Annotated in this window: 56 protein-coding genes, 2 pseudogenes and 1 riboswitch; of the genes and pseudogenes, 24 read left to right on the top strand and 34 right to left on the bottom strand. The window is 42.1% G+C overall.

The window, feature by feature from the left end:
- Positions 1–153: 153 nt before the first annotated feature.
- The gene (locus tag ACLFKQ_RS24075) at positions 154–1,098 is read left to right on the top strand and encodes a phosphotransferase enzyme family protein (RefSeq protein ID WP_449002224.1); all 945 of its coding nucleotides are present in this window, start codon (positions 154–156) and stop codon (positions 1,096–1,098) included.
- Between the two features lie 130 nt (positions 1,099–1,228).
- On the opposite strand, the gene ACLFKQ_RS24070 is transcribed toward ACLFKQ_RS24075, so the two are convergent.
- Positions 1,229–1,983 (bottom strand): IS5 family transposase gene (locus tag ACLFKQ_RS24070; RefSeq protein ID WP_448998612.1). Its coding sequence is split into 2 segments (ribosomal slippage): positions 1,229–1,660 and positions 1,663–1,983, totalling 753 coding nucleotides; the frame shifts between segments, so codons are not numbered across the junction.
- A 41-nt stretch (positions 1,984–2,024) separates the two neighbouring features.
- Positions 2,025–2,201: a DUF1810 family protein gene (locus ACLFKQ_RS24065; protein ID WP_449002223.1), complete on the bottom strand. Its 177-nt coding sequence runs from the start codon at positions 2,199–2,201 to the stop codon at positions 2,025–2,027.
- A gap of 431 nt (positions 2,202–2,632) precedes the next feature.
- Between ACLFKQ_RS24065 and ACLFKQ_RS24060 the strand changes: the two genes are divergently transcribed.
- The 3 genes and pseudogenes from ACLFKQ_RS24060 to ACLFKQ_RS24050 all read left to right on the top strand — a co-directional run.
- The gene (locus tag ACLFKQ_RS24060; protein ID WP_449002222.1) at positions 2,633–2,806 is read left to right on the top strand and encodes a hypothetical protein; all 174 of its coding nucleotides are present in this window, start codon (positions 2,633–2,635) and stop codon (positions 2,804–2,806) included.
- 84 nt (positions 2,807–2,890) lie between these two features.
- A complete protein-coding gene (locus tag ACLFKQ_RS24055) occupies positions 2,891–4,642 on the top strand; it encodes a mechanosensitive ion channel family protein (protein WP_449002221.1) in 1,752 nt (583 codons plus the stop codon).
- A 104-nt stretch (positions 4,643–4,746) separates the two neighbouring features.
- A pseudogene (locus tag ACLFKQ_RS24050) lies at positions 4,747–5,119 on the top strand (IS6 family transposase); the annotation flags it as partial.
- Positions 5,120–5,206: 87 nt separating this feature from the next.
- Here ACLFKQ_RS24050 and ACLFKQ_RS24045 read toward each other — a convergent pair.
- From ACLFKQ_RS24045 to ACLFKQ_RS24035, 3 genes are all read right to left on the bottom strand, one after another.
- Positions 5,207–6,604 carry an amidohydrolase family protein gene (locus ACLFKQ_RS24045; RefSeq protein ID WP_449002220.1) on the bottom strand — a complete coding sequence of 466 codons (1,398 nt, stop codon included), beginning with the start codon at positions 6,602–6,604 and terminating at the stop codon, positions 5,207–5,209.
- A 63-nt stretch (positions 6,605–6,667) separates the two neighbouring features.
- A complete protein-coding gene (locus tag ACLFKQ_RS24040) occupies positions 6,668–7,987 on the bottom strand; it encodes an amidohydrolase (protein ID WP_449002219.1) in 1,320 nt (439 codons plus the stop codon).
- Positions 7,988–8,041: 54 nt separating this feature from the next.
- Positions 8,042–8,653: a Coq4 family protein gene (locus ACLFKQ_RS24035; protein WP_449002218.1), complete on the bottom strand. Its 612-nt coding sequence runs from the start codon at positions 8,651–8,653 to the stop codon at positions 8,042–8,044.
- Positions 8,654–8,741: 88 nt separating this feature from the next.
- Here ACLFKQ_RS24035 and ACLFKQ_RS24030 point away from each other — a divergent pair.
- Positions 8,742–9,496, top strand: a protein-coding gene (locus ACLFKQ_RS24030) for an IS5 family transposase (protein WP_448998612.1) whose coding sequence is annotated in 2 segments (ribosomal slippage) — positions 8,742–9,062 and positions 9,065–9,496 — 753 coding nt in all. Because the reading frame shifts where the segments join, the coding sequence is not laid out codon by codon here.
- 488 nt (positions 9,497–9,984) lie between these two features.
- On the opposite strand, the gene ACLFKQ_RS24025 is transcribed toward ACLFKQ_RS24030, so the two are convergent.
- From ACLFKQ_RS24025 to ACLFKQ_RS24015, 3 genes are all read right to left on the bottom strand, one after another.
- Positions 9,985–10,392, bottom strand: coding sequence for a Fur family transcriptional regulator (locus tag ACLFKQ_RS24025; protein WP_449002217.1), 408 nt, complete (start codon positions 10,390–10,392; stop codon positions 9,985–9,987).
- Positions 10,393–10,557: 165 nt separating this feature from the next.
- A complete protein-coding gene (folE, locus tag ACLFKQ_RS24020; RefSeq protein WP_449002216.1) occupies positions 10,558–11,214 on the bottom strand; it encodes a GTP cyclohydrolase I FolE in 657 nt (218 codons plus the stop codon).
- A gap of 19 nt (positions 11,215–11,233) precedes the next feature.
- Positions 11,234–12,274, bottom strand: a complete 1,041-nt coding sequence (locus tag ACLFKQ_RS24015) for a CobW family GTP-binding protein (RefSeq protein WP_449002215.1) — start codon at positions 12,272–12,274, stop codon at positions 11,234–11,236.
- Positions 12,275–12,464: 190 nt separating this feature from the next.
- On the opposite strand from ACLFKQ_RS24015, the gene ACLFKQ_RS24010 reads away from it, so the two are divergent.
- Positions 12,465–13,676 carry an IS256 family transposase gene (locus tag ACLFKQ_RS24010; protein ID WP_448998010.1) on the top strand — a complete coding sequence of 404 codons (1,212 nt, stop codon included), beginning with the start codon at positions 12,465–12,467 and terminating at the stop codon, positions 13,674–13,676.
- A 130-nt stretch (positions 13,677–13,806) separates the two neighbouring features.
- Positions 13,807–14,058: a hypothetical protein gene (locus tag ACLFKQ_RS24005; RefSeq protein ID WP_449002214.1), complete on the top strand. Its 252-nt coding sequence runs from the start codon at positions 13,807–13,809 to the stop codon at positions 14,056–14,058.
- 178 nt (positions 14,059–14,236) lie between these two features.
- Here ACLFKQ_RS24005 and ACLFKQ_RS24000 read toward each other — a convergent pair whose 3' ends face one another.
- The 3 genes from ACLFKQ_RS24000 to ACLFKQ_RS23990 form a co-directional block, all read right to left on the bottom strand.
- Entirely contained in the window at positions 14,237–15,076 is an 840-nt protein-coding gene (locus ACLFKQ_RS24000) for a metal ABC transporter permease (protein ID WP_449002213.1), read from the bottom strand.
- A gap of 3 nt (positions 15,077–15,079) precedes the next feature.
- Positions 15,080–15,859 (bottom strand): metal ABC transporter ATP-binding protein, encoded by a 780-nt coding sequence (locus ACLFKQ_RS23995; RefSeq protein WP_449002212.1) that lies wholly within the window; start codon positions 15,857–15,859, stop codon positions 15,080–15,082.
- Positions 15,860–16,100: 241 nt separating this feature from the next.
- Entirely contained in the window at positions 16,101–17,171 is a 1,071-nt protein-coding gene (locus ACLFKQ_RS23990) for a metal ABC transporter solute-binding protein, Zn/Mn family (RefSeq protein ID WP_449002211.1), read from the bottom strand.
- On the opposite strand from ACLFKQ_RS23990, the gene ACLFKQ_RS23985 reads away from it, so the two are divergent.
- Complete coding sequence (locus tag ACLFKQ_RS23985; protein ID WP_449002210.1) at positions 17,161–17,289, top strand: hypothetical protein; 129 nt, start codon at positions 17,161–17,163, stop codon at positions 17,287–17,289. The two genes, ACLFKQ_RS23990 and ACLFKQ_RS23985, sit on opposite strands and share 11 nt — an antisense overlap.
- Positions 17,290–17,292: 3 nt before the next feature.
- Positions 17,293–18,330 (top strand): CobW family GTP-binding protein, encoded by a 1,038-nt coding sequence (locus ACLFKQ_RS23980; RefSeq protein WP_449002209.1) that lies wholly within the window; start codon positions 17,293–17,295, stop codon positions 18,328–18,330.
- An 18-nt stretch (positions 18,331–18,348) separates the two neighbouring features.
- Here the strand turns inward: ACLFKQ_RS23980 and cysS are convergent, their stop codons facing one another.
- From cysS to ACLFKQ_RS23965, 3 genes are all read right to left on the bottom strand, one after another.
- Positions 18,349–19,845: a cysteine--tRNA ligase gene (cysS, locus tag ACLFKQ_RS23975; protein WP_449002208.1), complete on the bottom strand. Its 1,497-nt coding sequence runs from the start codon at positions 19,843–19,845 to the stop codon at positions 18,349–18,351.
- Between the two features lie 4 nt (positions 19,846–19,849).
- On the bottom strand, positions 19,850–20,242 hold the full coding sequence (locus ACLFKQ_RS23970; RefSeq protein ID WP_449002251.1) for a DUF1636 family protein: 393 nt from the start codon (positions 20,240–20,242) through the stop codon (positions 19,850–19,852).
- 275 nt (positions 20,243–20,517) lie between these two features.
- Positions 20,518–21,558 (bottom strand): CobW family GTP-binding protein, encoded by a 1,041-nt coding sequence (locus ACLFKQ_RS23965; RefSeq protein WP_449002207.1) that lies wholly within the window; start codon positions 21,556–21,558, stop codon positions 20,518–20,520.
- Positions 21,559–21,915: 357 nt separating this feature from the next.
- Between ACLFKQ_RS23965 and ACLFKQ_RS23960 the strand changes: the two genes are divergently transcribed.
- On the top strand, positions 21,916–22,305 hold the full coding sequence (locus ACLFKQ_RS23960) for a hypothetical protein (protein ID WP_449002206.1): 390 nt from the start codon (positions 21,916–21,918) through the stop codon (positions 22,303–22,305).
- Positions 22,306–22,436: 131 nt separating this feature from the next.
- On the opposite strand, the pseudogene ACLFKQ_RS23955 reads toward ACLFKQ_RS23960, so the two are convergent.
- Positions 22,437–23,020 (bottom strand): annotated as a pseudogene (locus ACLFKQ_RS23955) (class I SAM-dependent methyltransferase).
- A 10-nt stretch (positions 23,021–23,030) separates the two neighbouring features.
- Positions 23,031–23,516: a phosphoribosyl-AMP cyclohydrolase gene (gene hisI / locus ACLFKQ_RS23950; protein ID WP_449002205.1), complete on the bottom strand. Its 486-nt coding sequence runs from the start codon at positions 23,514–23,516 to the stop codon at positions 23,031–23,033.
- Between the two features lie 93 nt (positions 23,517–23,609).
- Here hisI and pyrC point away from each other — a divergent pair, with 93 nt between their 5' ends.
- Complete coding sequence (pyrC, locus tag ACLFKQ_RS23945; protein ID WP_449002204.1) at positions 23,610–24,638, top strand: dihydroorotase; 1,029 nt, start codon at positions 23,610–23,612, stop codon at positions 24,636–24,638.
- A 17-nt stretch (positions 24,639–24,655) separates the two neighbouring features.
- Here pyrC and ACLFKQ_RS23940 read toward each other — a convergent pair whose 3' ends face one another.
- The 4 genes from ACLFKQ_RS23940 to ACLFKQ_RS23925 all read right to left on the bottom strand — a co-directional run bounded on the left by ACLFKQ_RS23940 (position 24,656) and on the right by ACLFKQ_RS23925 (position 28,243).
- Positions 24,656–24,976: a hypothetical protein gene (locus tag ACLFKQ_RS23940; protein ID WP_449002203.1), complete on the bottom strand. Its 321-nt coding sequence runs from the start codon at positions 24,974–24,976 to the stop codon at positions 24,656–24,658.
- Positions 24,977–24,989: 13 nt separating this feature from the next.
- Positions 24,990–25,265, bottom strand: a complete 276-nt coding sequence (locus ACLFKQ_RS23935; protein ID WP_449002202.1) for a DUF1830 domain-containing protein — start codon at positions 25,263–25,265, stop codon at positions 24,990–24,992.
- Between the two features lie 91 nt (positions 25,266–25,356).
- The gene (locus tag ACLFKQ_RS23930) at positions 25,357–27,051 is read right to left on the bottom strand and encodes a nucleoside recognition domain-containing protein (protein WP_449002201.1); all 1,695 of its coding nucleotides are present in this window, start codon (positions 27,049–27,051) and stop codon (positions 25,357–25,359) included.
- 76 nt (positions 27,052–27,127) lie between these two features.
- Positions 27,128–28,243 (bottom strand): NAD(P)/FAD-dependent oxidoreductase, encoded by a 1,116-nt coding sequence (locus ACLFKQ_RS23925; RefSeq protein WP_449002200.1) that lies wholly within the window; start codon positions 28,241–28,243, stop codon positions 27,128–27,130.
- 395 nt (positions 28,244–28,638) lie between these two features.
- Here ACLFKQ_RS23925 and ACLFKQ_RS23920 point away from each other — a divergent pair, with 395 nt between their 5' ends.
- From ACLFKQ_RS23920 to ACLFKQ_RS23895, 6 genes are all read left to right on the top strand, one after another.
- Positions 28,639–30,342, top strand: coding sequence for a calcium-binding protein (locus tag ACLFKQ_RS23920; protein ID WP_449002199.1), 1,704 nt, complete (start codon positions 28,639–28,641; stop codon positions 30,340–30,342).
- Positions 30,343–30,385: 43 nt separating this feature from the next.
- Positions 30,386–30,531, top strand: a riboswitch (cobalamin riboswitch).
- A gap of 180 nt (positions 30,532–30,711) precedes the next feature.
- The gene (locus tag ACLFKQ_RS23915; RefSeq protein ID WP_449002198.1) at positions 30,712–31,338 is read left to right on the top strand and encodes a hypothetical protein; all 627 of its coding nucleotides are present in this window, start codon (positions 30,712–30,714) and stop codon (positions 31,336–31,338) included.
- Between the two features lie 174 nt (positions 31,339–31,512).
- Positions 31,513–33,843 carry a 5-methyltetrahydropteroyltriglutamate--homocysteine S-methyltransferase gene (metE, locus tag ACLFKQ_RS23910; protein ID WP_449002197.1) on the top strand — a complete coding sequence of 777 codons (2,331 nt, stop codon included), beginning with the start codon at positions 31,513–31,515 and terminating at the stop codon, positions 33,841–33,843.
- Positions 33,844–33,961: 118 nt separating this feature from the next.
- Positions 33,962–34,432 (top strand): sterol desaturase family protein, encoded by a 471-nt coding sequence (locus ACLFKQ_RS23905; protein WP_449002196.1) that lies wholly within the window; start codon positions 33,962–33,964, stop codon positions 34,430–34,432.
- Positions 34,433–34,437: 5 nt separating this feature from the next.
- Complete coding sequence (locus ACLFKQ_RS23900) at positions 34,438–34,887, top strand: hypothetical protein (RefSeq protein WP_449002195.1); 450 nt, start codon at positions 34,438–34,440, stop codon at positions 34,885–34,887.
- 71 nt (positions 34,888–34,958) lie between these two features.
- Positions 34,959–35,342 (top strand): DUF1636 domain-containing protein, encoded by a 384-nt coding sequence (locus tag ACLFKQ_RS23895; RefSeq protein WP_449002194.1) that lies wholly within the window; start codon positions 34,959–34,961, stop codon positions 35,340–35,342.
- A gap of 85 nt (positions 35,343–35,427) precedes the next feature.
- On the opposite strand, the gene ACLFKQ_RS23890 is transcribed toward ACLFKQ_RS23895, so the two are convergent.
- Complete coding sequence (locus ACLFKQ_RS23890) at positions 35,428–36,198, bottom strand: nickel/cobalt transporter (RefSeq protein ID WP_449002193.1); 771 nt, start codon at positions 36,196–36,198, stop codon at positions 35,428–35,430.
- A gap of 91 nt (positions 36,199–36,289) precedes the next feature.
- On the opposite strand from ACLFKQ_RS23890, the gene thrS reads away from it, so the two are divergent.
- Together thrS and moaB are read left to right on the top strand one after the other, a co-directional pair.
- Positions 36,290–38,176, top strand: coding sequence for a threonine--tRNA ligase (gene thrS, locus ACLFKQ_RS23885; protein ID WP_449002192.1), 1,887 nt, complete (start codon positions 36,290–36,292; stop codon positions 38,174–38,176).
- Positions 38,177–38,192: 16 nt separating this feature from the next.
- Entirely contained in the window at positions 38,193–38,711 is a 519-nt protein-coding gene (gene moaB / locus ACLFKQ_RS23880; protein WP_449002191.1) for a molybdenum cofactor biosynthesis protein B, read from the top strand.
- Between the two features lie 123 nt (positions 38,712–38,834).
- Here moaB and ACLFKQ_RS23875 read toward each other — a convergent pair whose 3' ends face one another.
- From ACLFKQ_RS23875 to ACLFKQ_RS23850, 6 genes are all read right to left on the bottom strand, one after another.
- Entirely contained in the window at positions 38,835–39,878 is a 1,044-nt protein-coding gene (locus ACLFKQ_RS23875; RefSeq protein WP_449002190.1) for a formamidase, read from the bottom strand.
- A gap of 307 nt (positions 39,879–40,185) precedes the next feature.
- Complete coding sequence (locus ACLFKQ_RS23870; RefSeq protein WP_449002189.1) at positions 40,186–40,956, bottom strand: metallophosphatase; 771 nt, start codon at positions 40,954–40,956, stop codon at positions 40,186–40,188.
- Positions 40,957–40,990: 34 nt separating this feature from the next.
- Positions 40,991–41,806, bottom strand: coding sequence for a metallophosphoesterase family protein (locus ACLFKQ_RS23865; RefSeq protein ID WP_449002188.1), 816 nt, complete (start codon positions 41,804–41,806; stop codon positions 40,991–40,993).
- Complete coding sequence (locus ACLFKQ_RS23860) at positions 41,803–42,555, bottom strand: GTP-binding protein (RefSeq protein WP_449002187.1); 753 nt, start codon at positions 42,553–42,555, stop codon at positions 41,803–41,805. The genes ACLFKQ_RS23865 and ACLFKQ_RS23860 overlap by 4 nt, the downstream gene beginning before the upstream one ends.
- 52 nt (positions 42,556–42,607) lie before the next feature.
- A complete protein-coding gene (gene hemB, locus ACLFKQ_RS23855) occupies positions 42,608–43,603 on the bottom strand; it encodes a porphobilinogen synthase (RefSeq protein ID WP_449002186.1) in 996 nt (331 codons plus the stop codon).
- A gap of 212 nt (positions 43,604–43,815) precedes the next feature.
- On the bottom strand, positions 43,816–45,537 hold the full coding sequence (locus ACLFKQ_RS23850) for an iron uptake porin (protein ID WP_449002185.1): 1,722 nt from the start codon (positions 45,535–45,537) through the stop codon (positions 43,816–43,818).
- 87 nt (positions 45,538–45,624) lie between these two features.
- On the opposite strand from ACLFKQ_RS23850, the gene ACLFKQ_RS23845 reads away from it, so the two are divergent.
- From ACLFKQ_RS23845 to ACLFKQ_RS23825, 5 genes are all read left to right on the top strand, one after another.
- Positions 45,625–46,836, top strand: a complete 1,212-nt coding sequence (locus ACLFKQ_RS23845) for an FAD/NAD(P)-binding protein (RefSeq protein ID WP_449002184.1) — start codon at positions 45,625–45,627, stop codon at positions 46,834–46,836.
- Positions 46,837–46,930: 94 nt separating this feature from the next.
- The gene (locus ACLFKQ_RS23840; RefSeq protein WP_449002250.1) at positions 46,931–47,299 is read left to right on the top strand and encodes an ArsR/SmtB family transcription factor; all 369 of its coding nucleotides are present in this window, start codon (positions 46,931–46,933) and stop codon (positions 47,297–47,299) included.
- A 135-nt stretch (positions 47,300–47,434) separates the two neighbouring features.
- Positions 47,435–48,049: a cation transporter gene (locus ACLFKQ_RS23835; protein ID WP_449002183.1), complete on the top strand. Its 615-nt coding sequence runs from the start codon at positions 47,435–47,437 to the stop codon at positions 48,047–48,049.
- A 191-nt stretch (positions 48,050–48,240) separates the two neighbouring features.
- Positions 48,241–49,209, top strand: coding sequence for a CobW family GTP-binding protein (locus tag ACLFKQ_RS23830; RefSeq protein WP_449002182.1), 969 nt, complete (start codon positions 48,241–48,243; stop codon positions 49,207–49,209).
- Entirely contained in the window at positions 49,197–50,285 is a 1,089-nt protein-coding gene (locus ACLFKQ_RS23825; protein WP_449002181.1) for a WD40 repeat domain-containing protein, read from the top strand. The genes ACLFKQ_RS23830 and ACLFKQ_RS23825 overlap by 13 nt, the downstream gene beginning before the upstream one ends.
- 84 nt (positions 50,286–50,369) lie before the next feature.
- On the opposite strand, the gene ACLFKQ_RS23820 is transcribed toward ACLFKQ_RS23825, so the two are convergent.
- The 7 genes from ACLFKQ_RS23820 to ACLFKQ_RS23790 all read right to left on the bottom strand — a co-directional run bounded on the left by ACLFKQ_RS23820 (position 50,370) and on the right by ACLFKQ_RS23790 (position 56,739).
- Complete coding sequence (locus ACLFKQ_RS23820) at positions 50,370–51,911, bottom strand: Ig-like domain-containing protein (protein ID WP_449002180.1); 1,542 nt, start codon at positions 51,909–51,911, stop codon at positions 50,370–50,372.
- Positions 51,908–52,699 (bottom strand): TIGR03943 family putative permease subunit, encoded by a 792-nt coding sequence (locus tag ACLFKQ_RS23815; RefSeq protein ID WP_449002179.1) that lies wholly within the window; start codon positions 52,697–52,699, stop codon positions 51,908–51,910. Before ACLFKQ_RS23815 ends, ACLFKQ_RS23820 begins: the two co-directional genes overlap by 4 nt.
- A 19-nt stretch (positions 52,700–52,718) precedes the next feature.
- Positions 52,719–53,714, bottom strand: a complete 996-nt coding sequence (locus tag ACLFKQ_RS23810) for a permease (RefSeq protein WP_449002178.1) — start codon at positions 53,712–53,714, stop codon at positions 52,719–52,721.
- A 156-nt stretch (positions 53,715–53,870) separates the two neighbouring features.
- Positions 53,871–54,686 (bottom strand): metal ABC transporter permease, encoded by an 816-nt coding sequence (locus ACLFKQ_RS23805; protein WP_449002177.1) that lies wholly within the window; start codon positions 54,684–54,686, stop codon positions 53,871–53,873.
- Positions 54,655–55,443 (bottom strand): metal ABC transporter ATP-binding protein, encoded by a 789-nt coding sequence (locus ACLFKQ_RS23800; RefSeq protein ID WP_449002176.1) that lies wholly within the window; start codon positions 55,441–55,443, stop codon positions 54,655–54,657. The genes ACLFKQ_RS23805 and ACLFKQ_RS23800 overlap by 32 nt, the downstream gene beginning before the upstream one ends.
- A 48-nt stretch (positions 55,444–55,491) precedes the next feature.
- Positions 55,492–56,466: a metal ABC transporter solute-binding protein, Zn/Mn family gene (locus ACLFKQ_RS23795; protein ID WP_449002175.1), complete on the bottom strand. Its 975-nt coding sequence runs from the start codon at positions 56,464–56,466 to the stop codon at positions 55,492–55,494.
- Between the two features lie 147 nt (positions 56,467–56,613).
- Entirely contained in the window at positions 56,614–56,739 is a 126-nt protein-coding gene (locus ACLFKQ_RS23790) for a hypothetical protein (protein WP_449002174.1), read from the bottom strand.
- Positions 56,740–56,855 lie beyond the last annotated feature (116 nt).

The raw sequence follows: 56,855 nt of genomic DNA, 5'->3' as shown, positions 1-56,855 counted from the left end.
CCGCAGTCCTTGAAGATTGGGTTACTCAATACGGTAGCTATTTGAGTTCGGTGGTGTCTCAAAGTACTTAGAAAAATGATGGGAGGTGGCGCTAGCTAGGAGCGATCGATATTATTATCGCGCAACAAAAACGTATGTTTAGGCTAATAAGCGATGATAAAATATGCGACACTTGTTGAAGCCGAAGCAGTCGTAAATGAATGGGGCGGAATACCGGAAACAGTTGAGCATATTAGCAATTCCGGAAGTGCTGTGTTTCGATTTAAAGATTCGGAGAACTTTTGGCAAATATTACGACTTACAGACGCAACTTTTCGTAGCTATAAAGAGGTGCAAGCAGAACTTAAATTTCTTTCCTACTTAAAAGAACACTCTGTAAATGTAGCCTACGGAATCTCCAATGCTAAAGGCTTACTGTTAACTGAATGGGCTGCCCAATCAGGATTATTTATCTGTTCCGTTCTTTCATATGTTGACGGTATTTGCGTTGAAGATGGTTCGCAGTATTGGAATAAGCAATTTTTTCGTGAATGGGGCAGAAGTCTTGCTTATATTCACAAAGCTTCTCAATCATATAATCCGCCTGGGACAACCTCAAAGCCCTGGATTTGGAGTGATGAAATACTTTTTAGACAAGCAGAACAGTTACTACCTCAAGACGATTTTTTTTCAAGACATGAATATCGAGAAGTTTTAAGTATGTGCCACGACCTTGAGAGGTCGTCAGAAACATTTGGCATTATTCACGCTGATTATGCTCCTCAAAACTTTCGTTACAATCCAGTTACAAACCAAATCTTTGCGTTTGACTTCGGCAATTGCTGTTACCATTGGTTTGTTTCAGATCTTGCTATTTCTCTTTCATCAATTCGCAACAAACCTAACAGAGAAGAGATTAAATCAGAGATCTTAGCGGGATACTGCGAAATTAAAAATTTACCTGATAACTATGAAGAACTTATTAACCTTTTTCTTAGACTCAGAGCTATTTATATTTATTTAGACAGGCTATATTTGTTTGGTTCAAACCCTAACATTGAGCAGAGAAATACGTTGGAACAATTTAAATTGCGGGTTCACGCAAAAGCCAATTGGTAACATTGCCTAAATTGTAAGAAAACTGAACTGGTAAGGCATCAAATATAGAGCGAGCGCTGTATAAAGGAAACTGTTGTCTTCAATAGATGTAACAGACATTTCGCAGGTAGGCTAGGTTCTGTTGACACAATTAACGCAACCAAATTAAAGCCGAAGCAAATTCGGCAAATCCCAAATAACATTCGTCAGTTTTGTCAAAACGGCTGAAAACGCGACGATAGTATTTAAGTTTGTTAAAAAAGCACTCAACTAGATGTCGCTCCTTGTACAGATGTGAATCGTAATCTCTAGGGTTGAGGCGACCAGAACGAGGCGGAATCACGCCTTGAGCACCAGTTTCCTCAATCAAGACCACAAAAGCATCACAATCATAGCCTTTATCGGCAATTACCTGTTGAGCTCGATAACCAGCCACCAATGCCTCTCCTTGACTGATATCGGCGGTTTGCCCTGGAGTCAGAAGCAACCGCAGCGGATTGCCCAACGCATCTACCACAGCATGTAACTTGGTACTAAATCCGCCACAAGAACCTCCTAAAGAGTGTTTTTCTGACCCCCTTTTGCTCCTGCTGCACAGGGATGAGCACGAATCATGGTGCTATCGGGAATTAAACTTTCTAAGTCAGCAGAGTGGGACATTTCTTGCAAGAGACGATGCCAAACTCCCTTCTGACACCAACGCCGATATCGTTTGTAGAGGCTGTTCCAGTTGCCAAAACGTTTGGGTAATTCACGCCATTGAGCACCTGTGCGAGTAATCCAGAGAACCGCATTCAGAAAACGACGACAAGCTTTGGGGTCTTTGATACGGATGTCTTGTTGGTGGCTCAGAACAACGAAAATTTGCTGCCAAGCAGAATCGTCCAACTTAACACGAGATTTCATGAAGAATTTTTTGACTAAAATCAGCAACTTCAGGTACTTTCTCATCTTTGCCTCTTTACGTCAACAGAACCTAATCGCGCACCGAGAACGGGATGATTCAGATAGGCGATCGCTTCTTCTCGACTCTTGATGGCGTAATATTTTGAAGTTGTACTATGACCTAAATAGAAGGTTTGTGCGATATAGTGCAGCCTGTCGCTAAAACCCTTGCTATACAATCAATACAGCAATTGGATTTGTTGATTTTAGCGATCGCAAAAACATAAGTTACACAAATGTTTTTGCACACCGCATATATTGAAAAAACTTTGCCTAAAATGGAGGTTGGGGTATATCAAAATACCTATAGCAAAGCATTGTAACTCCGTCTTGAATTTTTAAAACATTGCCTAGAAGGAGTCCTTTTAGGCAATGTTTTTTATTTGTATTTATTATATTTCAGAGCCAAAAATGAGGTGAAAAACATAAATTTTAATCTAATTTTAACCTAGTTGCACCATATGGCACGAACCTTCTATTTAGGCCTTTTAGCGAAGTTGGGCTACACATTGAGTGGTGTGATTCATCATCTCGACGAAGCCGATCCAGAGTTGGTGTATGTCAAATATCTCAGGCGGGGCACTGGCTAACGTGGGGAGAGTTTTGTTCTTTGAGTGCAGAGGGATTTAAGATTAATCGTCGGATGTTGGCAACTATGAGTCCTTATATTAACCGCAATCTGAAGCGGTACGGAGATTACGTGGTGGATTTGAACAACATTCCTCAACCATTTGAAGGAGCAATTAACTTGCCAGTGGAGATTCTTGAAACCCAGACTAACTAAGGCTTTAATAGCTATCTTGCACTATTTTACACGTATCTCGGCTCTCCCTCGCTTACAATGAAAGGTAGAATCAATTCAAAGTCTATGTCTATTCTTAGAGCTCGACTCTTAAGCTTTATCCTGGCATTTTTACTAGCTCTAGGAATAAGCTTTGCAGCAGGTCAACCTGGCTCAGCCCAGTTTTTACTATTAGAAGATTTGACCCTAGAAGACACCGCCGACCCATCGTCTGGAGTCACTCGCTACGGCAATATTGAAGCGATCGTGGTCAAATCTCCCCTGAGCAGTCGAAAATTATTCACAATCGCCTCACCCACCGTTTACGATCGTAGCCCCGATAGCATTGGTGAGCAAATGCCTGTAGAGCAGCGGGCCGCAGCAATCCAGGATAAGCTCTTGCTTTTAATCAAGCGCCCTATGGACCCAGAGTCCTTGGTGTTCGAGGTATCTATGCTCCACAATTTACCGGTTATCGACGTTAGAGACGCCGAATTTCCTGAACCTCTAATTCTAGCAACGGTTACAGAATATGATGATAACTACGCTGGCGTACCGGTAGATGAGCTAGCGATGAAATGGCGCGACGCCTTGGAAGAGGATCTGCGCAGCGGGCTCGAAAATCTGCCCGAAAGCAGACAGCGGGTCAACACTATTGTTTCTTCCCTAATAATTTTGTCGGTGGTTGTATTTGGCTTAAAATTTGCGATTTCGCGACGCCAAAAACAGCTTCGACAGCGCAAAAAAGTCATTAACGCCGAAGTAGAGCACGCTTCTTCAGCTGAAGAATTCCAAACCAAAGCCAGTCCAGAGACTATCCGCAGACAGGTTGAGCAAAAGCGAGCTAATCTTCTGCGGGAGCTACAGCAGACCTCTACCCTAGACCGCCGACTCTCAATCCTAGACTTTATCCAGTGGCTGCTGTTTTGGCTCGTTATTTTAGCTTGGTATGGCGGGGTAGCTTGGGTAGCTTGGGTATCTCCCTATATACTGCTTAATTCTCCCATTGGTGAGCCGCTTAAAGTCATTGTCGGCCTGCTCTCTGTTTGGTTTTTTATAGGTCTTGCCATTCGAATTAGCCGTCATCTGATTGACCACTTCGCCACCGAACGAGAAGGGCTATATTTGGGAAATCTGATGGCGTTTGGGGATATCAAGCGTCGTAATTTGCGGGTTTTAACAGTTGCTGTTGCTGTAAAGGGTTTGGTTACCATTGTGCTGTTGCTGATTGGGATCCTGTTGGCTCTGCACTTTCTAAAGGTCTCTACCGTGTCGTTGATCGCCATCACCAGTGTGGCGGGTCTAACAATTACATTTGGCTCGCAAAACTTGGTGAAAGACCTGGTAAATGGCTTGTTTATTTTGGCGGAAGATCAGTATGCGGTTGGCGATGTGATCGATATTGGTAGCGCCGCCGGTTTGGTCGAAAACTTCAACCTGCGGATTACCCAACTGCGCAGCGACAACGGTGAGCTGGTGAGCATCCCCAACAGCAGCATCACCCAGGTAAAAAATTCAACCCGTAACTGGTCGCGGGTATCTTTCAGTATTAATGTGGCTTATGAAGCTGACCCTGACAGATGCCTGGATGTGCTTAAAGAAATGGCCCAAACATTTTACAACGACCCCGAATGGCACAGCACAATGTTGACCGAACCGACAGTGCTGGGTATCGACAGAATTTCTAACAAAGGTATGATCCTCAAGACCTCTATTCAGACCGAACCAGCGCAACAATGGGCAGTCGGTCGCGAATGGCGTCTCCGCATTCGCCGGGCCCTGCCCGAGCATGACATCGCCATCGGGGGCACTGTTAGGTTAATAGTTGAAACAAAATAAAACTCTGGTTATCACTACTTTTATCGAATCTGTTAGACGTGAATAGCCAAAACTGATTTTGGATAAGCTGAAGCTGTGACAACTTCAATCCTGTAAAGTTCTGTATGAAATGCCCACACTGTAATTCAGTTAAATTTTCTCTACTTCGGAGGACAACCAATTTAGGTTATGAGAGGTTCCGATGCAAAAGCTGTCGTCTAACCTATAATGAGCACAGTGATAGTCAGTTCAACTTTATTAAAGTCTCCACAGATATTATCTTTCAAGTTTTGCTGAGTCGAGTCAGATACAAATTGAGTTACCGAGATGTGACGGAATTCTTCTTACGTAGCCACTGATGGATTAAGATCCTATCCTTGTGCCATCAAGGAAGAGCTAGGAGAAGATGTGGAACATGAAGTTCTCCCCTGTACCGCTAATCCAATAGAGCAAAGTCATAGTAAAATTAAACATCGATACCACCCAACCCTGGGTTTTAAAGTTTATAAACCAGTATTTTATTAAGGGGTACTTTTCTAAAGTTACTCCGATCGAGACGGGTCGACCGACTATATGAATCTTCAATCAACTGAGAAGATTTTTGTAAATCTTACCGTCTTTCACGATCGTAACGAAGTTATTCTCTGGGTCCTCAATTAACTGAATATCATCCAGTGGATTACCGTTCACCAACAGCAAGTCAGCCAGCGCCCCTTCTTCAACAATCCCCAACTTTCCAGGATAAGGATTGCGTGGACCAGACAACGCTAGCAATTCAGCATTAGTAATGGTTGCCATCCTCAGCGTTTTAGCAGGAGTGTACCAGCGTACCATTTTCGATAACTGCGCCCCTTGGCGAGCGGCTTTTCTGGGACTGTATAACGTGTCAGTACCCCAAGCGGTTTTAAGTTTGTATTTCTTAGCCAGGTTATAGGCTCTGTCGGTACCCTGAGACACTTTTAGTTGTCTGGCGCGATTGGGCGAGCCTTCAGGATAGGGATTTGCATCCTCATCGTCAAGGAACGGCTGCGTACTAAGCCAGATTCCTTTTTTAGCCATTATCCTGGCAGTTTCTTCATCCATCAGTTGACCGTGCTCGATGCACTTCACTCCAGCCCGAATTGCCGTCTGAATAGCCTTGGGCGTATAGGCATGGACGGCAACGTAGGTGTTCCAGTTTTCAGCAGCTTCAACAGCGGCGTGAAATTCTGCCTCCGTGTATTCGCTAACATCTATCGGGTCATAATGTGAGGCTACACCACCACCTGCCGCTAGCTTAACCTGACTGGCTCCCCGCATGAGCTGCTCGCGGGTTCTGCGTAAGACCTCAGGCACCCCATCGGCGATCGCACTTATTCCATATTGTTCCGCCAGACTCAGCTCAGAAGTTGGCGTCCTGGGTAGCTCTTTAAGTTCGCGAAAGTCTCCATGACCACCAGTTTGCGAAATCATCGCTCCCGAAGGCCAAATGCGCGGACCTACTACATCACCCCGGTCAATGTTTTGCTTTAACTCAAACACCGGTCCCGCCATATCCCGCGCACTGGTAAACCCTCGCATGAGCATGGCAGTAGCATTTTTTTCCACTTTCTGAAACAGTTCCTCTGGCGAACCACTGGCTGCCACTGCCATTAGCTTCTCGACTGAAGACGTCTCCATAACCAAGTGAACATGAGCATCAATCAGTCCAGGCATCAGTACCCGTCTTTTACCGCTGATCCGAGTTACGTTAGTCCCTGCTGGTAGAGAAATCGACCCAGTAGAAATTGTCTGGATCTTGTTTCCAACCACTAACACATTAGAAGGAGCAGACAGTTGCTCGGAAGTGCCGTCCAATATCCGCACATTCTCAAACAAGATGCTAGTGATTTCCTGACTCGCAATATTAGGGGATGACTGACTTTGAGCAAATCCTATTGGTGCCATAAATCCGAGCAACAGCAGTAGCATAGTTCCTAAGGCCATCTGGTAACGAAATCGCATATGCACTCCTGTTTACTAACAACTAATGTATCAACAAGTGGCTTAAAGTTATTAACACGTTGCCTAATTTTGCAAAAACCCCATTGTCATCACTGCAGCCACCTTAGTGCCAAACGGAATGGCATTGAGATCTACCTGAAAATTAGGGTTATGGTTTGTGAAGGGAACGGTTTTACCTTCTGCCCTGGCTTTGGCAAAAAGATTGGGTTCGGCTATACCCACATAGATATAACCAAACTGAATTGTGTCATAGTCACCCTTAAGCAAATGAGCATCCTCAGACGCTGTAGAGCCTGGAAAAGTGGTTAGCAGTTTGTCTGAACCTACCAGATTCAGTATGTGGGCATTGATGCGCTCGATCGCCGCTTCGTCATTCACCAAAGGAGTAGTGCTACTTCCTTCCGTTATGGTCGGTAGTTTATCTTCTGGCAGACCATAGGCCTTGGCCAAGGACACATTCACCGAGTGAATCCCTTTTAGCAGCGTTTCTCGGACTGCCGGATTAAACCAGCGCAAATTGATTTTGAGCAACGATTCTTCTGGGATTACATTCGCGGTATTCCCCGAATTAATAGCACCCACCGTAATCACGGCCGCTTCTTTGGGGTCAATCGCCCGAGCCACGATCGATTGATACTGAACGATCGCGTGAGCGCTCATGAGAATCGGATCTTTCGCTAGATGAGGAGAAGAACTATGCCCCCCTACACCCTTAAACGACACATCGATGTTGTCACTGCCAGCCATTTGCGTTCCGGCTCTACTGGCAACTACCCCAGTTGGGGCAGGAGCCGTATGCATTGCTAACAGATAATCCGGAACCGGCACGTCGTGGCGAGTGTAAAGCCCATCCGCGACCATGGCCTTGGCACCTCTCACTCTCTCTTCGGCTGGTTGTGCTACCAAAATCAGGGTTCCATTCCACTCCGCTCGCAATGCCATCATTACCTTCGCCAGCCCCAACAACCAAACGGTATGGGCATCATGACCACAGGTATGTGCCACAGGCACTTCCGTCCCATCTTCGTTCACAACCTGCTTGGTGCTAGAATAGGATAATTCGGTCGTTTCTTCTACGGGCAGTGCATCCATATCGGCCCGATACATCACCGTCGAGCCGTCACCATTACGCAGAATCCCCACGACGCCAGTCTGACCAACGCCAGTTTTGACTTCATAGCCCAATGTCTTGAGTTCCTCCGCCACAATTCCAGCCGTTCGGGTTTCCATGAACGCCAACTCCGGGTTCTGGTGGATATCTTTAAACAGATTGATCAGGCGATCGCCATCTCCATCGATCTCAGACAACAGACGCTCGAAACAAGCCGGTCTTTTAGCTGGAGTACCAGTAATAGTATTTTCAAAGCTCACGGGCACACACATGATTGAATCTCCTAAAACTTCTTTAATTAGATGTACCTAACATTCAAAGGAATTTTAAGTTATTCCCCCACTGGAGAGCGCCTGCTGTAGAAATGGTCGATTATACCAACTCCATTGTCCTGATGTTACAGGAACAATCCCCAGTTCGCTTCGCCACTCATCTAAAGAACGCTCTAATCCTTCTTCCCACTTAACCGCAAATAAAGGCTTTGCCTGTCGCGCTATCTTAATCCCTTGGGAAACAAGGTCAAAGCTATATCTCATGTAATTCTCAATCCCCTCTCTCTCTCGACCCGTACTGTAGATTAACAGCCCCGAAAGCAAGTCGATGAAAATAAAAGCTGGATAGTTAATTTGTCCGACCGTAACCGAAATAACACCGAGTTCACCATAATCATCAAAGCTAAATCCCGTCAGAACATGGTGCAAGTCATGGGTTTTGCGAACCCGATGAGTAATGTAATCGACATCTGAGCGAATCTCGCGAATACGATAAAATTGAGGATCGTAGTTCATCGTCTTGAGAATTGTGGCATAAGTCCACCCCAGAGAGTTTCGAGGCAGTTTGAGCAGCTCTTCCAAATCAAACTCTTTTCCCATATAGCGCTCTTCCAGGAGCTGGGCAGAAGCAGGGTCTTGGCGAACTTGTGCGAGACATTTTTGCATTTGGGGACTATCTCTTAGGTTCTGTTGACGTAAAGAGGCAAAGATGAGAAAGTACCTGAAGTTGCTGATTTTAGTCAAAAAATTCTTCATGAAATCTCGTGTTAAGTTGGACGATTCTGCTTGGCAGCAAATTTTCGTTGTTCTGAGCCACCAACAAGACATCCGTATCAAAGACCCCAAAGCTTGTCGTCGTTTTCTGAATGCGGTTCTCTGGATTACTCGCACAGGTGCTCAATGGCGTGAATTACCCAAACGTTTTGGCAACTGGAACAGCCTCTACAAACGATATCGGCGTTGGTGTCAGAAGGGAGTTTGGCATCGTCTCTTGCAAGAAATGTCCCACTCTGCTGACTTAGAAAGTTTAATTCCCGATAGCACCATGATTCGTGCTCATCCCTGTGCAGCAGGAGCAAAAGGGGGTCAGAAAAACACTCTTTAGGAGGTTCTTGTGGCGGATTTAGTACCAAGTTACATGCTGTGGTAGATGCGTTGGGCAATCCGCTGCGGTTGCTTCTGACTCCAGGGCAAACCGCCGATATCAGTCAAGGAGAGGCATTGGTGGCTGGTTATCGAGCTCAACAGGTAATTGCCGATAAAGGCTATGATTGTGATGCTTTTGTGGTCTTGATTGAGGAAACTGGTGCTCAAGGCGTGATTCCGCCTCGTTCTGGTCGCCTCAACCCTAGAGATTACGATTCACATCTGTACAAGGAGCGACATCTAGTTGAGTGCTTTTTTAACAAACTTAAATACTATCGTCGCGTTTTCAGCCGTTTTGACAAAACTGACGAATGTTATTTGGGATTTGCCGAATTTGCTTCGGCTTTAATTTGGTTGCGTTAATTGTGTCAACAGAACCTAAGGCATCTTCAATATCAAACACGTTGTTCGTTTCGACCCTAACTCCTGCAACCTTATCTACCAATGTCAAAAGCTTGTCGACATTTTCGGGTGTTGCTATAGAATCAATATACTTAAATCCCATGGTTTTGTTCTCCCAATTTAAGTTCGGTAAAACTTATACAATTTCAAATTACTAAAAAAACAAGTAAGCCTCCCTTAACCTATATTTCGCACGTTACTAATGAAGCACGATAGATTATGGTAAATATCGCTAATTTTGTCAGATTTTCATTGTCACATCTTGAACTATTGTTGATTTTTCGCGATGACATGATTTAGACTTAAATCGCTAAAACTACCCCAAGGTAATGGATTTGAATGAAATTTATTATAAGTATAATGCAACTCGCGAAATGTGGGCCTTAATGGCAATAAGTTAATACGCTGATTGTGGATTTTCTAATTCCTGTAACGCTTTAGCGATCGCTTTATAATTGGCGAAATGCTTCTTGTTCTTGACAGTCGGTGCATAAACCAAAAAATTCTAGAGTATGATAGTAAACCTTAAATTCTTGAGATTGTTGAAACCAACGGTCTAAATTACCGTTTATCGGACAACTATCGATAACAATCGAACGTTGACAGTGAAGACAGTTAAGGTGATGTTGCTGGTGGAATGAAGTAGCACTATACAAAGATTTACCTTTAATACTTAATCGTTCTTGGATCGAGCCTTGTTTGTGAAGAGTTTTTAAGGCACGATACACTGTTGCCAATCCGATCTTTTTGCCCTGACGCTTTAACTCTGAATACAAATCTTGAGCATCAATTTCTCGTCGGAGTTGTTTGAGAAAATTAATAATAGTTTTGTGACTGCTGGGTTGTCGAATTGGCATAAAAATTAACAATCGCGAATTAAAATTGGTGAACATCGAGACAAGCGATCACCCGTGTCAACCTTGGAGGGGGCGATTCCTTAGAGACTGACTAAGCTACGCTTCCTCGGTTAAGAATAAAGAGATGGGCTTAATACCCATCTCTAACAGGGACACGCAAATCGATCAACGCCACACAGGGTTGTGGCGAATTAAACTCATAAACTCCTGACGGGTTTTAGCATCATCGGCAAACACACCTCTAACCGCACTGGTAGAAGTCCAAGAACCAGGTTTTTGTACTCCCCGCATCACCATACACATATGGCTGGCTTCTACTACTACCGCCACCCCTTTTGGTTGTAATAATCCTTGGAGTGCGTCGGCGATTTGGGCGGTTAATCTTTCCTGTACCTGCAAACGCCGTCCGTACATTTCGCAGATACGAGCAATTTTGGACAGTCCGATTACCTTACCATCGGGAATATAAGCTACGTGAGCGCGACCGATAATGGGTAAGATATGGTGTTCGCAGGAGCTAAACAGATCGATATCCCGAACTAAGACCATTTCATTAGCGTCTTCGTGAAACACTGCCCCATTGAGCAATTCGTCTAAAGATTGATGATAGCCAGAAGTCAAAAACTTTAAGGCTTTGACCACTCTCTTGGGGGTATCTCTCAAGCCTTCGCGGTCTGGATCTTCTCCCAATCCCAAGAGTAAAGTCCTTACTGCTTGGCGCATCTCCTCTTCTGACACGGGAGACTGTTGCGTAGTAGTTAATTGAGGTAATTTATTATCGATTTTGTCCAATCGATCTGGTTGGGACTTAGCTAGGGTCATAAATTTGAATTAGATTAAACTAAATAGTAACAGAAGTAGCCAAGCAGTCATTTAGCTGTTGGCGGAGTTTATCGGTATCTAAATGACGACCGATAAAAACTAGCTGGTTGACAGGAGGACTAGACCAAGGTTCGGACTTAATATCGTTGCGCTGTCCGCAAAGTTGGAAAATGTGCCTTAATTGGCTTCCTGCAAACCAAACAATTCCTTTAGCACGAAAAACTTCTAGGGGAAGTCCTTCGTTTAAAAACTTTTGAAATTTATAGACATCAAAGGGGCGATCGCTTTGAAAGGACATAGACACAAAACCATCGGCTTCTAAGTGATGGGAATGATGGTGATGATGTTCGTGGTGTTCTTGTTCGAGGTAGCTATCTGTCGCAGTCAAACCCAAATCCAAGATTAAAGGTAGGGGAACTTGAGCATATTGTGTCTGAATAATTCTGGGATTATTTTTAATTGAAGCAATGTAGGTTTCTAATGCAGTTAATTGTTCTCTACTCGCTAAATCGGTTTTATTTAGCAAGAGAATATCCCCATAGGCAATCTGCTTATACGCCACCTCGCTATTGAAATGTTCTGGGGTAAAGCTTTCCGCATCAATCAAGGTAATAACCGAGTCTAGGCGCGTAAAATCTCGAAAATCCGAACCCACAAAAGTCAGAATAATCGGCAAAGGGTCAGCTACACCAGTAGTTTCAATAATCAAACGCTCTACTTTTTCTCCCTTAGCCAAGATTCGCGTTACTGCTTCTACCAAGCCTTCATTAATCGTGCAGCAAATACAACCGTTGCTCAATTCCACCATGTCATCGTCGTAGGAAACCAAAAGTTGAGCATCGATATTAATATCGCCAAACTCGTTTACTAATACTGCTACTTTTTGGTTGTAGTCAACACGGTGGTTGGATATGCTCCTTGACCACAAAGGCGATTCGGTTTGCCGCATGTAGCATCCCCCACCGTCATTTTGCAGGATTTGATTGAGTAAGGTAGTTTTCCCGCTACCGAGAAAGCCTGTGATGATAGTGACTGGTAGTTGCTGGGAAGTCTCTAACATGGTGAAAGAAAACAGTATGGTGTATCTAAGATTTATTATAATGATAATCGTTATCAAAATCAAAACAATAAACGACTAAAGCGATAAGCCTAGCGGCATGGCTGAGTCCTTCGGACTGGGTATGTAAAATAAATTGTGTCAAAGGTCAAAACACACTCTAATAAATAGAATTAATGTGAGGAATGAGACTATGACCTTTCGACCAGAGTTAATTGATGAACTGCTCAAAGACTATGAAAAACCAGAAGACCTTATTGGAGAAGGAGGAATCCTCAAACAACTGACCAAAAAACTCGTAGAGCGTTGTTTAGAAGCTGAAATAGACGTACATCTAGAGACTCAGAAGGCAGAGCGGGGCAAAAAAGAGCGACAAAATCGACGCAACGGACACAGCCGTAAAACCATTAAGGGGGAGTTTGGCGAAGCGGAACTTGCCGTGCCTCGCGATCGCGATCGCCAATTCGAGCCTCAGATGGTCAAAAAAGGACAAACTCGTTTTACAGGCTTCGATGACAAGATTCTCGCCCTGTATGCGAGAGGAATGACCACTCGTGATATCCAAGCCCAACTACAAGACCTTTATGGAGTAGAAGTATCGCCAGCCCTGGTATCTCAAGTAACCAATGCGGTTCATGAAGAGCGACTCCAGTGGCAAAATCGCAGCCTAGAGGCAGTGTATCCAATTATCTTTTTTGATGCTTTGGTCGTCAAAGTCAGACAGGAGGGAAGAGTCATCAACAAAGCCGTCCATCTAGCTCTGGGAATCAACATCGAAGGCGATAAGGAGTTATTGGGGCTGTGGATGACCCAGACAGAAACGGCAAAATTCTGGCTGTCGGTGTTAACTGAGTTAAAGAATCGTGGAGTCAAGGATATCTTTATTGCTTGTATCGATGGTCTGACGGGCTTCGCCGAAGCGATTGAAACGGTATTTACGCAAACCCGCGTACAGTTATGTATGGTACACATGGTCAGGAACTCCCTACGCTATGTCTCCTACAAACACCGTAAAGCTGTTGCCGCTGACCTCAAACGAGTGTACACTGCCGCTACTGAAGCTGAAGCCGAACAGGCACTAATAACTTTTGCTGACAAGTGGGACTCCACTTATGCCCCAATTAGTAGGTCTTGGCTGGCTCACTGGCAGCACGTGATTCCGTTTTTCCAGTTTCCTCCAGAAATCCGTCGCATTATTTACACCACTAATGCGATCGAGTCGATGAATATGACTCTTAGAAAAGTGTTGAAGAATCATCGGATTTTTCCAACAGATGAAGCTGCGCTCAAAGTTATTTATCTTGCGATTAATAACTTATCTCAGAGATGGACTAGACCTTTACGGGATTGGAAAGCTGCTTTAAATCGATTTGCCATCGAGTTTGAAGGACGGCTTCCACTTTAACTTTCTTTGACACAAACTTATTGACAGATCCGCTTCTGGAGATGACATCTTAATCTTAGGTGAAAGTGATCGCGCTTTTGGTGCTAAAGGTGCAGATCGATTCTTTATAACTAATGGCGGTAACAATACTATGACTGGCGGTGAGGGTGCAGACCAATTTTGGGTGGCGACTGCCGAAATTCCTGAAACTGCTAATACTATTACTGATTTTACTATTGATGAAGATGTAATTGGTATTGCTGGTTTGGGTATTGGTTACAGCGATCTCACTATAACCCCTCAAGGCAATGATGCTTTAATCTCTGCCAACAACTCGGATTTAGGAATTATTCAAAATGTTGATGTCAATAGCTTGAGTGAAAGTGATTTTGCTTTTGCCTAACTTCTGAGCAGAGGAGCCGAAGAGCGGGGGAGAGTTGTCTACTTACAAGTAAAAATTCTCCCCTGCACCCAAGCACCCAAGCACCCCTGCATAGAAAGGCGATCGCTTCTTGATGCAGTCGCTCTAAGAAGGAAACCTTCAAGACCGCGCTGCATCGCTTTTCTAATATAAGCGTCGTCTAAGCTTTTTCAAAAGCTCTGTCGCCCTTCTGAAGAGATTGTCGCCAAGCGTTAATACCCAGACTGATAAGATAAGTAACCGCAGCACAAAGTACGATCGTCGCTCCAGAAGTAAAATTGAGAAGATAAGAAAGTGCTAAACCTACGGTAGTAAACACCATGCACAGACCAATAGCTAGCAAGATCGTTTTCTTCATATCTTGGACATAGAGATTGGCGATCGCAGCAGGCATAGACAGCAAGGCAATCAGCAGAATTACTCCAGCAACTCGCATCAGCATCGCGGTTGTCAAGGCAATAATACCCATCAACATTAGATAGAGAGCATCTACGGGTACATTACGAACTGTGGCAAAAGTATCGTCAAAGGAAATGGCTAATAGCTCCTTATAAAATGCCACTACTAATAGAACGATAATGATATCTAGGAGCAGCATAATCCACAAATCTTGTCGCGGAACAGCCAGAATGCTACCAAATAAATAGCTTCTCAAATTTGCCACGTAGCCTTCAGTCAGGTCGATAAAAATCACGCCAATAGCCATACCAATCGACCACAACATACCAATAACAGTATCCTCTCGCAGTCGAGTTTTACGCTGCACTAGACCCATGCTCATTGCTGCAACTAAACTAAAACCAATAGCTCCTAGTACGGGATTAAAGCGAAAGAAAAAACTCATGCCAACGCCTCCGTAGGCTGCATGGGCTATTCCTCCTGCAATAAACACGATGCGATTGACTACTACAAAAGTGCCAATAATTCCACTGGCAATACTTACCAGCAGTCCAGCTAGCAGCGCATTTTGCATAAATTCTTGTTGTAACGCTTCCAACATCTTCTATCCTTCTGTATTATGTGGGTCTAAAATGCGCTGAGGAATGCCCTGATGAACTACTCGTTCTATGGCGTTGCCATAGGTTTGCTCTAGCATCCGATCGGTCACTTGGCGATCGCCGTGATAATAGAGTTTTTGATTCAAACAGCCTACGGTTTTAACCTGAGACGAAATAGCTCCAATATCGTGGGAAATAGTTAAAATTGTAACATAGCTGTTAATCTCCCCAAGCAGGTCGTAAATTATTGCTGATACTCGACTATCCAAGCTAGCAGTCGGTTCATCTAGAAGTAAGATACGTGGTTCTGTGGCTAAGGCTCTGGCAAGATATACTCGCTGTAGTTGTCCTCCAGAAAGCTCGCTTACGGAACGATGGCGAAGATCGAGTAGGTCTACCTGTCGTAGTGCCTGTTCCACCTTTTCATCATCTCGACGATTGTAACGACTCAGAAGACGGCGTTTTCCCAAGCGTCCCATCCGCACTACATCCCAAACATCGATAGGAAAACTGCGATCGAAGGTAATTATTTGGGGAACATAGCCAATATATCGCCGACCTCGCTTGGCTTCCAGACCTAAAATTCTGACCTGTCCTCGTTGAGGTGGTAGTAGTCCCAGCAACACCTTAAATAGGGTTGTTTTACCTCCGCCATTAGGACCGATGATGCCGATATAGTCTAGTTCGCGAACGGAAAAATCGATCGCCTGCAAAACATCATTTTGCTTGTAGCCCGCCCAAAGATTTTTAACTTCGATTACCAGATCGGATGAATTTGATGTCATTTCATTTATCACTTAACATTTATCATTCGTGATTGAAGTAGGCTTGAAACCTCTCCCAAACTTCTTTCTTCATAAAGGAAGAGGCTTGAAACCAAAATGTTTAATGTTCGCCCTCGACAGTCGCACGGCGCATACGCGCCATCGTCATGCGAAGCATGACTTTGCCCTAATAGGGGCTGTATGGGGGCAACCCCTACAACGCGCTGTCTCGCAATGTTCAATGTTTGGTTAGTCCGACTCATCAACTGAGAACTTGCTTATAAGTATCAGCAACCTTACGCATATTACTCAACCAGTCTTCTGCCAGGGGGTCGATTAAAATTACTTCGCCACCAATTTCATTAGCAATAGTTTTAGCATCCTTAGTGCTGAATTGAGGCTGTGCAAAGATGACCTCAATATTTTCTGCTTCAGCTTCTTTAATCAGTTGAGACATTTCCGCAGCACTCGGCTCGTTTCCGCCAACTTCAATCGGAATCATTTCTAAGTTATAGGCATCCGCAAAGTATCCCCAAGCAGGATGAAAGACCATAAAGGTTCGATCTTCAACATTAGCGAGGGTGGCTTCTATGTCTCGATCGAGCTGTTCGATCTCGGCGATAAATGCTGTCAAATTCTCTTGATACCTAGGCTCATTTTGCGGATCTAGCTCTACTAAAGCGTCGTAGATTGTCTGGGCTTGTTCTTTAACTAGGGGAGGAGATAGCCAAATATGAGGATCGGGATTAGTACCTGTTTCAGCTTCTGCTTCATTGTGTCCGTGTGCTTCATTGTGCCCATGTGCATCATCATGTCCGTGTCCGTCTTCTTCCCCGTGGTGATGATGGTCGAAAGCCATCGGTATTCGGTCGATATCTTTAGTTAAATCTATTACCTGTAAATCGGAATTAGCAGAACTAATGCGTTCCCACCAAGCTTTCTCGAAGGGTACGTGGATGCGGACATAGGCATCGGCATCGCTTAAGCTCTGAAGTTGCTGGGGTTTGGGTTCGTAAGTAGCAGGACTCGCTCCTGACGGTAAGAGAATATCAACATTAACGCGGTCGCCACCAATTCGCTCTACAAAGTATTTTTGTGGGGGAATACTTACCATTACTTCTAGTTGGGTTTCTGTAGCGTCAAGATCTGAGGCTTGAGAGGCTTCAGGCGCAGTTGATTCTGTTGGAGTTTCACTTACCTCGGAGGAGTTACACCCGACTAAAGGTGTAATCCCCAATGCTAGAGCGATGACAAATAGGAAACGATAATTGGACATTGATTGTAAAGGCTGCATCAAAAATACACCGACAAATAAAACAAGAATGATTATCATTTTTATGATATCCGAGATGCGGTATTTTCTCGATTATCGTCTTACTCTTGCTGTTGTCAGAGTCCGAGGCTATGATGAGAATCGTTATCACGATCGTCAACAGCTATCTAACAATTAGTTAATGGACACATCAATACAAGGCATACCCGTTAGCATTATTACAGGATTTTTAGGTAGTGGAAAAACTACTCTGCTCAACCATATTCTGACTCAACAGCAAGGATTGAAAACGGCGGTTCTAGTCAATGAGTTTGGCGAAATTGGTATTGACAACGAATTGATTATTTCCAGTGATGATGATGTTGTAGAGCTAAATAATGGCTGTATTTGCTGCACCATCAATGAGGACTTAGTTAAAACAGTCCATAAGATTTTAGAACGCAGAGAAAAAATAGATTATTTGATTGTAGAGACTACAGGGATAGCCGATCCTTTACCAATAGCGGTAACTTTTTTAAGTACGGAATTAAGAGGTAAAACTCGCCTTGATTCTATTATTACTTTAGTTGATTGTGATAATTTTTATACTCAAACTAGAGAAGAAAGTTTTGCAGCTAAACAACAAATTACTTATGCAGATGTTATTTTACTCAATAAAACAGATTTAGTGGAATCACAAGTAGTAGCAAAAATTGAAGATAAAATTCGCCAACAACGTCCTAATGTAAGAATTTTACAAATGGTCAAAGGCAATGTTGCTTTACCTTTAATTTTAAGTGTAGGTTTGTTTGAATCAGACCGTTATTTTCAAGAAGAAACAAATCATTCTCATCACGAGAGCGAACACCACCACCACGAACATCATTCTCACGAGCATCATCACCACCAAAGACATAATCATGACCATCATCACCATTCAGATCATTTAGATGAGGATGGTTTTACTTCTCTATCTTTTGAAACAAAACAGCCTTTAGATATTCGCAAGTTTCAATATTTTCTCTATAATCAACTACCCGAATCGGTTTTTCGCGCTAAAGGTATTTTATGGATAAAAGGAAGTACCGCCCGTCATATCTTTCATCTCAGTGGAAAGCGTTTTGGCATTGAAGATGATGAATGGAAAGGTATGCCCAAAAATCAATTAGTTTTTATCGGACGAAATTTAGAACCAGAGAAATTAAGAGCATTACTGGAAAATTGTGTTGCTAAAAAATAGTTTGGCGAGGAACTGCTATCAGCTATAAACAATGCTGGTTTCTCCATTAGGGCGATCGATTAGAGTAATTTCCTTTTGTTGTAATTTTTCTCTAATGCGATCGCTTTGGGCATAATCTTTTACTTTTCTGGCTTCATTACGTTGTTGAATCAATCTACTAATTTCTGCTTCATCGAAGTTATAGGTATCTTCTAAGTTGGCTTCAGGTTTAGCTTCTAATCCTAAAATCTCTGCTAGATGAACTAAAGTTTGCCATTGTCGTTGTAACTCTTCCAGATCGGTAGCGGTTTTACCTTCGTGGGTTAACAAATTTCCTTCCCGACGGAGATTTTTAGCTAGTTCAAACAAAACCGCTAATCCCCCAGGAGAGTTAAAATCATCGTCCATTGCTGTTTTAAATTGTTCTATGACAGCAGAGTCGAGTTCTTGGTTTTTCTTCCAACCTAATCTATTGCCATATTTTTCCCCAAAGAGTAAACCTTGCTGTAAAGTCTGCCAACCATTGGTTGCTGAAATAATCGCCTCTTCAGTAAAATCTAATGGCTTGCGGTAATGTGCCTGTAAAACAAACAATCTAATTACCATCGGATCGAGGGGACGATTTAATAACTCGCGAATTGTCGTAAAGTTCCCCAAAGACTTAGACATTTTTTCCCCATTCACCGTTACCATGCCATTATGCAACCAGTATTTAGCCAGGGGTTTACCATTGGCAGCTTCCGACTGGGCAATTTCATTTTCATGATGGGGGAACACCAGATCGCCCCCACCGCCATGAATATCAATGGTTTCTCCCAACAATGCCCTCACCATAGCAGAACATTCAATATGCCAACCAGGACGACCCTCACCCCAAGGAGAATCCCAAGCAGGTTCTTCTGGTTTCGCACTTTTCCAGAGGGCAAAATCGGAAGGATGTTTTTTATTGCTGTTTACAGGATCGCTAACTGCTACCCTGCCACTAGCCCCCGCTTGCATCATTGACCGAGAGGGATGCCGAGGTTTCCTCGGCTTATCCAATCGAGGTGTTGACTGGCTACGTCCAGAGAGTTTGCCATATTCCCCAAAAGCTTCCACATGAAAGTAAACGTCTCCATCGACCGTAGCGTAAGCATATTTTTTATTGAGCAATACCTGAATTAATTGTTGAATCCCAGCGATGTTATCGGTGACGCGGGGATATTCATCTGCATCCATGACATTTAAGGGACGAATATCTGCAAAGTAAGCTTTGATAAAACGTTCTGAGATATCTGCCATCGAAACTCCTTCCTGTTGGGCGCGCTTGAGAATCTTATCATCGATATCGGTAAAATTCTGCACGTAGGTAACTTCATATCCGCGCCATTGCAAATAGCGACGTATCATATCCCAGACAATATAAGAACGGGCATGACCTAAATGGCAATAATCGTATACGGTCACGCCACAGCAATACATGGTCACTATGCGTGGTAGAAGGCTTATAAAGGTTTCGAGGGGACGGGTTTGGGTATTGTAAATTTTTAAAGTCATCAAGCTATGTAACTATCTTTAAAGGGGGTAAGGGGGGAATACGAGCTAAAATTCCTTTTTGTAAAACTTCTGGACGGTCTTGGCGTTTGATTAGTCCATCGTTGCTAGCAAAGTATTGTTCGGCAAAGCGCAATATAGAAGAGGGACTGGTCATCGGTGGCAAATCGCCAAACATCAGAGTAGTTTTATTAGGTGCAGCAAAAGCAACTACACAGGGACGATTACAAGCACTCAGACAATTAACTTCTTGAATAATAAATTCATCTTTATATTGCCAGTTTGCTTGCAAAGCTTTTAATTGATTTGATAAATGTTTTCCACCTCTTTGTCCTAAATAATCCTTTCGTTGAGGAGAAAAGGCGCAGGAACGACAGACAAATATAGTGTGTTTGCTCATCTTAATTAAAGTTTGATATTTTGCTTTTAATTGATAGATATCTAACTGTTGTATTTCAGCAATCGATTTATGAATTTTGTATTGTTTTGGAGATTGTTTCATAATTACAATCGCTGTTTCAATGGGCGGACATCCTGGTTCGTGACAGGTTAATTGATTTAAAGAAATAGTGACTTGTTTATCTAGATTTAAAATTTCAGTTATCCAAGTTTTTACTTGTTTTACTTTTGCAGGATCGGTTTTCAAATTACTTCGCGAAAATAAATCCATTACAATTACCAAGGTAAATTAGGCAGACTAAATTTATTGGGTAAAATCAAACCAGCTAGACAGTCATTAAGCTGCTGTTTAATTAAAGACTCATCCAAATTACGCCCGATGAATACCAGTTCGTTTTTGAGTTGACTCGTCCAATCATCTGCTTGCAGATCGTAGCGAGGTCCACTAAGTTGAAAAATGTGTCGGGTAGGACTTTCTTGAAACCATAGTATACCCTTAGCACGAAATACATTATTTGGTAACCCTTGGGTTAGGAAACGTTCAAATTTCTCAATTTCAAATGGGCGATCGCTTTGAAAAGAAACGAAATCAAAACCATCTGTTTCCAAATGATTATTAAAAGCAGATTTGTTACGTCGAAACTCAGGAATTTTAGATTGATAGTTATCTGCTTGAGTTAAACCAATATCTAAAATTAAAGGTAAAGGTACTTTCCCATATTCGCTCTGTAAAATTCTAAATCCTGGTTTAATATTGCCGATAAATGTTTCTAATTCCGCAATTCTTTTTCCGCTTGCTAAGTCAATTTTATTTAAAACAACCATGTCGCCATATCTAATTTGACTTAAGGCGACATCACCATCAAATTGATTAGCACCAAAACCTTCTGCATCTACAACCGTAATCACCGCATCAAGACGAGTTAAAAACTTTAATTCTGTCCCTAAAAAAGTCAATATAATTGGTAACGGGTCGGCTATTCCTGTAGTTTCAATTACTAAATAATCAACTTTTGATTCTCGTTCTAAAACTTGATAGACAGCATCTACTAAACTGTCATTGATGGTACAGCAGATACAACCATTATCGAGTTCTAATATATCTGATTCCACTGAAATAAGTAGCTGCTCATCAATATTAATATCGCCAAACTCATTGACTAATACCGCTACTTTCAGATCGTCTTTATTTTGTAAAATTTGATTGAGTAAGGTGGTTTTGCCACTACCCAAGAAACCAGTAATAATCGTGACTGGCATTCCGCTTTTAGGTAAAGATGGCAGAGCATCGGACAGGCTAAAGTTTAGACGAGTCATATTTTTAAGTTAGTTCGTCTCGACAAGTTTTGATAATGATTATCATTTTATCTCGTTCTGAAAAATCTGAGGACACGAATTTTGAAGTTTTTTTCAACAACGCGGTTAGATATGCTCATCACGCGCCCCTGCATCCCCCGCGCTCAAAATCGCGTAGGGAAGCTGTAAGGGTAGCCATCGCATAGGGCGACGTATGGCAACGTATGTCCGTGCAAAATTGAAGCAATGTTACAGACGGCTTTCCAGCAGATTGACCGCGAGAGAGGCTCCCGACCAGGGAGCCTCTCTAATCGCGGTGTTGACAATTTTGTGATAACGATTATCATTATTACTTAAGAAGGAATATCGAGAAGACTTATGAAAATCTTGTCCCTGCTAGATCGTAACCGTAGAGCTATTTTTTCAATAATCTCTTTACTAGCAATTTCTAAATCTAGTAATGCTGTTGAAGCAACCAAGATACAAGCACCAGAAACCAGAGAATCTTTTAGCTCTAACCAAACAGCATCAGAAGAATCTCTCAAAGCCTGTGCCCGTCATCCAAAATTGGCTCGATACTTTTGCGCCGAAGCTCAACAATTACAGAATGTTCGGAAAAATATCCCAGAAATCGATCCAGTGGCTCGCCCCCAAGATGCTTTATTAAATGTTACTGATGAAGAAAGCGATACTGCTGTAGAAATATTCGGCTGTGATTGTATTGCATCAATAAATTGTTTGCGTCGCCTTCGCAATCAATTGCCCTAGTTCAGTCGCTCCGCTTAATTTACAATTATGTCGGGTTGGAGGCATCAACATACACTGTTTTGAGGTCAAATGTTTTCTCCTCTTAAACAATAACTGAATTGGTTGCTAGCATCAGAATCATGGTGACACTTTTACTTACGCGCCAAAACTTGAACCACTGCACTTTGACCATTGTGATATTTTCCTTCATGAATTTCGCGGATTGTTTCTCTCGCGATCTCAAAATCTAATCCGTTCAATTCTTCCTGCAATGAATCGAGGGACATCATTAGATCGACTTGTTGTCCTCCTCCTGTCCAAACTCTAGTTGTTGTGGTGTATATGCTTCGAGCAAAAATGTTCCGCCCATTCTCAATCCGCTAACAACCTTTTGATGAAGAACATAGCGAACTACAGATGGAAGCGGAACCCAAATCGAAACGATAGAATCCCAGTAACCTTCTTCAATTGTAAAATCTGACAAATCAGCACAGACAGTTTTAACTGTAACTTTATTCTGTTAAGCTAGACTGAGAGTCTTTTCCAGACCAACTTCTGATAGATCGACCGCCGTTACATCAAATCCTTTGGTTGCTAGAAAAACAGCGTTCCTTCCTTCACCTTCAGCAAGGCATAAAACTTTTCCTTTTGTTAGTTTGCTAAAGTTCTCCAACAGAAAATCATTTGGCTCTGTGCCATAGGCAAATCCAGCTTCGCTGTATCTTTCGTTCCACATAATTTTATAATTACAATTGTGTAGGGTTTGGGGTATCACCATAGACTGCTTGAGGGTCAAATGTTTTCTCTGTTTCGGTAAATATTAACTGAATTGGTTGCTGGGAAGCGATCGCATTTTTCCCTGTAGGAATACGGCGATAAAAACAAGAACGATAACCCACGTGACAACTAGCTCCCGAACCAGCTACTTTAACCTGCATCCACAGACAATCTTGGTCGTCATCAATAGCTAACTGCTGTACTTGTTGTACCAATCCACTAGACTGACCTTTATGCCATAGCTGCTGACGACTGCGACTGTAATAATGAGCCTCTCCCGTTTCAATGGTTTTAACTAACGCCTCTTCGTTCATGTAGGCGTGCATTAGCACTTCACCCGTGTTGATATCGGTGGTAACTACTGGAATCAAACCATTAGCATCGAATTTGGGAGCGAGTAACAAACCTTCCTCAACCTGTTCTACGGAAGTGCGGGCGGTAAATAGGGGATTCATATTCGATTAGGCAGATAATTTTGATAATCATTATCATACACAATTAAACTCCTCACGCCAGCGTCCTATCTCTAGGTGTTTTATGATAGAAAAATGCAAAATCTTACTCTTACCAAACCCGACGACTGGCATTTGCATCTTCGGGACGGCGAAGCACTCAAAGCAGTTTTGCCCCATACAGTACGTCAGTTTGCCCGTGCCATCATTATGCCGAATTTAAAGCCTCCAGTACGTTCTTGTGCTGATGCTGCTGCCTATCGCGATCGCATTATGGCAGCAATTCCCACTGGCAAACAGTTTGAGCCATTGATGACCCTCTATCTCACCGACAATACCAGCCCCGAAGAAATTATCGCAGCCAAAGCATCTCAGTTTATCAAAGCAGTAAAGTACTATCCTGCGGGTGCAACTACCAATTCTGACTTCGGTGTGACGGACATTCGTAAGTGCGATCGCGTCTTTGAAGTGATGGAGCAGGTAGATATACCCTTATTACTACACGGGGAAGTGACCGATAAAGATGTTGATATATTTGACCGCGAGAAGGTGTTTATCGAGAAACACTCGATCCCCCTCAAGAAAAGATTTCCCAACCTGCGGGTGGTACTCGAACACATTACCACCGCCGATGCCGTGCAGTTTGTCTTAACAACCAACAAGATCGCTGCAACCATTACACCACAACATCTATTGTTTAGCCGTAATATTATATTCCAAGGTGGTATTCGTCCCCATTTTTATTGTTTACCCATTCTGAAACGAGAGAAGCATCGCCTGGCACTTTTGCAAGCAGCAACATCTGGCAATCCCAAGTTTTTTCTGGGCACCGATAGCGCGCCCCATCCCCGCAATAGCAAAGAAAGTTCCTGTGGCTGTGCGGGTTGTTATTCCGCTCTCCACGCCATGGAGCTATACGCATCAGCTTTTGAGAGGGCTAATTCCCTCGATAAACTTGAAGCTTTTGCCAGTTTCTATGGACCAGATTTTTATCAACTCCCACGCAATACCGAACAGATTACTTTGACCAAGACAACCTGGCGTATTCCCGATGAAGTTCCATTTCCTGAATCTGGACTCGTTCCCTTATGGGCGGGTCAAGAGATAAGCTGGCAAATGGTTTAACATTAACAGTACTTAATCTACCTAAGAAGTTTGACCATAAGGCGATCGAGTAATTGATTTAAATAGTCGGGTAGATGGGAATATTGATGGGGTTCATTTAAGTCTTGACAGTCTGAATAAAACTCACAGTCTGGTGAAATCTCTCCCGTGTTGCCATCGACAAAAACATTCCAATATTTACCTACTAAACCGACAATACTAATATTAACCATCCACTCATTGTTATCAAAACAGGTTGTGCCTACAACCTCAAACAAGTGACGATGTTCTGGAAGTACGTCCAGATTAGACAAGAGATAGTTAAGGGCTGTTTGTTCGATCGTGGTTGGTTCTAACATACAGGTGTAATCTTCAAGTATGTACATAGGCAGTATGGTTAACTTTCAGCCAATCGCAGAGAAAGCGCTCGCTCAAAATTGGTCTTGCTGACTCGCTGCTATAAATTTCTAATACCGCTTCGGGGAAGGCTTCAAATAAAAGTATTTCTCCAGGAAAAACAACTCGTTCAAAATACCAATTAGGTATATTGGTAATGCGAATAATTTGTGCGGTAGGAGTTTTATTCTTGTAGCTACAGAGAATATGTAGACCACATTTATCGGGCAAACGGTTCAGAAATTGATTCATGATTTGCTTTCCATTAATATTTTATAAAGGTATTTAAAAAGAGCGAAACTTATTACTTATGTACGGGCGATTCGCGAATCGCCCCTATCTATTAATTAATTAATAATCCTCCCCAGGCAAGTAATAGAGAGAAAACGATCGCTGCGATCGCCTGTTTAACTAACAGCATTAAGGCAAATCGGGGAGACTGTTCTCGCATAATAGTCAACAGAGTAACCAGACAAGGTAGCAAGACTCCTGCCAGATAAACCCCAGTCAAAACCTGCAAGGGAGTTAACATAGCCAAGGTTTCGGGTTCGGCAAATAATAGCAGTCCATCTTTGCGAATAGAAGCTAAAATAATCGGCAATGATGCTTGAGGGGGTAAATTAAACCATCCCATCAAAGGGTTAATAATATTGGCTAAAGCTGCGATCGCTCCTAACCAATTCAATACAGAAGCGATAACAGTAATAATTAAAAAGATCGGAATCGCATTGAACAAAAATTGCTTAATAGTTGCCTTAGCTTCGGGCAAAATGACCGACCAATGGGGGAATTCTAAAAATGCTCTTCCTTCAATTACCAGGGAATTTTGAGCAGATTTTGCGGTAGGGGAAGAAATGATGCGAGTATATATTAAGGTGGTTGTGGTTAGGTACAGTAAGTACGGAATTACCAAGTAAGGTAACGAAGCCGCACTAAACACCCCTAAAGTTGCGCCAAACTGATAAGAACAAGCCGAACCAAAAGCGATCGCGGAAATACAAGTTCCCCTAGAGCAACTAGAACAGGCACGAGTGCTAATCACCGCAGGAACATTACATCCCATACCCATAATCACTCGTACTAAATCCCGTCCCGATAACCCAAACGGACGGAGTAAAGGATCGAGAGCAATGGTAATTCGTTCTATCAACCCACTAGCTTTATATCCGCCCAAGAATAAGGCATAGAGAATTACTGTGGGCATCGCCCAAATAAACAGCAACGGACTCATAGTTATCAGTCCATATTGACCTATCAGTATTTCTCTCAACCAGATTGGGAGTTGGGATAGAGGTTCAATAACGGTAGCGATCGCACTTTGGACTATAGGATCTGCTAAGGTCGCAAAGGAGTTAGCACCCCAAACAGCAATAATGGCAGGAATAAGTAATAAAGCGATCGCCAATAACCAGCCCAGTCGAGGATGTTCTAACAGTGTCGGGTGGGGTTTAATATACCAGCCAGCCCTTGTAGGAATCCATTGTACGGGAAAAGGATTAGGTTCTTGCAGAGAAGCCAAAATATAGTCTTTTTGTTCTGTAGTAATGTGGCGAGCATCAACAGTGACAATGCTCAGGTTAGAAGTTTCCGTCCATTCTCGAATGATTTGTTGCGGAGGACACGGGGTCTGGGGTTGCCCCAGACCCGTGAGATGTCCGTTGTGAACCGTTGGTCGCACTTTATCCCAGAAAGTAATCACCACAATGCCCCTTTTATCTGCTACCAAGGGCAATAAATCTGCTAAATCTCGGTCTACATCAGTCGCCTTGACTACCAATAGCACAGTGTCATTCTCTTGTAGCTGTCTTAAAGCTTTCTTAGTAGTTACGCTGTCGGAACGATAAAGAATTCCAGGAGTATCGATAAAGGTATGAGCTTCAGATTGATAAGTGTCACAAGTTACTGTAGAACCGCGAAAATTGGCACTATTGGCAGTCTGTCCTGTAAGAGAAGCAATTAGTTGGGACTTGCCCGTACTTTCTTTACCAATGATTACAATACAATCGCGCTTTAGTTTTAACGGCGTAAAAATATTCATTACTATTTGTTTATCATCGTCTTGCGTAACGTCAATTTTTTAACGACTGCGCTGTAGCTAAAGGCTAAAAGCTTTTTCAACAAACACAATCGTTATTACAGCAAGAAAGATCGTCTAAGAACAAACCTTCTCGGCGATAGGCTTCCAAGGGAGTTGTATCGATTCCCAGACGTTGAGCGATCGCATTACCGACCACAGCAAATCGCTGCCGAAATTTGTAAATAAAGCAAAAAATTAAGTCTCCGTGACGCACAGAAGGACCGACAACAAATAACCCTGGAGTTAGGGTAGACTCATCTTCTTGAGTCAGGGCTGCATAGCCATTTGACCAGTCAAATAGAGGTGCGATTTGTTTTAAACTGCTATCAAACCCCGTACAGAGAATTGGCGGTGTAGAACTAAACCACTGTTCGTACTCGCTCTCCACCACGTATCCTTTTTTTACTTTTTTGACTGCTTCAATGTGCTGTTCTCCAATTAGTTCGACCCGACCCATAGAATAAGCTATTTCTAATCGTTTTAGGCTATAGGGAGACAGAGAAATACTAGGGTCTGAGTCTAAGTTTGACCAGCTACTAGTGCGATCGATTAGCTTTACTTTTTTCCCTAATGCTGCCAAATTTGACGCTGCATCTACACCGCTTTCATAGCCTCCGACAACTACAAATTCTTTCCCCTTAAGCTCTGTCCAAGAACGTATTTGGGAATTGTGAATGCACAACTCTGCCCCTGGAAAAGGATTAAGATTGGGATATTGAAACTCTCCTGCTGCCCAAATCACAAACTGCGTTTTCAGCTCACCCCTAGAAGTTTGGATGATAAAGCTCCGATCTTCAGTCAAAGCTGTAATAGTTTTCACATCTGTCTCGGTTTTGACAGGCAGTTGAAAATGGTCTGCTACAGTCTCTAGATATAGGGCGTATTCTTTTCCCGAAAGGTGTTCCTGTCGGAAACTGAGGGCGGGAGAAGTATTTAAAACTACTGCGTTGAGATCCAGCAGTCCAAAACCATGACTGGGAAACGACGGCGTAATGAATCGCATTTCTTCAGCCCAAAGGCTAAAAGAAGCTCCTACTTGATGTCGTTCTAAAATGACAAAGTTTTCAATTCCTAAATCTTTTAAGACTACTCCACAGCCAATTCCAGCAGCCCCAGCCCCCACAATTACAACTTCAACAACTCGATTGGTCATGGCGGGGGAACCCCGCCGACCCTCTCGTTCAAATCGATCGTTCGTTTTGTTCACCAGCAGACAATCTTGAATAGATACTTTGTGATAATGATAATCATTCTATAAAAGAAAAGCTTGCTTTCTAACAAAAATATAGAAGAAGAGAGTGCAGAGCGCGATCGCCTTATTTGGCTGTGACTGTATTAAATCGATTAATCCCCTTAATGCTCTACGTCAGATGCGCGGAATTGCCATTCTTTACCCGATCCTCAGATTAAAACCTGTAGCGAAAATAGATTGAAAAGCAAATAAATTTCTGGGAAAAAATATTAAAGGTTAAAAATGTTTTATTATGAGAATGATTATCATTCTTGTTTGCGTATTAAACCCTTACATTTACTAGGTCTGAGTAAAACATGACAACTAACCCACTGTTTAATGAAGCTATTTATCTAGCTGAAAATCCTGAAGTTGCAGAATCTGTAACAGAAGGGCAATATACTTCAGGGTACGAAGAATATATTCAAGTTGGACAGTTTCAAGAACGTAATGGTGTAATTTTTAACGGCACAAGCGGAAATGACAAGATTCAAGCTTCAGGACAGCAATCTTCTGTTATTGGGGTAAATGTAGAGACAGCGGAAATAGGTGGACGATTAATTACAACCGAAACAGAATCTTTGGGAATTGGTGACATCGACATCTTGGGTGGTTCGCCAGGGCAGAATACATTTTACCTGGGTGACAACGCCCCAGAAAATCCCTCAGATTTTTATTTAGGCAATGGCGATAATGATTACGCCCTAATTCGCAATTTCGATCCTAGCAGTGAAGATGCTATCTATCTGGCAGGTAATTCTGAAGACTATAACTTAGAAACCATCGACGGTAGCGTTCACATTTCTAAAAACGATGACTTGATTGGCATTGTGGAAGACATTCCTGAATTAATTCCAGATACCTTGTTTACTGAGAATGGTTTACTGTTGTTTGCCCCTGAAAATGCTTTCTATGCAGAGTATAGTCAACCTTATTTTAATCAGCCAGCGTACTTAGCAGCCAATCCGGATGTTCAAGCATTAATTGATTCAGAAGAATACGAATCAGCTTGGGATCACTTTATTCAAGTAGGTATTGATGAAGGAAGGCAAACGTTTTTTAATGGGGTGGTAGGAAACGATCGCTTTTTCTATCCTCTTGGTAATGCAACCATAGTCAGCTTCCCAATTACCAACTACGATCCAAATACAGGTGCGATCGCAACAGCTACTACAGGCACGGGAGAAAGAGACCACTATCACGGATCTTTAGGCGAAGATCGCTTTTTACTGGGGAATGAAGGAGAAGATTTCTATGTCGGAGAAGGAGACGAAGATTATGTCTTGCTTGGTGATTTCGACCCGAAGGAAGATCGATTAATTGTCGCTGGCAATATTGAAGACTATCAGTTTGATATCTACGATGACGAATATGAAGGAGTCATCTACAAAGAATTCCAAATTTCTAACCAAGACGGTGATGTAATTGCCAGAATTGAGGGTGGTGAAAATCTCAACTTGGTGGAATTACCTGGGGATATTCCTGGAACAAGTACACTTGTTTCTAGCGAATACGAACTTTTAAATTCATCTTCACAAGATGGGAACACATTTGGAACTTCAGAGAATGATAGTCTCGGCATTGACCGAGGAAACCAATTAGTTCTTGCAGGGGCAGGAGACGACCTAATTGATGCTACAGCAAGTACGGGAAATAACAGCATTTATGGCAGTACTGGAAATGATACCTTTGAACTAGGTAGTAATGATACGGTATTTGGTGAAGAGGGAGACGATCGCTTCTTTGCTCAATCGGGTGGCGGAAATACCATTACAGGTGGTCAAGGTTCTGACCAATTTTGGATTGCATCTAATCAAATTCCTGATTCTGCCAATACAATTACCGATTTCACCATCGGCGAAGATGTTATCGGCATTGAAGGAATTGTTGCAAGTTTTGAATCACTAGGTTTGACACAGCAAGACCAAAATGTGTTGATTAGCTTCGAGGGAAGCGATTTAGCTGTTCTCAATAATATGGAGACTTCCGATCTAAATGCCGAGAATTTTGTCTTTCTCTAGACAAGTAAAAAAATTAGGTAAATCTAAGTCTAATTTAGGTTATCATTAGACACAAGTAATCGGTTCTAATGGGGAACAGTCATTAGAAGCAATGGGGAAAGTTTGGTGCAAATCCAACGCTGTCCCGCAACTGTGATGGGAATCTCAAATTCTCTCAGTCAGAATGCCCGCCGATGACAGTAGCTAAATCAATTAATAAATCTGCGAGGTACAGATGTTTATGAGTATTGTGACTTCAAAAGTTAATTTTCTCCCTAAAATAGGGCTGTCCGCACTACATTGGACAAGGGAGTAGCCATTGGCAGCAAATGCTCCTTCCAGAAAGGCTTTCCCCTATAAATTCTGCTAATAGCAGCACAGAAAAGCAAGATGAAATCTCAAGATAGTTCGAGATTAATTCCTTCTAAATCTGCCCTAAAACCCAAGCTATCGAGAATCGGGTCATGGCAAATAACCGCAGAGGCAATTGCCAAAAGTAATTGGTGGCAGATGTTTCTAATTGCTGTTGGTAGTGCTAGCAGCATTATCTATCCCCATGTGCCTTTAGTCGGTTTTGCTGCGGTAGCTGGTAACACTTTGACTCGTAACAAAGCACTTATTAGTGCCATGAGTATCTGGTTTGCCAATCAGCTTTATGGTTTTGCTATTCGAGCCTATCCCCAAACTTTAGAATCTCTGATGTGGGGGATAGTAACGGGTTTGGGAACACTGCTGATTACTTGGCTAATTACATTACAACCACAATTTAGTCGTTGTAACCTTCAGGGTTATTTAATCTGGCTAGCCATTAGCCTTATAGGTGGTTACGCCATTTATCAAGGCAGCATCGTTTTAGTTGCCCAGTGGATGGGCGGACATGGATTTAGTTCGATAATTTTGTGGGTAATTTTCTTTAAAGATTTCATCTGGGCTATGGCTTTATTTGGCGTATATGGTTGCATTCTTTTAAGACATGAGCTTGCCAACAAAGCATTCCCAAATCAACTAAAAAATTAATCTCGATCGCTGAAAGTAATGTCTTGAACTTTTGAGAAAGGCAATTATTGTTCAAATTCCTAGTTAATTATCTAGACGATTAGGAAAATAATGTCTCATTTTAAATTGCAGATTTCAAGATGCGATTGCCATCTCAAATCTGTAGGAATCTCTTGTCATTTTTTAGGAAAAACTATGAATATTTCAACAGCAACATTAGGTTATCCCCGTATTGGTAAAAACCGCGAAGTCAAAAAGGCACTGGAGTCTTTTTGGCGTGGTGAAACAGCACAAGATAAGTTACTACAAACTGTAAAAGAAGTAGAGGAAGCAAGCTGGAAAACTCAGTTAGCAGCAGGAATCGATCGCATTGGGATTGGTGATGTTACCCTTTACGACCATGTATTAGATTGGACGATACGTTTGGGATTGATTCCTCAAAGATTTCAAGCTTCTACGGGGTTAGAACGTTACTTTGCGATGGCGCGAGGTAAAGAAAATCTGGCTGCTTTAGAAATGACTAAATGGTTTGATACTAACTATCATTATTTAGTTCCAGAAATAAATTCTGACATTACTCCCCAAGCTGACTTTACAGACTTTATTGAAACGGTAAAAAGAGGACAAGTAATATTAGGGAATAAAGCAGTCCCGATTATTATTAGTCCTGTTACTTTGTTGCGTTTGAGCCGTTTATCAGGAGTAGAATTAAAAGCATTTCTCGGCTTACTCTTGCCACTTTACCGTAGTTTGTTAACCGAACTAAAAACACTGGGAATTGAAGAAGTTCAAATACACGAACCCGCTTTAGTTTTAGGGGATGCATCCAGTTTAAAAGAACAGGTACAGACTGTTTATAACGAACTGGCGAAAGTAGGATTAGACATCAACCTGGTTACTTATTTTGATGACATAGGAAAAACCTATCCTTGGGCGATCGAGTTACCCGTTGCTGCAATTAGTTTGGATTTTACACGGGGTAGTAATTTAGACTTAATCAAACAGCATGGTTTTCCTCAAGATAAACGATTGGGAGTCGGTATTGTCGATGCGCGAAACATCTGGCAAATTAGCACCGATAACGTTTTCCCCCTGTTATCAGAAATTCAAAATCTAGCTTCTAATATTTCCCTACAACCATCGGCATCTTTACAGTTTGTTCCCTATGATGCAACCAGAGAAAAACAACTCCCAAAACAGCTACGTAATGTATTGAGTTTCGCCGAACAGAAGTTACAGGAAGTCAGATTTTTAGCCCGAACCATATCAGGGGATAATAGTGAGATGGAACAAGAGTTAACCGAAGACTTAATTGATGCTAATTGGTCAGCTTTCTATCAATTTAGTCCTGCCAATCGATCCGTAAGAAATAGACTAAAATCTTTAACCGATAAAGATTTCGATCGCAGCTTACCCTATCAAGAGAGAATTAAACAACAAGTTCAACTTCCAGCCTTTCCTACCACTACCATTGGTTCATTTCCCCAAACCAAAGAAGTGCGAAAATTGCGCTCGCAGTATAAAAAAGGTAATTTAACTGAGTCCGAATATCAACAGGCGATCGATGCTCATATTGCCTACTGTATCGGTTTACAGGAAGGAATGGGTATGGATGTTTTAGTACATGGAGAATTTGAACGTTCTGATATGGTTGAATACTTTGCCGAACGTTTAGAAGGCTACACCTTTACCGTTCATGGATGGGTACAAAGTTATGGTAGTCGTTATGTGCGTCCGCCGATTATTTTTGCCGATGTTTCCCGACCTCAACCCATGACAGTAAGAGAATTTAAAATTGCCCAGTCTCATACTTCTAAGCCAGTCAAAGGGATGTTAACAGGTCCAGTGACGATGCTCAATTGGTCTTATCCTCGCACCGATATATCTCGCAGAGAACAAGCTTTTCAGATTGCTTTAGCAATTCAAGCAGAAGTTGCCGATCTAGAAGCTGCGGGGGCATCATTTGTTCAGGTAGATGAACCAGCCATGCGAGAAGGCTTGCCTTTAAAACAGGCTAGATGGAATGAATATTTAACTTGGGCAACCGATGCCTTTCGGTTAAGTACCGCAATAGCGAAACCCCAAACCCAAGTACATACTCATATGTGCTATTCCCAATTTGGCGACATCATGGAATCGATTAAACAGTTGGATGCCGATGTAATTTCCATCGAAGATAGTCGTAGCAATAACGAAACTTTGATGCAGTTAACAGAAGCAGGTTATCCCCGTCAAGTAGGACCTGGTATTTATGATGTCCACTCTCCAGCCATTCCTACTGCCGAGTCGTTGACCGAAGGTTTGCGTAAATGCTACCAACATCTTCCCCCAGAACAAATTTGGGTCAACCCCGACTGCGGTTTGAAAACTCGCCGTTGGTCAGAAGCGATTCCTGCAACTCGCAATATGGTCAAAGCTGCGATCGCTTTACGTCAGGAAATTGAGTCAACCGCAGTTAAGCTTCCCTTGGAATTGAGCGATAAAGAATATGTAGCAGTAGAAAATCAATCAGAAACTGCACAGTAGTCAACAGTAATCAATAGTAGGGGCGATCTATTAATTGCCTCTACCAAATAATATGATGAAATCAACTTTTAATCACCTCAATTACCCCATCTTCAAATTATAAATTCAATCAAATTATATGCAGTCATTCCTGGGTTTCATCTTGGCATTTATTTTCGGCAGTTTTCTCGAATATTGGGTTCACCGTTTTATGCACCTCTATCCTAAATTTGGCAATGGGCTAATTAAACATTCCAATCATCATCGTAGTAATACAACTAAAGGATTCATCGGCGATTGGCTGGATTTTAGTTTGGTGTCATTGTTAGTTTTGCCAGCTTTTCTCCTATCCCTATCCTGTGGAATTATTATGATTTCTGGGACTTTAGCATTTGCTGCGTTTGCTTCTTACGCTCACCAAATTCAACACTATGCCCCTCATAAATGTTTCTGGATGAAGATGCCCATTCACTATCTTCACCATCAAAACAACCAGTCGGATAGCAATTTTGGGCTAGCGATCGATTGGTGGGATAGACTTTTCGGTACTTACAAGCCTATCGAATTCCCTATTAAAGAGGGATTGCACGTCAAAAAAACAGCTATTTAATTCCAATGTTGAAAGCAAATTCCTCAGATTGGCAACAAGCATTGATTGAAACTAATTTACTTGTAATTGGTTATAACGCCTGGAATGGCTATTTAACAACAGGACGGGGTGTAATTGTTTGCAGCACCAACTCTCCTTTAGTAGATCGCCTTGGAGAAACTTTTAAAACTCACTTTGTACCTCGTCCTCGTCTGGCTGCTTTTCTAAACGCTTGGTTAGCCACACCTGATACGGTAATTCTTCAAGGACATTATATGAACGGACATATTTTAGACGCGGTGGATAACTATAATCCCGAACAAGATGTCATCTTGCTTTTGGAATCGGGTAAGAAAGTTTCCTTTTTTTACCTGAAAAATCTGCCTATCACTCCCCCCGAATCTTATCAAAAGGTTCGCTTTGCTTGGTCAGAATTTCAGCTTTCCAAAAGCTATAGCGATCGTTCGAGGATTTGAAAATGCTCAGGTAAATAACAAGCGATCTACATCAAACAATGCTAAATGATAAATGCTCAATGTTAAATGAAATGACTCAACACACCCTACTCGTTTGTAGCCTTTGTCGATTTTCCGAGAAAGAAAACAAAAAACACGGACTCTCAGGTGGGCAACACCTAATTCAAGAATTAGAAAAAGGCTTAGAAAAATATGAGTGGCGCGATCGCATTACTGTCAAACCTCTATCCTGTATGGCTGCTTGTCGTCGTTCCTGTGCGGTAACTCTAGCTGCTAATGATAAACTGACCTTTATTTTTAACCAGCTTGCACCTGTTGAGTCTGCACCCGAACTGTTAGAATTTATCGAACAATACGTTACTACGTCTCAGGGAAAAGTCCCTTACCGAGAGCGTTCTCAAACTATTAAACAAGCTACTGCCTTTGTCCTACCGCCTTTAGCAAGCTCATCATAAATATGGAGATGCATAATATATCATAACTGGCGATCGCGCTTACTCTTGATCGTCTCTACAATCGGGCGATCGCAGATTGAAATTTTTAAACCAGAGATAATATAGTTAATCCAATGCCAATACAAACTACCATCGCAGCACTAAAAATAGGCAAACGTTGCACAAATACTACACTTAAAGGCAACTTTTCTAACCATTGTTTGGCATAAACTGCAATTAACCCCAGAGTAATTAAGACAGATGCCAATCCAAGACTTAAGCCACAGACTAGAAACAATCCATAAGTTATTTGGTTTAGTGAAATTGCAGCGAGTAACATTACCAGTGCAGAAGGACAAGGAACTAAACCTCCCGCAATTCCCAAAGCAATGGTTGATTGATTAGAAAAATTAGAAGAAGGGGAATGGTGATGATGTTCATCTTGAGGACTTAATCGACGCATCAGCAGCCAAAACCCCACGCTACAAATAGTTAAACCACTAATTAAATTCAAAACTGGATATAATTGCTCTGGTGAAATATACTCTGATGCAAACAGAGCGATCGAGCCAAGTATAAATACACTGAACGTATGGGTAATGGTTGTGGCTAAACCAAGTAAGACTGCTTGATATGCCGTTCCTTTACTTCCAACTAAATAAGCACTAACCAATGCTTTTCCATGCCCTGGTGCAAGAGCGTGAATAACCCCAAATCCAAAAGCGATCGTCATTCCAGTTAGTATTGCACCAAATGTTGGTTCCTCTTTGAATGCTGGTAGCCAAGTTAAACTATCGATATGAGCAAAGAGCGTTGCTTGCTGTATGTCGATCGCCTTGAAAATATTACTAATATCGATCCAGTTATTGTCAAACATAGCTTTTAGCAAAATTCAAGCAGAATTTTAGGTGAAATTAAATCAGTATTTACGTTAAAATGATAACGATTATCATTATAATAATTCACCAATGGTCAGTCAGTTAACTAAGTCTTCTGAAAAAAACCCCTTACAAATTGCCAATCCAGAACAATTAGAGCGTATTCGTCACACTTGCGCCCATATTATGGCGATGGCAGTACAAATCTTGTTTCCAGAGACAAAAGTTACCATTGGACCAACTACAGATACGGGTTTTTATTACGATCTCGATCGCCCACAACCTTTTACTCCTGAAGATTTGAAAAAAATTACCAAGCAAATGCGCTTCATTATAAAAGCTAATTTGCCGATTATTCGGGAAGAGGTAACTAGAGAAGAAATTAAAACAGAAATCGAACAGCTAAATGAGTCCTACAAACTAGAAATTTTAGATAGCATTCCCGAAGGAGAAACCATTACCCGTTACTATATTGGGAGTCCCGACGGCGGTAGATTGCCCAATGTAGGAGAAAAGCTTCAAGCTGCTTTACCAGAACCTTCTTTGATTAAACCCGTCAAAATTCCTGCTACTGTGTCTTGGTGGGATTTGTGTGCGGGACCTCATCTCAACTATACAGGAGAGATTAACCCCAAGGCTTTTGTCTTAGAAAGCGTAGCTGGGGCATACTGGAGGGGAGATGAAACCAAAGCACAATTACAACGCATCTATGGTACTGCTTGGGAAACTCCCGAACAGTTAGAAGCTTATTTACAACAACAGGAAGAAGCCAAGCGTAGAGATCATCGCAAACTGGGCAAAGATTTAAAACTGTTTAGCATCCAAGAAGGTGCGGGTGGTGGTTTGGTCTTTTGGCATCCTCGCGGTGCAACTATGCGCTACATCATTGAAGATTATTGGCGTAAGGCTCATTTAGATGCAGGCTACGAACTCCTCTATACCCCTCACGTTGCTAACTTAGAATTATGGAAAACATCGGGTCATTTTGACTTTTATCGGGAAAATATGTTCGATTCGATGGATATTGAGGAACAGGCTTATCAAATCAAGCCGATGAACTGTCCCTTCCACGTTTTAACTTATAAAAACGACCTTCATTCCTATCGAGAATTACCTTTGCGTTGGGCAGAATTGGGTACAGTGTATCGCTACGAACGTTCTGGTGTCCTACATGGTTTGATGCGGGTGCGGGGTTTTACTCAAGATGATGCTCATATTTTCTGTTTACCCACCCAAATTGCAGGGGAAATTCTTAGGGTACTAAATTTAACGGAAAAGATTCTTTCGGATTTTGGTTTTAAAGACTATGAAGTCAATCTTTCCACTCGTCCAGACAAGTCCGTCGGTACGGATGAAGGTTGGGAGTTGGCGACTCAAGCTTTAGTAGAAGCCTTAAATACCAAAGGTTGGGAATATATTGAAGATCGGGGAGGCGGTGCTTTCTATGGTCCTAAGATCGATATCAAAATTAGAGATGCCATTGGACGTACTTGGCAATGTTCCACTATCCAGGTAGATTTTAACTTACCAGAACGCTTTGACATGGAATATGTCGCAGCCGATAGTTCTCGTCAACGTCCAATTATGATTCACCGGGCAATTTTTGGGTCTTTAGAGCGTTTTTACGGAATTTTAATCGAAAACTATGCAGGGGATTTTCCTTTATGGCTAGCACCTATCCAAGTACGCTTGCTACCAGTGAGTGAAGCACAAAGAGAATATGGTGAAGCTGTTGCTGCTATGCTAAAACAGTCTGGTTATCGAGTAGAAATAGACTGTTCGGGGGAACGTTTGGGCAAACAAATACGTAATGCCGAACTAGAAAAAATTCCCGTAGTGGCAGTAGTTGGTAAGCGGGAGGTTGAAACTCAAACTTTAAGTATTCGCACTCGCCAGCAAGGAGATATTGGGACGATGAATACAACCGAGTTGAAAGAGAGTTTGGCAGAAGTTCTAGCTAATAAAACTAAGATTTAGATTCGGGCAGCGAAAAATGAACCAAAACGAATCTTTAATTATCTTAAAAGTTGCCGTGCTAACGGTTTCCGACACGCGAACTGAAGCTGATGATAAATCGGGCAAAATATTAGTGGATAACTTAACCACAGCAGGACATTCTCTAGCAGAAAAAACCATTGTTCCCGATAACATTTACCAAATTCGCGCTGTAATATCCAGATGGGTTGCAGATGAATCTGTCCAAGTAATCTTAACCACTGGTGGTACGGGAGTTACAGGACGAGATGGCACTCCAGAAGCCATTAAACCCTTATTAGATAAAGAAATCACAGGTTTTGGCGAAATATTTCGGATGATTTCCTATCGAGAAATTAAAACCTCCACCATTCAGTCTCGGACTTTGGCTGGGGTGGCTAACGGTACTTATATCTTTTGTCTGCCTGGTTCTAGCGGTGCTTGTCAAACTGGATGGAGTATTATCAAAGACCAACTTGATTCTCGTCATCGTCCTTGTAACTTAGCTCAATTGATTCCCAGACTGACCGAGACTTAGAGAAGATCGGGCGATCTCAAAGAAATTTGCTTCGAGATCGCTCGGTATCATTTTAAAACGCTTACAGCGTAAGACTTTCGGTCTTAGCGTATTTATCTGTACCATTTGCTACTTTTAAATGCCTTACTTAGCAGCTAACTCGGCTGGAGTAGAGGGTGTAGCTTGAGGTAAGGGACCTAACTTCACGCCGTCAGGGTAGTATTCCCAACCATCCTTGATTTTAATTTCCTCATCCCAGGGCAACTTGTATTTCCCTTCCGCTAAGTCCTGTACCCAAGTCAGATAGTTGGCACGTTCTCCACCTGGTTTACCAACGTATCCCCTGCATCCAACATTGAAGACATTATTTTCAAGTGCCCAATTCTTCCGTGCTTCATCTACTAAACGAGGGAATAGCTCGGCTGTAACAATTTCCCAAGGATTGCGATGTCCCTGTTGAATAACGTTGCCATCATAATTACAAACAGTACCCTCACCAAAGTAGTAGAACACTTCATCATAACCAGCTAAGTTAACCGAGATCGTGTACATCAGATTCTGCCAAGCATTGGTACGATTTGTCCAGATCCATTGATCGTTAACTTGAGTCGAGTAGCCAGAGATCCGAATATAAACGTTACAACCTTTATATGCCGCCTCTCTCGCTAACTCTGGAAACATACCGTCGTGACAAATACAAACCGCAAGCTTCGATCCCTTTGGTCCTTCACAGACTGGCATACCATAGTTTCCAGGATACCAGGGTTCGATTGGAACCCACGGTTGAAGCTTACGATAATGAAGCGCAATCTCACCCGCATCATTAATAACGATCGCTGTGTTGAATGGTGGTAGCCCTTCTACATCGTTCTTCTCCATTAAGGAGAAAACCCCCCAAATTTTGTTCCGAACGCAGGCTTTGCGAAACTCATCAATCTCTGGACTATCGATCGTTAAGAGCATTTCGTCATAAGTCCACATTTTTGTATTTAGCCCTTGAATAGAATATTCGGGAAAAACAATTAAGTCTAAACCTGGATAACCAGCTTTGGTATTATCTACCGCTTTACATATCTGTTTGACCTGCGTTTGAATATCTTGAGGTCCTTTGATAACAGGAACAGGATATTGAATCATTGCGACTAATAATGATTCCGCCCACGAACTAACACTGCCAGTGCTTGCCATGTTTTTATTCTCCAAATTCTAGTTTTACAGAAGAAATCTTCGCAGCGAATACTTGCACAGTTTAATCGCCGCAATTTAATGAATTGACGCTTGGTGTCAGAAACCTTATAGATATTACCTTAAAAGGCTTTATTGACGATATCTGTATAGATAAGTACATTTATGATAATTATAATCATTATCATTTTTTGATTCTCAGATTGACGAAGTTAACGCAGCATCGGGACGCTGAGTCCCAATGAACGTTGACCGAGACTTAGAAATAATAAAGCGATCGCCTTAAAATAGTAGAGATACTTTTTGCTTTCTAATTACCAAATCCTTGCTTGCTCCGTCCTTGCTCGGATTTTAAATCCGAGCGGGCGGTGCGCTTTTTACTGCCATAGTAGACTGTCTTAAACTCCAAGCGATCGCTATAGGAGCTATAAAGGGTATAAGTAGCCTTTCCTGATTCTCTGCCGACATTTCCCACCCCGACAACTCTTCTTTTGGGTGCAGTAATAGTTTGCACGGGTTGCTGACGATCTAAAGTCATCACCGAACTATTTACCGAACCTGCTTGTAATTGATATTCAAATACTTGACCCGAACGACCACAAAAGAGATGATTTGCCTGGACTCTCTGCAAACGGTCTAGCATTTGCCAGGGTGGAGTTTGGGGGGTTAACTCATCGCTGATGCTAACAGTGCTACCGTGAATTAACAAACAATCCAATTCAAAGAAGCCAAAATGACATTTGCGTAACCACTGTACGGTTTCGCGAGATACCGAATCCCAAAGTAGTTTAGCGGTTTCTTTGCCAAAGCGATCGATTAATTCTGTCGGTTCTGCTGTCGAACCCAAACCGTGTATGGCAAAGCATTGTTCTTCCCACCAGCCGACGCATACCTGGGGTTCTAATTCTCCAGGTAAAGGATTCTGAATGCGTTTGATTACTTTTTCGCTATCTGGGTTAGCTGCTACGATATCGCCCAAAATATACAATTCTTCTACCTTAACGCGCTGGTGTTTAAGATTTGCTAATACTGCTTCGTAAGCTGCGATATTTCCTTCAATTCCGCTTAAAATTGCCCACATTAATTTTCAATTCTTTATATTTAAGTAATTTAATTTACCTCTCACACACATGAGTCGGGTCGTCCGCTTTTTCGGCAAATTCCAAGCCTCTAGCCAAACGCCAAGCAAAAATCGGCGGTAAACCAGCATCTAAAATAGCAGCGCAGGTTGTTTGATAGTCATACTCTACTTCCCGCAAATTTACTGCTTGTGTCTCCGTATCATAAATGACATAGGTAGCATTGGGACGACCATGACGGGGTTCGCCTACCGAACCGACATTGATAATTCGCTTCAGGGTAGTATTAAAACTAACCGCAGGTTGTTCGTCTCGATCGGGTTGACAAACTTTAACCTGTAATTGTCCAAAATCTAGGGTGCGAACATAGGGAATGTGGGTATGTCCGCAAAATAATATATCTGCATCGCTGGAGAGGACTCTTTCTAAAGCAGTAAAAGCATCCATTTCGGGTAATAAATATTCGTGGTTGCTACTAGGGCTACCGTGTACGAAACAGAGATTATCTTCTTTATAAATATGGGGTAGTTGTGCCAAATATTCCCTTACTTCGGGATTTACTTCTTTATTAGTCCATTCGTGGGCGATTTTACCTCTTTTCTCCGCTAACAGGGAAGGATAACTACATTCACAGGCGTTGAGTCCTTCTACAATATCTTCATCCCAACAACCCTGTACGGTGGGAATATTTAGGGAACGAATTTGTTCGACTACCGCATTAGGATAAGGACCATAACCCACTAAGTCCCCCAAACAATAAATCTTTTCGGCTTTTTGGCGGTCGATATCCAGTAAAACTGCATCTAAAGCTGCATAATTACCATGAATACAGGACATTACTGCTATTTTCATACTACCTCTACTTCTAGTTCACTTTCTAAATTCTCTTTTACTTGTTGTTGGTAATAATTAATTGCCGATTCGGGAACACAACAATCTCGGACGGTTTGGGCAATTTCAGCTTTATCTAAATTACTACCTACTATTTCAAAACCACTCTTGCGATCTGGTTTACCATTTAGCCAACGAGGTAAATTTAAAGGTTTAAATTTTAATTCCGATTTCCCCGATTTAAACTCACCATAATAAATTTGTCCGTCCACTAAATCGAAGATTCCTTTTGCCCGAACTACTTCACCGTAAGCACCCTGGGTAAGTTCCAGCCAAAATGTAGCCAGGCTATCAAAATCTAAAATTTCTCCTGTCAAAACTCCCCGATGAATCTGTAAGGCTGTAGTTGGCTTAGTGATGGGATCGCCTGGAATAATTTCATCCGCCCAAGTCTTTAATTCTGTACTATCTGCATCGTCTGGAATTATGGCTACTCGATGGGAGTTAAAAGTTTGCAGCAAAGGTTCAATTCCTGCTAAATCCAAATACCAGGGAATTTCAAGATAAGTAATGGTGTTATTTGATTCCGCTTCTTCTCCTGCCCGATAAAGCTTTAGTTGGGGATATTCACTTTGGAGATATATTGCATCAATGGGTACGGAATCGGTTTGCGGACTGAAATAACCTACAGGTTTATTGGTTTGGGCTAGTTGTTGATGAATCCAGTGGGTTTTACCTGCACCTGGAGGACTGGCTACAGCGATAATCATCGTATATTTTTGAATTAAATTGAATGAATTTGCTTGAAAAATTTTTGGTTTTTTATCGCAACATCAAAGCTACTTGTTTGGCAAAATAAGTCAAAATTAAATCTGCCCCCGCCCGTTTCATACTGGTCAAAGTTTCTAAAACTACTTTCTTTTCATCAATCCAGCCATGCTGTGCAGCAGCTTTCACCATCGCATATTCCCCACTGACGTTATAAGCAGCAATGGGTAAGTTGGTATATTCCTTGATGCGACCAATAATATCTAGATAAGCTAAAGCTGGTTTAACCATTACCATGTCCGCCCCTTCAGCGATATCTAAGGCTACTTCTTTAATTGCCTCTCGGCTATTAGCAGGATTCATTTGGTAGGTTTGCTTGTCGCCAAATTGGGGGGCAGATTCTAAAGCATCGCGGAAAGGACCATAATAAGCTGAAGCGTATTTAGCCGAATAAGCTAGGATTCCCACATCGAAGTAACCAGCAGCATCTAAACCCTGGCGGATTGCCCACACTCTACCGTCCATCATATCGGAAGGGGCTACGATATCTGCTCCTGCTTCAGCTTGAGAGACTGCTTGTTTTACTAGCACTTCTACCGTTTCATCGTTAAGGATTTTACCGTCTCGAACAATGCCATCATGACCGTAGGTAGAAAAAGGATCGAGTGCCACGTCGGTAATGACAGTCAGATCGGGAATTTCTTGCTTAATTGCTTTTACAGTGCGCTGTACTAAACCATCGGGATTGTAGCTTTCTGTTCCTGCGTTATCTTTCTTATCTGAAGGAATCAGGGGAAATAGTGCGATCGCATTTATCCCTAAAATAGCAGCATCGGCTATTTCTTTCAGTAGTAAATCGAGGGAATAACGATAGATTTCTGGCATCGAAGGAATTTCTTCTTGTTGGTTTTCCCCTTCCATGACAAACACGGGATAGATTAAATCGTTAACGGTTAATTGGTTTTCTCGCACCATACGACGTAAAGATGCGGTGCGACGGAGGCGACGAGGACGATGGAATAAGGAGAGATGTTGATTAGGAGAAGTCATAAGGTGCGACCGCGTAATTCTAGAGATAAAAATCAATTGAGTCGATCTTACAATAATGATAATCGTTATCACACAAAAAAAGCAGGCTAATAATAACGAAGTCAGAGGAAGCCCCGCATCGGAGCGCGTTCCTTTGGCGAGGGAACCTCGCCAGGGTCGCTCCTCCTTTTTAAGGCGGAGTCTCTCTGACCTGCTACTCTAAACCCTAAAACTTAAAATTCAAAAATGGTGCGGATCGTACCCACATAAATAGTGTCGTTATCGCTATTATTTTCGGGGTTAATTACCACAAAAAATCCAGGATTAATGGCAACATGGTCGTTAAGCCGATAACGATATTGGGCTTCAACGTGCCAAGCACTATCTTCGTCTTCTACTCCACCATCATTACTACTAACTTTGGGTGGTTGTCCAAAAATAATTCCTCCCAAACTGCCCTCAGCCAAGAGATCGGGAAAAGCCAAAGTCACTGCCCAGTTAAAGATCGTCGCATCATCACCATCCGTTACCGCAATGCCTTCATTATCTCCATCTGCTAAGGCATGAGCAAAACTCAAACCACCCCAGGCAGAAATACTCAGGCGATCGCTTAGTTCGTATTTTCCTTGTAATCCAAAATGATCCGCAGAGGTAGCAATCTCTTCTCCAAAGGGAGCATTAGCGGTTTCGCTGCCTGTCTCTCCCGAAACTACCAATTCATCTGGTGCATAATACCCCCGCGAATAGGTTAAACCAAAGCCTAAATCATCGATAGGTTCGATACTAACCTGTGCGATCGCTGCATAGCTGCCATTAAACAAACCCGCTCCTTCTAAGGGTTCGCTAGCACGGGGAGCAAGATAACCCACTGAAAGAGCGATCGCATCGCTAAAGCTATAATTAGCCGTAGCTCCTGTTCCTTCTAAACCTTGATAGTAAATAGGGTTAAAGCGCCCAAAACGAGATATTGCTCCCGTTAATTCTTCCGAAAAATACTCATTATAGTTAGCAAAGTTTTCATTAAACTCTCCGCCAACCGCATCAATCACAAAAGATAACTTTCCTTCTGCTGCACCGTGAAGATGTTCGGAATGTCCCCCGTGTGCTTCTTTTTCCTCATCGTGTTCGTGAGAGTCATGTCCGTGAGAGTCATGTCCGTGTCCCGAATGGTCGGATTCACCCGATTCCCCAATCGCAAAAGTATAGTAAAGTTTACCAATCCTTACCGAACCATCAGAACCTTCATCAAAGGCAGTACGAGTCATACCTGTCCCTGTCACGTTGGGATCGTCTTCCTCTTCTCCCGAACCAAAAGGAACGGTATTCAGGGCATCTAAACGTACTTTTAAGAGGTCTCTGCCCGTAAAACTGCTATCAAAACTCAAGCGAGAACGAAAATTAAATACGGTGATGCTATCGAGATCGCCACTACCATCAGCTTTTTCATCACCAAAAACTTGACTGAGGGCAAAACTGATTTCCCCGCCTAGCTTAGTAGTAGTGGAAAACTGATTATCCTCTAAAAAAGCAGTACGAGTTTCTAAGCTATCAATACGTCCGCCAATACTGGCTAATTCTGCCTCGAATTCTTGAGATAGACGATTAATTGTCGCCAAATCTTCTTGAGATACCGCCTCAGAGGAAGCAATCAATCGTTCGATTTGATTCAGACAAGAGTTTAACCCCGCAGCAAATTCATAACGAGTCAGAGCTTGACTACCGCGATAAGTCTGGTTGGGATAGCCTGCAATACAGCCGTAGCGATCTACCAAAGAACGTAATGCTTCGTAAGCCCAGTCCGTAGGGGAAACATCCCGTAACTGATTCACATTAGTAACCTGACTTAATTCTGTGTTGTATGAAGCAATATCTTGGGCTGATACCTCATTTTGTACTAAAAGTGTTGCTAAAAATAGAGGACTTAGCAAGCAAGTTCCCCACAGTTGATTTTTCATCTTCCTCACACCTTAATATCTAGTCAATTGAAATGATAATCATTATCATATACTAAGAGAGATAATCATTATCATTATTTTTTGCGAGTGAAATTACCCAATTACATCGATAGCGCGATTATTGGCGCAGGAGTTCAGGCTCTTACTTTAACTACCCACCTGTTACAAAAAAGCGCGAAACACTATTGTAAATTCCTAGTTTTCGATCCCAGTCAAACTTGGATGAGTCAATGGCAGCAACAATTTGCAGCACAACAAATCCTCTATTTGCGATCGCCTGCCGTCCATCATCCCGATCCCAACCCCCATCAGTTAAGAACCTTTGCCGAACATAGGTATAGTGAATTGTTTCCGCCCTACGATCGACCAGGAACAAAGCTGTTTAATGATTTTTGTGATGAGGTAATTCGTCGCTGGAAGTTAGCAGATAAGGTTTATCCCGCCAAAGTAGTTCGGATTTTGCCGATTGAACATGCTTCTCGTTCTCGATTTCAATTGGTTTTAGATACGGGAGAAACCATCATTGCTCGTAGGGTGGTATTAGCTACGGGAAGTGGTAAAGTACAGCTTCCTAATTGGGTAGAGAAAACTACTTCAGATCATCCCTCAGATAAATTATGTCATTCGCAACAGGTAAATTTAAATCAACTTAAGTTAACAGGAGAAAGGATTTTAATCGTCGGTGGTGGCTTAACTAGCGGACATTTAGCTAGAGGTGCAATAAACCTGGGTGCAACTCTTACCTTGATGGCTAGAAAACAGTTACAATCGAGAATCTTTGATGCCGATCCTGGTTGGTTAGGACCAAAATATCTCAAAGACTTTCATGCCGAAACCGATTGGTCTAAGCGTTACAAGCAAATACAGCAAGCCCGTAATGGCGGTTCGATGACTCCAGACATGACGTTACAACTGAGAAAAGCGTCTCATGAAGGCAAGGTGAAGATCGACGAATGCTGTCAAGTCAGAGATGCACAGTGGCAAGAAAATCTCTGGCAGGTTAATTGTCACGATGGAAGCAGACATCAGTTTAACCGTATCTGGTTGGCTACTGGAACGAGATTCAATGTTACAGAGCATCCCTTATTACAAGACGTACTGGAGACTTATCCCACAGAAATAGTGAACGGTTTACCCATATTAGACGAACATTTGCGTCTGCCCCAGTCCAACTTTTTTATTATGGGTGGTTTGGCTGCTTTGCAAATTGGTCCTGTTGCCAGAAACATTGGTGGTGGAAAAATGGCGTGTCAACGTATCGTGCCAGCGATTGTTAAACCCAGTTTGGCGATTGGATGATTTTTTCATTGAAGAAGCGATCGCTAGTCTTGCCCATTAGAAATTCAACTATCTTGTACCATTGAACTAAATAGATTTAACCGTTACCCCTATAATACCCGTGAGTAAAACCAAAGCAGACGATCTTTGTCAGGTAAGATGTTTCAACACTGAGTTAGTTACTCATATTCGGGAAACTTTTCCTTCAGACGATACTTTAGAGGAAATGACGGTTATCTTTGGTGCTTTAGCAGACCGCTCGCGGGTTAAGATACTTTATGCCCTCAGAAACGGCGATGAGCTTTGTGTCTGCGATATTGCAGCCATGTTAAATATTAAGATCGCTACCGCTTCCCATCATTTGCGGAAAATGCGAGATTTAAAATTACTTAAATATCGTAATGACGGCAAATTAGCTTATTATTCGCTAAAAGATCGGCGTGTAACCGATATACTCAGCTATTCTTTGCGTGAGTTAATCTAGCTTTTATTCAGTATGTCTTAATCTTTCTCTATTTCGATAGTTTCAATTTAGCTTACATTCTAATGTTCTTTTGAACGTTTGAGAGATATCATGAATATTATTCAAACATTCACTTGAACGTTTAGATGAAAAATAATGGCAGAACATTGTTGTCAACACAAAGCCAAGGAATTACAACAGCTACAAAAACGCCAAGCTAAAATACTGTGGATTATTTTAATAATCAATGCGGTGATGTTCGTGGTGGAGTTTAGCGGGGGAATTAAGGCAGCTTCTCTATCTCTGACTGGTGATTCCTTGGATATGCTGGGAGATGCTCTAGTTTATAGCTGTAGCCTTTACGTTATCCAAAAAGGAAAAAAAGCCCAGGCACGATCGGCAATACTCAAAGGCGGTATTATGTTTCTCTCGGCGATCGCTGTATTTGCCAGAGCCACCTATCAATTATTTGCTCAAACCGTCCCCAAAGTTAGTTTAATGAGCGAGATTGGTATTCTAGCTTTAATAGCTAACTTAATCTGCTTTTTACTGTTGATTCGTCACCGTAACGATAATATTAATATGTCCTCGGTTTGGCTGTGTTCCCGTAATGACATTATTGCCAATACTTCCGTGTTGCTAACTGCTGGATTGGTATTTCTAACTGGTTCGTTTTTGCCAGATTTCATTTTAGGGCTATTACTCACTGTGGTTTTTGCTCGATCTGCGGGAAAAGTTCTCCAAAAAGCAAGAGCCGAATTACATATTTAAATTGAAATAGAATAACCAGCTACTCTCTTCACTAATAGCTATGACTACAGCAACCAAGCTGTGACAGAAGCGATTCAGAATTTTCTTTAGCATCAATGTTTAATAATCTCCCAGGCTAATTTTAGATTAAAAACCGTTTCTCTGAGAATGAGATCGATTATCATTATTTAAAAGAGCTTAGGAATTAGATTATGGTAGCGACAACCACCAACACCGTTCCCGTCACTGTACTAACTGGTTATTTAGGTGCGGGAAAAACCACTCTTCTCAATCGCATCCTTACCTACGAACACGGTAAAAAAGTAGCAGTCATCGTTAACGAGTTTGGAGAAGTGGGCATTGATAATCAACTGGTGATTGATGCCGATGAAGAAATCTTTGAGATGAATAACGGCTGTATTTGCTGCACAGTAAGGGGAGACTTGATTCGCATTATCGGCAATTTAATGAAGCGTCGCAATCAATTCGACCATTTGGTGATTGAAACCACTGGGTTAGCCGATCCCGCACCTGTCATTCAAACCTTTTTTGTCGATGAAGATATGAAAGATAAAATTGCTTTAGATGCAGTGGTTACGGTAGTCGATGCCAAACACATCCAGCAACACTGGGAGGCAGATGAAGCACAGGAACAAATTGCTTTTGCCGATGTGATTCTCCTCAATAAAACCGATCTCGTCAGTCCCCAAGAATTAGACGAATTAGAAAGCAAAATCAAAGCCATGAACGGGATGGCAACAATTTACCGCACTCAAAATTCTGAACTAGGAATGGATGCTTTGTTAGGAGTACAGGCATTCGATCTAGACCGTGCTTTGGAAATCGACCCCGAATTTTTAAATGAAGATGCTCACGAACACGATGAGACAGTAAAATCTTTTGCCATAGTAGAATCTGGAGAATTAGACGGACAAAAACTAAATAATTGGTTGAGTAACCTGTTACAAACCAAAGGGGTAGATATCTTCCGCATGAAAGGTATTTTAAATATTGCAGGGGAAGAAGATCGCTTTGTCTTTCAGGGAGTACACATGCTGTTTGATGGGAAACCAGACTGCCCTTGGAAAGAAGGAGAAACCCGTAAGAATGAATTGGTGTTTATCGGTCGCAATCTAGATGAGGCACAACTGAGAAAGGACTTTAAGCAATGTATGGTGTAGGTACAAAGCGAAAAATCTTATTCGAGCAACAATGGCGTATTCTCTCAGAATACATTACCGCAGTAGCTTGGTCATCCGATGGTCTATTGGCTGCTAGTTCGGCTGCGGGGGAAGTGGTTGTATGGCAAGATCGTAATCTGGTTAGTTTATTACCTGCGGATGTAGAATCTATTGACTGTTTGGCTTTTTCTGCTGATGGCAAGTTTTTAGCTGCTGGCGGACAGGATGGCAAGGTTAAAGTTTGGTCAACTGTCTCTACTTTAGAAAAAGAGAAAAAACAGGAGCAGGAAGTTAAATTAATCGCTACCCTAGATAATGCGCCTTCATGGGTTGATAAACTGGCTTGGAGTCCTACTTGTAACTACTTAGCCTTTAGTTTGGGGCGTTACGTACAAATCTGGGATGCAGATAGTCAAACAGTTATTAATACTCTACCCTTTGCTAACTCCTCGGTTTTAGATTTAGCTTGGCGACCAAATGGAGAAAATATCACGGTCGCGGGTAATGGAGGAGTTAAAGTATGGTCTACTACAGATTGGGATGACGATCCCTATCTCATCGATATGCCCTCAGCTAGTATTGTTACGGCTTGGTCGGGGGACAGTAAATATATTGCCTCTGGTAATTTAGACAATACCATAACTGTCTTAGAATATGGCAGTCCCCATCCTTGGGTAATGCGGGGTTTTCCTGGTAAGATTTCCAATCTAACTTGGTCACAACGATTATCAAACAATACTCCTTTATTGGCAGCATCGAGTGTAGAAGGCATTGCCGTCTGGAAAAAAGAAGCTGACGACAAAGATGGTTGGAATGCCCGCGTTTTAACCTCACATTTTAGTAAGATTCAAGCTTTAGAGTTTCATCCCCATAGTTTATTACTCGCTTCTGCTGCGGATGATGGTTGGTTGTGCTTGTGGACAAAAGCCAAACAAGTAGGGCAAATATTAGAAGGTGCTAGGGGCGGTTTTTCCTGTCTAGCTTGGAGTCAAGATGGCAGACAGTTAGCTGCGGGGGGTCAAGATGGGGAATTGATTATTTGGTCTGAGTCTAAGCGAGGGAAGGGTTTTGGTTGATTTAACTTGGAGAGATGCAATCGCTCTTGCTAGACTTAATATTGGGCAAGCGCAAAATATAATCGCTTAAGATTGAGATTTAATTTAAGGCAGCCATTGAGGTTGAAAACCAATAAAGGGTAATTGTTCGATACTAGAAGTAGTTGTGTCGGCGAGATCTCCAGCAGGAATAGCTAACAAGATACTATTTTTTTTCTCGCCTAGAGTACCAGAATAAACTCGATCTAGCGATAAGCCTGGCGGACAGGGCGTAAGCCCAGATCGTCGTCTAACAACGACTGGCGATGCGATCGCATCGCGTGCTTCGCTACGCTCGAAAAGAATTCCTAATCCGTCTGGGGCAACGCTAAGCTGACTTTCCTGATATTTCGGAATGGTAACTAAAGTGTTAATTTTTCCTGTCTTCAGGTCAATCTCTGCCAAATATGGTTTCTCTACATATACTTCTCCCCTAGATAATTCAGTCAGCCAACAGTAGAGATGTTCGGCTGTAGGGTCGAACTGACAATTTCGGATCGAACCATCAGTAGTTAAAAGTTCTTTTTCAACACCTTGACTATTAACGTAATAAAGCGACCGTGTATATTTCAAATCTTCACGATCGGTATTGTAGTCAATCATGGCTGCTCCCGTTCCATCGGCGGTAAAATCGAGTACCTGACCAAATCTTGCTAAGAAATCTAGGGGTTCGACTCGAGCTTTGAGGGGTAACAAAGCAATTCCTTCACCCTGGGCTACCGCTACTGCTTGACTATCAGGAGTAATCAGAAAATCACCGACTTGATTGTTGGTAAATATTTGGGGCGATTTGTTCTCAACAATTTTCCACAAACCATAATCAGTTGGGTTGCTGCGGTTAAGTCTTTGCACCACAATAGTTGTACCATCTTGAGAAATATCGAACTTGTTGTTTCGATACTTCTGGTTGTCTAAAACTAACTCAACTGCCGAACCGTTTTTGGTTGGGGAATCTAATCGAGTAGAAACTTTGTAAAGCTTGAGGTAGCCAATTCCCTCTATACCCTGGCTAGAATCAGCAGCCGAAAACAAGAGAAAATTCCCTTGGGGGTCGGGTTTAAAGTCAAATACAGTTAAATTTTGCGGCGTTAAGATTATTTTTTGCGATCGCGTCCAATTAGATAAAACTAATCGTCCTTTTTCTTCTCCCTCAGTACCGACATAAGCCAAAGCGCGATCGCGACTGCGAAATTGGGCATCAAAAGGCTGAATTTCTGCTCCCGACTGTTCTCGATTGGGAAACTTCTCTTTTGCTCCCGCTAGAGTTACCTGATAAGTTTCTCCGTAGGGTACGGGATTGTTTAGAGTATAAGCCAGTCGCAAACCAGACCAGCTAATTTTACCTGGAAGTGGAGGCGTAATAGTTAAATTTTCTGCCACGCTATCGCGATCCATCGGACGATTGAAAGTTAAAATAAAAGCCCGATCTTGTCCGCCAATAGTTTTGTCATCCCAGCTAAAGCTAATAACTTTTGCTCCCGCATGGAACAGACATTCATCTTCGCAAGCCGTTCCAACCCAAATCAACAACCCCATGATGAGAGTTAGCAAGATAATTAAAGTGATCGCCAATTTATCTATTGGTTGAGATAATCTAGATTGGTTCATCGATAACTGTAGGGATCTGCTGGTGTAGGAATGGTTTCGCTCGATCGCGCCTCAATCGCTACGGAACGCTTTTTGGTAATCGTATTAGTCTCAATGCGATCTTTAACTGGTAAGGTTTCGGCAATCGCCACTCCTTCAACTGTCAGCCAACTATCTACAGGATAATTGCTCCGACTGCTATTCAATTTAACAGGAATACCAATCGGATAGGCATCTACAGCACAACAGGTGATGACAAAACGCGAGAGCATAATATAGTTATCGGGCAGTTCGCTTAAGTGCAGCACAAAGCCTGTAACCTTTGCTGGTTGTCCGCTGTAGGCATCTGGTTCGGGATAGGCGTTAATCGTCCTTATCCATTCAATCAGCGATCGCTCTTCGGGCTTACTAGCGGTGCGAAAGGCTTGGGGTTGAACGGTGGTTAGAGGCAGATCCCCGACTCCTCTTTTAATGGCTGTTTGACTGGTTAAAACTTTGGGGGGAATTAATAGTCCTGCGATCGCTACTATTAACAATAAGCTATTGCCCAATCCAGGAGGAAACAAGCTAATGTGTTCGCTCTTGCTTGGCTGACTATGATTTAAAATCGACTTGACTTTAACAATACCTAATACTAGTAAAACTATTCCACTACCCAATACTAAACTGAAGTAATTAGGATGAATCAATAGTTTATACTGTCCCGTAAAGCTATACTTTAAGAGCAGAACTCCCCAAGCTAACAACGCACATCCCTCTAGCCAGGGTAACAAATTTCTTTCTCTGTTTTGAGCAGAATTAGATCGCATTACAAATAAAATATCTATCTTAAAAGAAATAACTATAAAGCAAAGTAAAAATAAAGGTTAATTGTGCCACCAAGGTAAAAATATAAATAATAATCTTTGGTTTAAAAATTGATGCCATCAAACCAACACTTTTAATGTCGATTGTGGGACCAAATACTAAAAAAGCGAGTAGAGAACCACTAGTGAAAGTAGCAGCAAAAGACAGAGCAAAAAAAGAGTCTACCGTAGAACAGATCGAGACAACCGCAGCTAGCAACATCATTGCCATAATTGAGGTTATTGTGTCTTGACCGAGACTTAAGATAATCTGGCGGGGGACAAATACTTGAATCGTAGCAGCGATCGCACTACCAAAAACCAGCATTCCCCCCAGTTCGCTAAATTCAGCCAGTAGGTTAGTAAAAAATAACTGCCATTTGGAATGAAAATTTTCGCTCTTATCTGATTTAATCTGTCTCGATAAAGCTTCATCAAAAGGAATCGACTTACCTTGCTCTAGAAAAAAAGTACCAGACTGTAATAATGGAGATTTATTTGGGGTAACACTAACTATTAATTGTAATCTTTTGGCAAAGGATGTTTGTAACAATTCACTAGCGTCTGGTTGAATACTAAACACACAACCGACAATAGTGGCGATCGCACTAGAAAATAATACCCGACAAATAACGATACTGGGGCGATCGCCAAAAGCAATCCAGGTAGACCAAATTACAATGGGATTAATCGTTGGTGCTGCCAAGAGAAAGGAGATTGCTACAGAAGGGGTAACTCTAGACAATAGTAATCTTCTGGCTACAGGAACATTTCCACATTCACATACAGGAAACAAAAAACCAATACAGCTACCAACGACAGAACCCAGTACGGGATTTTTGGGTAATTTGGCAATTAACTGCTTTTCGCTAATCAAGAATAATAAACAACTAGAAAGCAATACTCCCAATAGTAGGAAAGGCATTGCTTCAATTAATAAACTTAAAAATAAGGTGAAAGCATCGTGCAGTTGATTCATGAACGGTAGTGTGGTTTATCTTTTTGCATCTGGATTACTCGCTCTCGTCAGATAATCTCTGACCGTTGGTCAATTTAAACCAAAAGCTCTCCACAGGTAAACTTCCCCACTTAGTTCTTTCTGAAAGTTTATGCCTTCCAGCGTAACTCAGACAATTTAACCCTGCCGACACCATAAAGCCACTGCCAAAAACCCGAACAACTGAACCAAAACAATACTCGGACCACTAGGCAGATCGATCGCGCCAGAAATAACCATGCCCATTACTCCACTGGTGGCACCTAGACCCGCAGCAGTGGCTAAAAACGGGACAAATTGCTGGCAAATTAATCTGGCAGAAGCAGCAGGAATAACTAGAAAACCGTTGACCAGTAGAATACCAACAGCCCGAATAGTCAGGGCAATAGTGATTGCTAAAAGCACGATAAAAAAATAGCGATGAGAGCGAACGGGTACGCCTTTAACTAGGGCTAGATCGCTGTTGAGGGTTAGTAAGATTTGTTCTGGTAAACTGATAACTATCCAGGCTAAAGTTACGCCTAAAAGCAACAACAATAAAATTAAATCGGTGTTGCTAATCGCCAATATATCCCCAAATAAAATTGATAATAAATTACCTCGATATCCTTTTAAATAACTAAAGCCAATTGTGCCTAAAGCGATCGAACCCGATAGGGAAATACACAAAACCGTATCGCTACCTAAATCGGTTCTGTCAATTAAATAAATAACTCCCAAACCAAAAGCAACGGTGAAACCAATTAGCGTCCATGTCGAAGGAAGTTCTAACAATGCAGCTAAAACTACTCCTAGCATTGCCGAATGTCCTACAGTATCTCCAAATAAAGAGAGACGACGCAGGATTAAAAAGCTGCCCAAAATTCCCCCTAATATCCCCAACAGTACGCCACCTAGTACTGCCCGTTGCATAAAAGGCAAACTAAAAAGACTCAGTACGTCTGCTATGTTCATGATGATGACAGGTAGGACTAACTAAAGAACCGTATATCTGTAAGAGATTTTCGGGCGTAAGGGTAGTTGCGGGCGATGCTTTATACAGTAGACGACGGTTTAGACAGATTACCGAGTCGCAATATCTACTGACTAAATCTAAATCGTGGGAAACTTCTAAAATCGTCCAGTTGTGTTCTTGTTTGAGGTTGTTAAGCAAAGCCGCAAATTCCATTTCTCCCGTAGCATCCAACCCTGCTAGGGCTTCATCGAGAACTAAAAGACGACGGGGAACGACCAAACAATAAGCCAGTAAGACTCGTTTTAGTTCCCCTCCGCTAAGAGTACCGATTTTTTGTCGGGCTTGTTTGGTTAGATGAACTTGTTCTAAAGCTTGGTAAATTCTCTCTCTTTTCCGTTTACTAGAGTACCACCACTGTTTGCTATTTAATCCCAAAGCCACCAACTCTGATACCGTCAAGGGAAAAGTGCGATCGAAGGGAAACTTTTGGGGAATAAAGCCAATTTCCTGTTTTAATCGCTTTGATTGTTTACCAGTAGAATTAAATAACCTAATTTCACCCGATCTCACCTCAACCAAGCCTAAAATAGCTCCGATCATGGTACTTTTCCCCGCACCGTTCGGACCGATGATTGCCGTGTGAGTACCTGGCAATAATTCAAAAGAAACATTATCTACCGCTAAATATTCCCCACGCATCACCGATAAATTCTTAACTGTAACGATAGGTTGGGTAATGGATAACTTACTGTGCATCAAATTTAACGATTTAGGGACAGAAGACAAATATCTAATGTTCAATGTTTATTGACACGCTCTTTCTAACGCTTCCAAATTCCCCCGCATCGCTTGAAAATAATATTGGGGATCGGTTTCTCCCGACTCTAGAGGGTCGATCGCTTCTAGAGGTAAATCTAAGTCACTGGATATCTGTTGAATGCGACTGTCTTCAATTCCAGGTTCGGTGAATAAAGCTTTAACTTGATATTGGTCGGCTGTTTGTTGTACTCGTTGAATATCTCCAGGAGTGATGCTCTCTTCAGGAATTTCTACGATCGCTTCTTGTGTTAGTCCGTAACGTTGGGCTAAATATGGGAAAGCATCGTGAAAAGTTATAAAATTACAGCCTGCGACTGGTGCTAATCGTTGTTGAAATTCACTATCTAGCTGTTGGAGTTGCTGGATATAAGCTTCTGCATTGGTACGATAGCTATCTGCATTATTAGGATCGATCGCGATTAAACCATCTCTAATAGTCGCTACCTGTTGTTGTGCTAATACTGGGTCTAACCAAACGTGGGGATTTCCTTCTTCGTGGTGATGTCCGTGTCCGTGTTCTTCCCCTTCGTGTTCTTCATGTCCGTGTTCGTCATGTTCGTCGTGTTCCCCTTCGATTACTTCAATCCCTTCACTAGCTGTAATTTGCTGAAGATTGGAGTTACCTGCATTGGCTACTAAACTTTCTAAAAACTCTTCCATACCCAAGCCATTTTCTACTAACACATCTGCCTCAGATAGCAGTTTGGCATCGTCTGGGGTGGCTTGATAGTCATGTACCTCCATACCAGGGGAGATTAAAATGTCTACTTCTCTTGTATCTCCGACTACAGCTTGGGTAAACAAGTGAATTGGCAGAAAAGTCGTGACAATTTTGGGACTAGAATTGTTTTGGGCGGTAGTTGCTGTATTTAAGGAGATCGCCCCTAAACAGGTGATGCTGGTAATTAGAGCGCGTCTGAAAAACTTGATTTTAGAAGTTTTGGATAAATGTGGGAACATTTTATAACGGTATAATGAGTACTTGTCTTAAAATAATGATAATCATTATCATAAACCAAAATAGAAAATTTTGGGCTGTTACAAGTAGATTCTCAAGAGTAAACTCATTGACCTATTCCGCGCAATAAATTGACGCGGATTCGAGGCTCAAGTGCCGCATGCCGCAGCAAAGATTGCAACGCGCACTCCAGCGATTGGTTGACTGACATTTCCTACCCTCAGAGTAGGGCGCACTTGTAGACTAGTTGCGATCGCCCGATTTAAATTTACCAATCTTTACACCTATAGTTCATAATAACTAGGGGTGAAACTAGCGAAGCTGTCACCAGGGGCAATCTAGCCTGAAACCTTTGCCCAGTAAGTACTTCAGACTTGGTTTTTCAGATTAA

It is taken from the genome of Myxosarcina sp. GI1(2024) (assembly GCF_053543375.1).
Note: the sequence above shows the minus strand (reverse complement) of the source record. Positions and strands in the feature narration are given on the sequence as shown.

Excerpts from the sequence above, each read along its gene's own strand:
- ACLFKQ_RS23905 (WP_449002196.1), top strand. The coding sequence starts at position 33,962 with ATGCAGTCATTCCTGGGTTTCATCTTGGCATTTATTTTCGGCAGTTTT.
- ACLFKQ_RS24040 (WP_449002219.1), bottom strand. The coding sequence starts at position 7,987 with ATGTGTGTGCCCGTGAGCTTTGAAAATACTATTACTGGTACTCCAGCT.
- ACLFKQ_RS23980 (WP_449002209.1), top strand. The coding sequence starts at position 17,293 with ATGGACACATCAATACAAGGCATACCCGTTAGCATTATTACAGGATTT.
- hemB (WP_449002186.1), bottom strand. The coding sequence starts at position 43,603 with ATGACTTCTCCTAATCAACATCTCTCCTTATTCCATCGTCCTCGTCGC.
- cysS (WP_449002208.1), bottom strand. The coding sequence starts at position 19,845 with ATGACTTTAAAAATTTACAATACCCAAACCCGTCCCCTCGAAACCTTT.
- ACLFKQ_RS23920 (WP_449002199.1), top strand. The coding sequence starts at position 28,639 with ATGACAACTAACCCACTGTTTAATGAAGCTATTTATCTAGCTGAAAAT.
- ACLFKQ_RS23875 (WP_449002190.1), bottom strand. The coding sequence starts at position 39,878 with ATGGCAAGCACTGGCAGTGTTAGTTCGTGGGCGGAATCATTATTAGTC.
- ACLFKQ_RS23820 (WP_449002180.1), bottom strand. The coding sequence starts at position 51,911 with ATGAACCAATCTAGATTATCTCAACCAATAGATAAATTGGCGATCACT.
- ACLFKQ_RS23835 (WP_449002183.1), top strand. The coding sequence starts at position 47,435 with ATGGCAGAACATTGTTGTCAACACAAAGCCAAGGAATTACAACAGCTA.
- ACLFKQ_RS23800 (WP_449002176.1), bottom strand. The coding sequence starts at position 55,443 with ATGCACAGTAAGTTATCCATTACCCAACCTATCGTTACAGTTAAGAAT.
- ACLFKQ_RS23960 (WP_449002206.1), top strand. The coding sequence starts at position 21,916 with ATGAAAATCTTGTCCCTGCTAGATCGTAACCGTAGAGCTATTTTTTCA.
- thrS (WP_449002192.1), top strand. The coding sequence starts at position 36,290 with ATGGTCAGTCAGTTAACTAAGTCTTCTGAAAAAAACCCCTTACAAATT.
- ACLFKQ_RS23900 (WP_449002195.1), top strand. The coding sequence starts at position 34,438 with ATGTTGAAAGCAAATTCCTCAGATTGGCAACAAGCATTGATTGAAACT.
- ACLFKQ_RS23965 (WP_449002207.1), bottom strand. The coding sequence starts at position 21,558 with ATGACTCGTCTAAACTTTAGCCTGTCCGATGCTCTGCCATCTTTACCT.
- ACLFKQ_RS24045 (WP_449002220.1), bottom strand. The coding sequence starts at position 6,604 with ATGCGATTTCGTTACCAGATGGCCTTAGGAACTATGCTACTGCTGTTG.
- ACLFKQ_RS23870 (WP_449002189.1), bottom strand. The coding sequence starts at position 40,956 with ATGTGGGCAATTTTAAGCGGAATTGAAGGAAATATCGCAGCTTACGAA.
- ACLFKQ_RS23805 (WP_449002177.1), bottom strand. The coding sequence starts at position 54,686 with ATGAACATAGCAGACGTACTGAGTCTTTTTAGTTTGCCTTTTATGCAA.
- ACLFKQ_RS23895 (WP_449002194.1), top strand. The coding sequence starts at position 34,959 with ATGACTCAACACACCCTACTCGTTTGTAGCCTTTGTCGATTTTCCGAG.
- ACLFKQ_RS23815 (WP_449002179.1), bottom strand. The coding sequence starts at position 52,699 with ATGCGATCTAATTCTGCTCAAAACAGAGAAAGAAATTTGTTACCCTGG.
- ACLFKQ_RS24015 (WP_449002215.1), bottom strand. The coding sequence starts at position 12,274 with ATGTTAGAGACTTCCCAGCAACTACCAGTCACTATCATCACAGGCTTT.
- hisI (WP_449002205.1), bottom strand. The coding sequence starts at position 23,516 with ATGAATCCCCTATTTACCGCCCGCACTTCCGTAGAACAGGTTGAGGAA.
- ACLFKQ_RS23930 (WP_449002201.1), bottom strand. The coding sequence starts at position 27,051 with ATGAATATTTTTACGCCGTTAAAACTAAAGCGCGATTGTATTGTAATC.
- ACLFKQ_RS23925 (WP_449002200.1), bottom strand. The coding sequence starts at position 28,243 with ATGACCAATCGAGTTGTTGAAGTTGTAATTGTGGGGGCTGGGGCTGCT.
- ACLFKQ_RS24010 (WP_448998010.1), top strand. The coding sequence starts at position 12,465 with ATGACCTTTCGACCAGAGTTAATTGATGAACTGCTCAAAGACTATGAA.
- ACLFKQ_RS23865 (WP_449002188.1), bottom strand. The coding sequence starts at position 41,806 with ATGAAAATAGCAGTAATGTCCTGTATTCATGGTAATTATGCAGCTTTA.
- ACLFKQ_RS23995 (WP_449002212.1), bottom strand. The coding sequence starts at position 15,859 with ATGACATCAAATTCATCCGATCTGGTAATCGAAGTTAAAAATCTTTGG.
- ACLFKQ_RS23990 (WP_449002211.1), bottom strand. The coding sequence starts at position 17,171 with ATGATAATCATTCTTGTTTTATTTGTCGGTGTATTTTTGATGCAGCCT.
- ACLFKQ_RS24035 (WP_449002218.1), bottom strand. The coding sequence starts at position 8,653 with ATGCAAAAATGTCTCGCACAAGTTCGCCAAGACCCTGCTTCTGCCCAG.
- ACLFKQ_RS23825 (WP_449002181.1), top strand. The coding sequence starts at position 49,197 with ATGTATGGTGTAGGTACAAAGCGAAAAATCTTATTCGAGCAACAATGG.
- ACLFKQ_RS23890 (WP_449002193.1), bottom strand. The coding sequence starts at position 36,198 with ATGTTTGACAATAACTGGATCGATATTAGTAATATTTTCAAGGCGATC.
- ACLFKQ_RS23850 (WP_449002185.1), bottom strand. The coding sequence starts at position 45,537 with ATGAAAAATCAACTGTGGGGAACTTGCTTGCTAAGTCCTCTATTTTTA.
- moaB (WP_449002191.1), top strand. The coding sequence starts at position 38,193 with ATGAACCAAAACGAATCTTTAATTATCTTAAAAGTTGCCGTGCTAACG.
- ACLFKQ_RS23830 (WP_449002182.1), top strand. The coding sequence starts at position 48,241 with ATGGTAGCGACAACCACCAACACCGTTCCCGTCACTGTACTAACTGGT.
- ACLFKQ_RS23795 (WP_449002175.1), bottom strand. The coding sequence starts at position 56,466 with ATGTTCCCACATTTATCCAAAACTTCTAAAATCAAGTTTTTCAGACGC.
- ACLFKQ_RS24005 (WP_449002214.1), top strand. The coding sequence starts at position 13,807 with ATGACTGGCGGTGAGGGTGCAGACCAATTTTGGGTGGCGACTGCCGAA.
- folE (WP_449002216.1), bottom strand. The coding sequence starts at position 11,214 with ATGACCCTAGCTAAGTCCCAACCAGATCGATTGGACAAAATCGATAAT.
- ACLFKQ_RS23940 (WP_449002203.1), bottom strand. The coding sequence starts at position 24,976 with ATGTTAGAACCAACCACGATCGAACAAACAGCCCTTAACTATCTCTTG.
- pyrC (WP_449002204.1), top strand. The coding sequence starts at position 23,610 with ATGCAAAATCTTACTCTTACCAAACCCGACGACTGGCATTTGCATCTT.
- metE (WP_449002197.1), top strand. The coding sequence starts at position 31,513 with ATGAATATTTCAACAGCAACATTAGGTTATCCCCGTATTGGTAAAAAC.
- ACLFKQ_RS24055 (WP_449002221.1), top strand. The coding sequence starts at position 2,891 with ATGTCTATTCTTAGAGCTCGACTCTTAAGCTTTATCCTGGCATTTTTA.
- ACLFKQ_RS24075 (WP_449002224.1), top strand. The coding sequence starts at position 154 with ATGATAAAATATGCGACACTTGTTGAAGCCGAAGCAGTCGTAAATGAA.
- ACLFKQ_RS24000 (WP_449002213.1), bottom strand. The coding sequence starts at position 15,076 with ATGTTGGAAGCGTTACAACAAGAATTTATGCAAAATGCGCTGCTAGCT.
- ACLFKQ_RS23810 (WP_449002178.1), bottom strand. The coding sequence starts at position 53,714 with ATGAATCAACTGCACGATGCTTTCACCTTATTTTTAAGTTTATTAATT.
- ACLFKQ_RS23860 (WP_449002187.1), bottom strand. The coding sequence starts at position 42,555 with ATGATTATCGCTGTAGCCAGTCCTCCAGGTGCAGGTAAAACCCACTGG.
- ACLFKQ_RS23915 (WP_449002198.1), top strand. The coding sequence starts at position 30,712 with ATGAAATCTCAAGATAGTTCGAGATTAATTCCTTCTAAATCTGCCCTA.
- ACLFKQ_RS23970 (WP_449002251.1), bottom strand. The coding sequence starts at position 20,242 with ATGAGCAAACACACTATATTTGTCTGTCGTTCCTGCGCCTTTTCTCCT.
- ACLFKQ_RS23935 (WP_449002202.1), bottom strand. The coding sequence starts at position 25,265 with ATGAATCAATTTCTGAACCGTTTGCCCGATAAATGTGGTCTACATATT.
- ACLFKQ_RS23985 (WP_449002210.1), top strand. The coding sequence starts at position 17,161 with ATGATTATCATTTTTATGATATCCGAGATGCGGTATTTTCTCGATTAT.
- ACLFKQ_RS24025 (WP_449002217.1), bottom strand. The coding sequence starts at position 10,392 with ATGCCAATTCGACAACCCAGCAGTCACAAAACTATTATTAATTTTCTC.